This window comes from Paraburkholderia antibiotica (genome assembly GCF_012927125.1).
Taxonomy (GTDB): domain Bacteria; phylum Pseudomonadota; class Gammaproteobacteria; order Burkholderiales; family Burkholderiaceae; genus Paraburkholderia; species Paraburkholderia antibiotica.
The window spans coordinates 227,706-285,376 of sequence record NZ_JABBFZ010000005.1 but is presented as its reverse complement, the minus strand read 5'-3'; the positions used below and the strand labels follow the sequence as shown (position 1 = coordinate 285,376).

Here is a 57,671-nt window from a genome sequence, read left to right as displayed (position 1 = left end):
AGCGCCGCCGATGCGTGGATCAAACGCCCCAACAGCGCGCCGCCGTTCGGCGGCCGTCGCGCGCTGGACCGCATGCTGGCGGGCAACATCAGCGACCTGGTCGCCGTGCGCCAGTATCTCGACGCGATGCGAGGCGGCTGGGCGTGACACAACCGCAATGGCAGGACCGCTGGACCAGCGCCGCGCTCGACTGGTCGCCCGCGTATCGCGTGATTCCGACGCGCTTTCCGGCCGTCAACCTGTTCGACCGGGTCGCCTCGCCGGAAGATTTCGACGCGCTGTACGCGCTCGAAGCGATGACCAACGACCGTCTGCGCACCGAGATCGGCGAACTCGATCTGGTGCCGCGCGAGGAGCGCCGCTTTGGCCCCGGCTATGGGCCGATCATGGCCGCGCTCACGCATCTGAATCCGCTCGGCAGCCGCTTTTCGGACGGCACGTACGGCGTGTTCTATTGCGCGCGTTCGCGCGAAACCGCGATCGCCGAAACGCGCTATCACACGGGCAAGTTTCTCGAAGCGACCGCCGAGCCGCCGATGCGGCAGCAGATGCGTCTGTACACCGTGGTCGCGCAAGGCAGCGTGGTCGATCTGCGGCACGACTCCGCGCTCGATCCCGCCGTGCTGTCGCCGCACGACTACCTCGCCGGCCAGGCGCTCGGACGCGCGGTGCGGGAGGCCGGCGCGCCGGGCATCGTCTATCCGTCGGTGCGCGACGCCGCCGGCGAATGCCTCGCCGCCTTCCGCACGACGCTGCTGCGCGCCTGTCATCACGCGGCGTATCTGGAATACAACTGGAACGGTTCGAGCGTCGATATCGTGTTCGAGCTCAATCAGGTCGGCTAAAGAAAGGACAGGCCGGCAGCCTCAAGGCAACGCCAGCGCCGCGGCCCCTTCCGCGCGTGCTGCCTCGACCGAGATCGACCAGCGCCGCAGCGCCTGCGGCTGCACGATCGTCAACGAGCCGCCGGGCCCGAACGCGCCGGTATCGATGAACACCTGCGAGCCGATCTGCGTGATGTCGCGCACCGGCGTATGGCCGCAGTAAGTCAGCGACAATCCGCGCTGCCGCAACGGATCGCCGTTGCCCAGCGCGAGCTCGCGGCCCCATAGCAATTGCTGGCGCGTTTCGGCCGAATAATTGCCGGCGTCGAGTTCGGCGTCCGAGCCGAAAAATTCGGCATGCAGAATATTGAAGCGCTCCTTGCCGCTGCCGACCACACGCACGAGCGGCAGCGTACGCAGATGTTCCGCGTAGTGGCGCAGCCGTTCGTCGGGCAAGCCCGCCGCCCACGAGCCGCCGATGCCGTACCACCACTGGCGTCGCAAGCGGCCGTCGGCGACCGCGCACAGCGTGTCTTCGTGATTGCCGAGCACCGCAAAGAACCACGGCTTCGCGAGCAGCGCGAGCGCCTCCTCCGATTGCTCCCCGCGATCGACCAGATCACCGACCGAAAACAGCCGGTCGCGCGTCGGATCGAATGCGATCTGACACAGCAGGTAGCGCAGCGCATCGACGCAGCCATGCAGGTCGCCGACCACGAAATCGCGGCCGGCTTCGTTGGCGGCATGATGCTGAACCGGGCGGGTGACGAGTGCGGAATCCATCTCTGCATAATAATGCGACCCACGCCAATCCGTATGCGCGCTGCCTCTCGTAGCAACACGCATGAATTCGCAAAAACGACATAAAACCACGCAAAAACCGCACATTCGAGGTACGTATTACCGACAAATACGCGAATTGTCAGTCAATCCTGCGGGACGGCCGTCGCTCGCTCCCCATTCGCGATCGCGTAGGCGATGACGCACCACGGCTACTGCAACGTCCGCAGCTTCGCCACCTGCCCCGCGGACATCGTCGCCTGCGGATTGCCGAACTGCCTCGTCACGTAGTTGGTGATCGCCGCGATCTGCTCGTCGTCGAGATGGCCGCCGAACGCGGGCATCATCACGTCGGCGTGCGCGGTCGCGCGGTTCACGCCGTGCAGGATCACCAGCGCGAGATTGTTCGCGTCGGTCGCGCCGACCGTCGAGTTATGGATCAGCGACGGATACGCGCCCGGCGCGCTCGCGCCGACGCCCTGCCCGGTCCAGCTATGACAGCTCGCGCAATTGGCGACGAACAGTTGCGCGCCGTTCACACCGGTAATCGCGGTGCCGCGCAAAGCGGTGACATCGTCGGCAGGCGTGCCCCATTGATGACGCCCGCGCGTGTCGCCGCCGCTCACGGGCGGCAGCGAGCGCAGATACACGACGATCGAGCGCAGATCGACCGGCGTCAGATGCTGCGTGCTGTTCGCGACCACCTCGCCCATCGGCCCGGCCGCGTTCGCGCGACCCGGCGCCGCGCCGGTCGACAGATACGCGATCAGTTCGTCGTCGCTCCATTCGCCGACGCCGCTCAGCTTGTCCGGCGTGATGTTGAACGCGTGCCAGCCGGCCTGCACCGCGCCGGAGAAGCGCGCGCCCGATTGCAGCCCTTGCATGAAATTGCGCGGCGTATGGCACTCCTCACAATGCGCGAGGCCTTCGACCAGATACGCGCCGCGATTCCATTCGGCACTCTGCTTCGGGTCCGGCACGAAGCGCCCCTCGGTGAAGTTGAACAGATTCCAGAACACCATCAGCCAGCGCTGGTTGAACGGAAACTTGAGGCTATTCGCGGGCGGCGTGTAGTGAATCGGCGTGAGCGTGTTCAGATACGCGCGAATCGCCAGCACGTCCTGCTCGGTCACGCGCGTGTACGCGGTGTACGGGAACGCCGGATAGAGCCGCTCGCCGCTCTTGCCGATGCCTTCGTGCATCGCGCGCAGGAAATCGGCGTCGCTCCAGCGGCCGATGCCAGTGTCGGGATCGGGCGTGATGTTCGGCGTCACGATCGTGCCGAACGGCGTGCTGATCGGCAGACCGCCCGCGAACGGGCGCGCTTTGTCCGCCGTGTGGCAGGCCGCGCAATCGGCGGCACGGGCCAGATATTCGCCGCGCCGGATCAGCTCGCCATTCGCACCATTCGCGCCGTTTGCACCATTCACGCCGGGAGCCGTGAGCGTGGCCACGTCGTCGGGCGTTTGGTCCGCATCGTCGGCGTGCGCCTGGGCGATCGGTTCGTCGGCGGCGTGCGCGCTCGGGCCGTGCAGCTCGTGCCACACGACGACCAGCGAGAACAGCGAAAACGCCGCCGCCAGCGCGGCGGCACCACCGAGGCGACGACGCGGCGCATGCATCGATACCGCTGCCGGCTGCGCGCGAGAGGGGTTATTCAACATTGTGGCTCTCCGCTCGAGGCTCAGATTTCGCGCTTCAGCTTGTCGGCCAGCTTCAGCGACAACGCGGCGATCGTCAGCGTGCAATTCACCGACGCGGCGCTCGGCATCACGCTGCTGCTCGCGACGAACAGATTCGAATGATCGTGCGTGCGGCAGTCCGCATCGACGACCGAACTCGCCGCATCGCTGCCCATGATCGTCGTGCCCATGATGTGATTGTTCGGCGCGAACGTGTCGTCGAACGTGACCTCGGTGCCGCCGAATAGCGTGGCGATCCGCGCGTACAGTTCGTGCGTGTTGGCGGCGCTTTTCTTCACGTAGTCGTTGATCGAGTAGTAGATCTCCGGTTGCGCAATGCCGAGCGCGTCCTTGTGATCCGCCGACGGCACCACGCGATTCTGCGGCTCCGGCAAATGCTCGTGAAAGCTGTTGATAAGCAGCGTGCGCGCCGCGCGGTCGCGAATCTGCCGGTCGAGCTCGGCGCCGGTCAGGCCTTTTTTCAGCAGGTCGGCGGTCACGCCCATCGTCGCCACGCCGTTCGACAGATGCAGCTTCTTCGACGCGTACTCGGAGCGGAACGCGCCATCGCGGAAGTTGACGATCGAGGTCATCTCCATCGGACCGCGGCCGGGCCACAACGGCTCGTTCGCAAGAAAGGTCACGCCAGTGCCCGGATGATCCATCAGGTTGCGGCCGACCTGATCGGAACTGTTGCCGATGCCGTGCGGAAATTTATCGGAGCCCGACATCAGCATCAGCTTCGGCGTTTCGATGCCGTTCGCCGCGAGCACGAACAGCTTGCCCGACACGCGCGTGCTGTTGCCGTTCGGGTCCTTGTAGTGGACCGCGGTAATCAGCCCTTTGTTGTCCGCTTCGATCCGATAGACCACCGCTTCGGGGATCAGCTTCGCACCGGCCTGCTCGGCCTTCTCCGCATGGATCACGCCGTTGTACATCGCGGCGATCGGGCAGATCGGCATGCAGTTGTTGTTGCCGCAGCAGGTGGGCCGCGCATCGTACGGACGGCTGTTGCGCGCGACCGGTTCGGGCACGACCTTGAAGCCCTGCGCGTTGAGCACGTCGCTGAAACGCTGGTCCATGTACGACAACGGCAACTGCTGCATCGGATACGGCTTCGAGCGCGGCGAGCCGAGATCGATCGAGCTATCGGGACCGGACACGCCGAGCTGCACTTCGGCGGCGACATACCAGGGCTCGAGCGTCTCGTACGGATACGGCCAGTCGCGGCCCACGCCATACAGCTTGTGCAACTGGAAATCCGACGGCAGCAGCCGCCATGCAGCCGCTGCCCAATGCCACGTGGTGCCGCCGACGAGCCGCACATATTGTGAGTTGTACGGATAATCGCCCTTCTGGATCAGGTAGTTGTTCGGCGGTGAGTACTCGGGATGCGGTGCATACGAAGTCGACGGATACGGCGTCGCGAAGTCGGATCTAGCCGGCGAATTGCGAAAATTCTCGACGATCTGCCAGCGCGGAATGCGCGGTCCGGCTTCGAGCAGAATCACCGACGCCCCCGCCAGCGCCAGTTGATGCGCGACCAGACTGCCGGCGACGCCCGAGCCGACTACGACGATATCGGCGGAATTTGTGTTTGCCATTGGTGCCCTCTTCTGCGCCCTTCTTCGCGCCCTTCTTCGCGCACTTCCCGCTGCGTGTCCGGCTCGCGGCCAGTCTTGTGGGTTCGTTGTCGTCGTCGCGTGTCTATGTGATCGGTGTGGTCGGCACGGCACGCGCGAGCGCGCCGTTCACGCCGACGCCGGCTTCCGCGTCCAGTAGAACGGCACGTCGCGGCAATAGGATGGAATCGTGAGCACGTCGGCGACGGGCGAGAACATCAGCGCCTTTTCATACGCGATCACCTCGACGTGCGGCAGCTCGCCGACAAGGCCGAGATACCACGCGCGCATGATCGCGCCGACCGTCTTCGCGAGCGCGGGCTGCTCGCCTTGCAACGCCTGCGTGACGGTATCGGACGGCACGCCGCCGTGCGCCTGCAGCCATGTGTTGAGCGCGGCGACGTTCTGCGCGAACTGGCTGTCGGCGTGCGACAGCGCGGCATAGGCGCGCTTGCCGAGCACGGTGTCGAAACTGCTGCGGCCGGTGAGATGTTGCGACAGCGCGAGGAACGCATCGAGTCCGCCGGCGGCCGGCGCATCGGCGGCAAACGCGGAGCCGAGCCACGACGGCGAGCGTCCCGCGCCAACGAATGCGAGTGTCGCGGCGACCGCGCATGAGCCGAGTACCCACGCTCTGCGCGAAGCGGAAAACGATACCGGTGAACCGGCGAGAGACATCATGCCGCGATAGGACTTCGATCCCAGGTGATGCGGCACGTCGCGGTGCGCATCGTTATTCTCGGGAACATCTGTCATGGAGGCTCCAGATGGTGAGTCGTTCCGAACGAGCGGCACGGCGACGGCATGATGCCGCTCGCGGGCCGCTTCGCCTGCCCTTCCCCAAACCTGGTCCGACGCCGCTTCAGCGGTCTCATCCGCGCGCGTGGTTCACGCGCGCCGCATGCGCGATGTGGCATGCATGACGGCGATGGCTGCATGGCACGCTGCGCCTGCGTTGCCGCTCACGGCACCTGTCGCGCCGCTCGCGTGACGGCCTCACGCACTGAAGGCCGGCCTGTCGCCATGCAATCGCCTTTCGATTGAAAGCGGCCTGCAAGGCCGCTGCGAAAGACTATAGCCTGTCATCCATCGATTCGACAAATGGTCATAAAAACCGCGGCCTGCGCGAGGCGGTCTGGAAAACGCGCAGTAAAATCCGCGGCACGGACCACAGTCCACACCACGCTCATGTCCATCAAATACTATCCGCAAGTACTTCGCAATCGCCCGCGCACGGTCATCGGTCTCTTGATCGGCATCGCCGTCGCGCTCGTCATGCCCGGCCACACGAGTCCGATGGCGCGTGCGCTGATCGGCTGGGACGCGGCCATCTGGAGTTACCTGCTGATGATCTGGGTACATATGGCCTTCGCCGACGAACACAGCGTGCGCGAATACGCAATCCGCGACGACGAAAACGCGGGCGTCGTGCTGTTCGTGATCTGCGTCGCGACGATCGCGAGCGTCGCCGCGATCGTGCTCGAACTCGCGTCGGCGAAAGGCGCGGGAGGCGCGTCGATCGCATGGCACTATCTGCTGACCGGCCTCACGCTGATCGGCGCATGGTTTCTGATCCCGACGATCTTTACGCTGCATTACGCGCGGCTCTACCACGACACCGACGCGCACGAGACCGCGCTGCTCTTTCCCGATCACAAGCTGCAGCCGAATTACTGGGACTTCCTGTACTACTCGTTCACGATCGCGGTCGCCTCGCAGACGTCCGACGTCGTGCTGCGCTCGCGCCCGATTCGCCGCGCCACGCTCGCGCAATCGATCCTGTCGTTCTACTTCAACGTCGCGGTACTCGGCTTGTGCGTGAACATCGCAGCGGGGCTGCTGGGTTCGTGACCGTAGCGGGACGCGAACATGAACGCCGGATGAAATTCATGTCATCCGCACGACGTGTCATGCGAGTGCCACGCGAGTTTCACGCGAACACCATCGAGTCGCTCCCCAAGCCCTCTGATAAGCGGCCGTGATGCGCGTTGCACCGCGCGCGCCGCCACGCTCGCGCGCGCCGTGTAAAACCCGCCCCGGCGCCGCCCCGTTTTACATGCCGACCGGACGCCTCGCGCGTATGGCGTGCATGCTTCATCGCGCAACGTTCGCTTGCGCACATTGCGTCGACGCACGCCCATCGCCGTTTCACCGCCGCCGCGCCGTTCCCCTGTCAGCCTGATTGGCACAACGTTTGCTGCTTTCCCACGAGTGTCGATCCGCCTCGTGCGGCCGGCGTGCGGCGTCGAGGTAGCCGCGACGGGCCAGCGATGTGCCGATCTATGCACTACTCTGACCTGTACGCGCCTTCGCAGACGCATCGCGCGGTATCCGGCTCGGCAAGCCCCATGAGCGCTGTGATCGCATGCCAACTGCATCCACACCGCAGCAGGACAACTCTGGAAACGACCGATGGAACCTCCAAACGGGTACGCGCCGCGGATTTACTTTTTTCATTCTCTTCTCGTTGGACCGCTTGATGCCTGGCCCGCGCAGTTCGCGCACGCGGCGGGGCTCGGCTTCGATCATGCGTTGATCGGCGGGCTGTTCGAGCCCGGTCAGGCCGGTCACGGCCAGGTGGTCGGCAGTCATGCGCGGCTGCATCCGGTGTTCGAGGCGAAGCAGCCCGCGCACGACGCGCTGCGCATGCTCGCCGATGCCGCGCGCCGCAATCGTCTGACGCTACTGGTCGATCTGGTGATCGACCGGATGGCCGCCGACGGCAGCTTGTACGCCGAGCATCCCGACTGGTTCCATCCGCGCGAGTCCGAGCTTGCACGGCTCGATCCGCGCCACGTGCATCGCGAGGACAACGTTGCCTACGCAAATTTCGACGATCCGGCGACGAGCGCGGCGCTGACCGTATGGTGGACGCGCCAGTTGCTCGCGCTTGCCGAGGCCGGCGTCGGCGGCTTCCGTTTCGATTCGCCGCATCGGGTGCCGGCCGCGGTATGGCGGCATTTGCGCGACGAGATGCGCGCGCGGCATCCCGATGTGCGTTTTCTCGCGGCAACGCCGGGCCTCGCGCGCGACGACCTGCCGGGTCTCGAAGCGGCCGGCTTCGACAGCGTGTTTTCGTCGGCACGCTGGTGGGACTTCCGTTCGAGCTGGATGGCCGAGGAGCACGCGGCGCTCGCGCGCGTCGGCGCGCCGATCGCGTTTCCCGAAGCGCCATACGACACACGCCTCGCCGCCGAACTGAGCGACGTGCACGATGCGGCGATCGTCGAGCGTGCGTATCGGCGCGCGCTGTTCACGTCGGTGGCGCTCGGCAGCGGCTGGATGATGCCGATGGGCTTCGAATACGGCATCGCCGAACCGCTGTCGCAAACTCGCGGCGACGCCGCGCAGTTCGCGCGCGCTGTGCAATCCCGGCGCTTCGATCTGAGCGGCGCCGTCACCCAGGCCAACGAGTTCGCGCGCAACACGCCGACGCTGCACGCAAACGGTGAATTACGCCCGCTGTCCGGGCCCGGCGCACCGGCAGCGGTCCTGCTGCGCGCCGACAGCGCCGATCTGCGCGACGCAAGCGAAGCAGTCCTGATCGTGGTCAATCCCGAACTCGGCGCGCCGGTGCGCGTCGATCCCGAGCGCTTTCTCGTCGGCGTGCCGGGCAGCTTCACGCGCTTCGCGCCGCTCGATCCACGCGGCCACGTCGAGCCCGCGGCACTCGCGCCGTTCGCGCTCGCGCCCGGCGCGGTGCGGCTGCTGTGCGCGAGCGCCGAGGCGCCGATCCGTCTCGCGCCGCCGCTCGACAAGGCGAACAGCAAACGCAGCGGCCACAAGACCGTGCTCGATGCGATCGACGCGCCGCGCGTCGCGATCGAAAGCGTGTCGCCGTCGGTCGAGCATGGGCGCTTCGCGGCCAAGCGCCGGGTCGGCGAACGCGCGGACATCAGCGCCGCGATCTTCGCCGAAGGTCACGACAAGATCGCCGCCGCCGTGCTCTGGCGCGCCGCCGACGAAACCGCGTGGCACGAAGCGCCGATGTCGCCCGCGCCGCCCGCCGGGCTCGACCTGTGGCACGCGCGCATTCCGCTCGAACGGATCGGCCGCTACGAATTCACTGTGGTCGCGTGGCGCGACGACTTCGCGTCGCTGGTCGAACACGTCGAGAAGAAGCTGAAGGCCGGCCAAACCGTCGAGCTCGAACTCGACGAAGCCGCGCACCTGTTCGCGCTCGTGCTCGCCGAAGTCGAGACGACCGAAGGCGCCGCGAAGGCGCCGCTCGAACAGATCGTGCGCGACTTCACGAAGGCCGACGCGCAGCACAAGCTCGCGCTGCTCCTCGCGCCGGCCACAAAGCAGGCGATGACCGCCGCGCGCCATCGGCCGTTCCTGAGCCGCGATCCGGTGATCTACAAGATCGACGCGGAACGCACGGCCGCCGGCTTCGCGAGCTGGTACGAGATCTTCCCGCGCTCGATGAGCGACGACGAAACGCGCCACGGCACCTTCGCCGACGTGACCACCAAGCTGCCGCGCATTCGCGACATGGGCTTCGACGTGCTGTACTTCCCGCCGATCCATCCGATCGGCGTCGCGAATCGCAAGGGCCGCAACAACACGCTGACCGCACAGCCCGGCGACGTGGGCAGTCCGTATGCGATCGGCGGGGCCGAAGGCGGTCACACCGCCGTGCATCCGCAACTCGGCACGCTCGACGACTTCAAGGCGATGCTCGCCGCCGCCCACGCGCATGGCCTCGAAATCGCGCTCGACTTCGCGGTGCAGTGCTCGCCGGACCATCCATGGTTGAAGGAGCATCCGACGTGGTTCGCGTGGCGCCCCGACGGCACGCTGCGCTACGCGGAGAATCCGCCGAAGAAGTATCAGGACATCGTCAATCCCGACTTCTATGCGCACGATGCGAAGCCCGACCTGTGGCTCGCGCTGCGCGACGTGTTCCTGTTCTGGATCGACGCGGGCGTGCGCATCTTCCGCATCGACAATCCGCACACCAAGCCGCTGCCGTTCTGGGAGTGGGTGATCGGCGACGTGCGCGCGCGCCATCCCGACGTGATCTTCCTCGCCGAAGCGTTCACGCGGCCGCGCATGATGAACCGGCTCGGCAAGATCGGCTTCTCGCAGTCGTACACGTACTTCACGTGGCGCGAATCGAAGCGCGATTTCATCGAGTACATGACCGAACTCACGCAGACCGGCGCGCGCGATTTCTATCGACCGAACTTCTTCGTCAACACGCCGGACATCAACCCGCGCCATCTGCAAGCGCAGGGACGCACGGGCTTTCTGATTCGCGCGGCGCTCGCGGCGACGCTCGCCGGCCTGTGGGGCGTGTATAGCGGCTTCGAGTTATGCGAAGCCGCGGCGTTGCCGAACAGCGAAGAATATCTGGATTCCGAAAAGTATCAGTTGCGCGCGTGGGACTGGCATCGACCCGGCAACATCGTCGGCGAGATCACCGCGTTGAATCGCATCCGCCGCGCCAATCCGGCGCTGCAAACGCATCTCGGCCTCACCTTCCTCGCCGCGCACAACGACCACATCCTGCTGTTCGAGAAAGCGACCGAAGCGCGCGAGAACGTGATCGTCGTCGCGATCAATCTCGATTCGTACAACGAACAGGGCGCCGATATCGAGCTGTCGTGGGACACGTTCCAACGCTGGCATCTGCACGATCACGGCGCGCTCGAAGTGACCGACCAGATGACCGGCGCGCGCTTCGAATGGCACGGACGCTGGCAGCACGTGCGACTCGGCTCGGGCCAGCCGTTTTCGATCTGGCGCATCGCGCCGCTCGGCGGACTGCCCGCCGAACGTCCGGAAGAGACCGGCAGCGATCCCGACAGCGCTCATCACGCAGACGCTGGCAACCCAACCTGGATGGAGGGTGGAACATGAAGCGTGACGATCCAGCTCAAACCGCGCACGACGCGCAAACGGCCACCGCCAGCGGCAGCGCGGCCAAGGCTCACGCACGCCGGCGCGGCAAGCCCGCGGTGCTGAGCGACGACCCGCTCTGGTACAAGGACGCGATCATCTACCAGGTGCACATCAAGTCGTTCTTCGACGCGAACAACGACGGCGTCGGCGATTTCCCCGGCCTGATCGCAAAGCTCGACTACATCGCCGAACTCGGCGTCAACGCGATCTGGCTGCTGCCGTTCTATCCGTCGCCGCGCCGCGACGACGGCTACGACATCGCCGATTACCGCAACGTGCATCCCGACTACGGCCAGCTTGCCGACGTGCGGCGCTTCATCCAGGAAGCGCACGCGCGCGGCATCCGCGTGATCACCGAACTCGTCATCAACCATACTTCGGATCAGCACCCGTGGTTCCAGCGCGCGCGGCGCGCGAAGCCCGGCTCGAACTATCGCAACTACTACGTGTGGTCCGACACCGATCAGAAGTACCAGGAAACGCGGATCATCTTTATCGATTCGGAGCCGTCGAACTGGACTCACGATCCGGTCGCGGGCGCGTACTTCTGGCACCGTTTCTATTCGCACCAGCCCGACCTCAATTTCGACAACCCGGCGGTGATGAAGGAGGTGCTGCAGGTAATGCGCTTCTGGCTCGATATGGGTATCGACGGGCTGCGGCTCGACGCGGTGCCGTATCTGGTCGAACGCGAAGGCACCAATAACGAGAACCTGCCGGAGACGCACGCGATCCTGAAGAAGATCCGCGCGACCATCGACGCCGAATATCCGAACCGGATGCTGCTCGCCGAAGCCAACCAGTGGCCGGAAGACGTGAAGGAGTACTTCGGCGACGAAGACGAATGCCATATGGCATTTCACTTCCCGCTGATGCCGCGCATCTATATGTCGATCGCGAGCGAGGACCGCTTCCCGATCACCGACATCATGAAGCAGACGCCGGACCTCGCCGAGTCGAACCAGTGGGCGATCTTCCTGCGCAATCACGACGAACTGACGCTCGAGATGGTCACCGATTCCGAGCGCGACTATCTGTGGAACACCTATGCGAGCGACCGGCGCGCGCGGCTGAACCTCGGCATTCGCCGCCGTCTCGCGCCGCTGATGGAGCGCGACCGCCGCCGCATCGAGCTGATCAATTCGCTGCTGCTGTCGATGCCGGGCACGCCGGTGATCTACTACGGCGACGAACTCGGGATGGGCGACAATATCCACCTCGGCGACCGCGACGGCGTGCGCACGCCGATGCAATGGTCGTCGGATCGCAACGGCGGCTTCTCGCGCGCCGATCCCGAGCAACTGGTGCTGCCGCCGGTGATGGGTTCGCTGTACGGCTTCGACGCGGTCAACGTCGAGGCGCAAAGCCGCGACCCGCATTCGCTGCTGAACTGGACCCGTCGCATGCTGTCGACGCGGCGCGCGAAGCAGACCTTCGGGCGCGGCACGATCCGCTTCCTGAAACCGGAGAACCGCAAGATCCTCGCGTATCTGCGCGAGATGCCGGGCGAGGCGCCGATCCTGTGCGTCGCGAATCTGTCGCGCGCGCCGCAGGCCGTCGAACTCGATCTGTCCGAATTCAACGGCTTCGTGCCGATCGAATTGACCGCCGATTCGGTGTTCCCCGCGATCGGCCAGTTGACCTATCTGCTGACGTTCCCGCCGTACGGCTTCCTGTGGTTCATGCTGTGCGAAGGCGGTCAGCGGCCGACGTGGGCGCAGGCGCATTCGGTGCCGCTGCCCGAGTTCGTGACGATCGTGATTCGCGAAGGCCAGACCGGGCCGACGCCGGACAACGTGCGGCTGCTCGAATCGGAAGTGCTGCCGTCGTGGCTGAGCCGGCGCCGCTGGTTCGCGTCGAAGGATCAGAAGATGCACGCGGTGCGGCTCGCCGCGCTGACCACGATCCCGAACGGCGGCTTCGCGTTTACCGAAATCGAAGTGGACGTCGGCCATCACACCGAGCGCTACGTGGTGCCGATCGCGATCACCTGGGGCGGCGAAACCACCACGCCGCTCTTCATGCAACTGGCGCTCGCGCGGGTGCGGCGCGGTCGCAACGTCGGCCATCTGACCGACGCGTTCGCGCTGCCGATCTTCGCGCACAACGTGCTGCGCAAGCTGCGCGAACGCGCGGTGGTACCGACCGTGCAGAAGAGCGAGATCCGCTTCATTCCGACCGAGCGCTTCGCGGAACTCGACGAGCTCGGCGACCGCCCGGAAATTCGCTGGCTCGCGGCCGAGCAGAGCAACAGCTCGCTGATCGTCGCCGATGCGGCGGTACTGAAGCTGGTGCGGCGGCTCGTCAGCGGCATTCATCCGGAAGCGGAAATCAGCCGCTATCTGACCCAACTCGGCTATGCGAACACCGCGCCGCTGTTCGGCGAAGTGGTGCGCGTCGATCCCGAGGGCGTGCCGCATACGCTCGCGATCCTGCAGGGCTTCATCGACAATCAGGGCGACGCGTGGAACTGGTCGCTCGATTATCTGCGCCGCTCGGTCGACGAACTCGCGATCGCGATCGATACCGAAACGCAGAACGTGCCCGACCGCACCAACGAATCGATTCTGCTCGATGGCTATGGCGAACTCGCGGGTATTATCGGCAGACGGCTCGGCGAGTTGCACGTCGCGCTCGCCACGCCGACCGACGACCCGGCGTTCGCGCCGGAACCGGCCAACGCCGGCCAGGTCAAGGCGTGGGTCGACGGCACGCAGTCGATGCTCGCCGCCGCGCTCGACCTGCTCGGCCCGCGCATCGCGGAGATGAGCGATCCGGACACGAAGGCGCTCGCGCAAAGCCTGCTCGATCGCCGCAAGCTGCTGGTCGAGGCGGTCGAGCAACTCGTGGCGACCAACGTGGACGCATTGCGCATCCGTATCCATGGCGATTTCCATCTCGGCCAGGTGCTGGTCGCGCACGGCGACGCGTATCTGATCGACTTCGAGGGCGAGCCCGCGCGCTCGCTCAAAGAGCGTCGGCAGAAGTCGAGTCCGTTGCGCGACGTCGCGGGTCTGATGCGTTCGTTATCCTATGCAAGCGCGGCTGCGCAATCGACCACCGAAAACGCGCCGCAGCAGACCGCCGACCGCAAGCGCGCGCTGTTCGAGCGGTTCCGCGCGCAGGCGACCACCGCGTTCCTCGCCGAATACCGCGCAGCGGTCGCCGAAGCGCCGACCCCGCTCGTCGCGCCCGAGGCCGAAGAGGCGCTGCTCGATCTGTTCCTGATCGAGAAGGCCGCCTACGAGATCCGCTACGAAGCCGCCAACCGGCCGACGTGGCTCGGCCTGCCGGTGCGCGGCCTCGCGGCGCTCGCGAGCCGGCTGCTCGGCGACACCGGCACGCCGTCGGCGGGCGCGCCGTCGGAAGATCAGTCAACCCAGGCGCCTGGCGGCGCCACACCGCCTAACCCGGCCGAGGGCGACTATGAGTGAGCACGATCCGGCCGCCGGCCTGCAACCCGTCGATATCGACGCGCTCGCCGAAGCGCGTCATCCCGATCCGTTTTCGCAGCTCGGCCTGCATCACACCGATGCCGGGCCGATCGTGCGCGCGCTGTTGCCGAATGCCGCGCAGGTCAGCGTGATTTCGCGTGCCGACGGCGCGACGCTCGGCGAACTCGAACAACTGCGCCCCGGTCTGTTCGCGGGCCGCGTATCGGCGGCGCTGCCGTATCGGCTGCGGATCGACTGGCATGGCGTGGTGCAGGAAGTGGAGGACACCTATTCGTTCGGCCCGGTGCTCGGCGACGAACCGCTGGAGCGGCTCGCGCGCGGCGATCCGTATGCAGTGCTCGAATGCCTCGGCGCGCGGCCGGTCGAGATCGACGGCGTGCCGGGCGTGCGCTTCGCGGTGTGGGCGCCGAATGCGCGGCGCGTGTCGGTGGTCGGCGACTTCAACGCGTGGGACGGCCGCCGTCATCCGATGCGGCTGCGTCATCAGGCCGGCGTGTGGGAGCTGTTCGTGCCGCGCGTCGGCGCGGGCACGCGCTACAAGTACGAGCTGCTGTCGCGCGACGGCCACCCGCTGCCGCTGAAGGCCGACCCCTGCGCGATGCAGACGGAACTGCCGCCGGGCACCGCGTCGGTGGTCGCGCACGTCGACGAGGTCGAGCAGTTTCCGTGGACCGATCACGACTGGCTGCAAACGCGCGCGGAGCGGCAAACCGCGCGCGCGCCGATCGCGATTTACGAAGTGCATGCGGAATCGTGGCTGCGCATCGCCGAGCAGGGCAATCGCGGCCTCGACTGGGACGAACTCGCCGAGCGGCTGATTCCGTACGCGAAGAGCATGGGCTTCACGCACGTCGAATTTCTGCCGATCGCCGAGCATCCGTTCGGTGGCTCGTGGGGCTATCAGCCGCTCGGGCAGTTCGCGCCGTCCGCGCGCTTCGGCAAGCCCGAGCAGTTCGCGCGCTTCGTCGATCGCGCGCACGAGGCGGGGCTCGGCGTGATTCTCGACTGGGTGCCCGCGCACTTTCCGAACGACGCGCACGGCCTGATCGACTTCGACGGCACGCCGCTCTACGAGCATGCCGATCCACGCGAAGGCTATCATCAGGACTGGAACACGATGATCTACAACCTCGGCCGCAACGAGGTCAGCGCGTTCCTGATCGCGTCGGGGCTCGCGTGGCTGAAGCGCTATCACGTCGACGGCCTGCGCGTGGATGCGGTCGCGTCGATGCTGTATCGCGACTACTCGCGCGCGGCCGGCGAGTGGGTGCCGAACATCTACGGCGGGCGTGAGAATCTCGAATCGATCGCGTTCCTGAAGCGCCTGAACCACGAGGTCCGCTACGTGCCGGGCGCGCCCGGCGCGATCACGATCGCGGAAGAGTCGACCGCGTGGCCGGGCGTGACCGCACCCGTCGAGAGCGGCGGACTCGGCTTCGACTTCAAGTGGAACATGGGCTGGATGCACGACACGCTGCACTACATGCACGAAGACCCGGTGTACCGGCAGTACCATCACCACAACCTGACGTTCGGGATGGTCTATGCGTACTCCGAACGTTTCGTGCTGCCGCTCTCGCACGATGAAGTGGTACATGGCAAGGGCTCGCTGCTCGGCAAGATGCCGGGCGACCGCTGGCAGCGCTTCGCGAATCTGCGCGCGTACTTCGGTTTCATGTGGACCCACCCGGGCAAGAAGCTGCTGTTCATGGGCGGCGAATTCGGTCAGATGGCGGAATTCGACCATGACGGCTCGCCGCACTGGCATCTGCTCGACGATGCGCATCATCACGGCGTGCAGTTGCTGGTGCGCGACCTGAACCAGTTGTACCTTAACGAAACCGCGCTTCACGAGCTCGACAGCGAACCGGGTGGCTTCGAATGGCTGATCGGCGACGACAGCGGCAACAGCGTGTTCGCGTATCGACGCACCGACGGCGCGGGCCACGAGTTCGTCGTCGTCTGCAACATGACGCCGGTGCCGCGGCTCGGCTATCGGCTCGGCCTGCCATGCGGCGGACGTTGGGCGGAAGTGCTGAATACCGATGCGGGCGTGTACGGCGGTTCGAACATGGGAAATGGCGGCGTGATTCATACCGACCACATCTCGAGCCACGGCCGCCCGCACTCCGCCGCGCTGACGTTGCCGCCGCTCGCGACGATCGTCCTGCGCGCGGATTGACGAACCTGCCTCGACGCGGGCGCGCGGCGCACCTCCATGCGTCGCGCGCCCGTTGCATGAAGACCCGGGCCTTGCGTCCAACAATCAGAACAGGAAAGGGGAATCATGTCGCATGCGATGCCCGACCGGCTGCTGGCCGGCTCGCCCTACCCGCTCGGTGCGAGCTGGGATGGTCTCGGCGTCAACTTCGCCGTGTTCTCGGCGAACGCGCAGAAAATCGAGCTGTGTCTGTTCGATCCGACCGGCCGCAAGGAAATCCGCCGCTACGCGATGCCCGAATGCACCGACGAAGTCTGGCACGGCTATCTGCCAGGCGCGCATCCAGGCACCGCGTACGGTTTTCGCGCGCATGGGCCGTATCAGCCGCATTTCGGTCATCGCTTCAATCCGCACAAGCTGCTGCTCGATCCGTATGCGCGCAAACTGGTCGGCCAGTTTCGCTGGTCCGACGCGCTGTTCGGCTATCGCGTGCATTCGAATCGCGCCGACCTGTCGATCGACCGGCGCGATTCCGCGCCCGCGATGCCGAAGTGCGTGGTGATCGACGAGGCGTTCGACTGGTCGCACGACAAACGCCCGGACGTGCCGTGGGGCGACACCGTGATCTACGAGACGCATCTGCGCGGCGCATCGATGTTGCGCGCCGATCTGCGTCAGCACGAACGCGGCACGTTCGCGGCGCTGGCGTCGCCGGAGTTCATCGAGCATCTGCTGAAGCTCGGCGTGACCGCGGTCGAGCTGCTGCCGGTGCATGCGTTCCTGAACGACCGCTTCCTGGTGGAGCGCGGTCTGCGCAACTACTGGGGCTACAACACCGCCGCGTTCTTCGCGCCGGAGCCGACCTATCTGAGTTCGCACCGGCTCGACGAAATGCGCATCGCGGTGCGGCAACTGCACGCGGCCGGCATCGAGGTGATTCTCGACGTGGTCTACAACCACACCTGCGAGAGCAACGAAATGGGGCCGACCATCTCGTGGCGCGGGCTCGACAACGCGAGCTACTACCGGCTGATTCCGGGCGACGAGCGTCACCACATCAACGACACCGGCTGCGGCAACACGGTGAACCTGCCGCATCCGCGCGTGCTGCAGATGGTGATGGATTCGCTGCGCTACTGGTCGAGCGCGTTCAATATCGACGGCTTTCGTTTCGATCTCGGCGTGACGCTCGGGCGCGAGAGCCACGGCTTCGATCCCGGCTCGGGCCTGTTCGACGCGTTGCGCCAGGACCCGGTGCTATCGCAGCGCAAGCTGATTTCCGAGCCGTGGGACATCGGCCCCGGCGGCTATCAGCTCGGCAATCATCCGCCGGGCTTCAGCGAATGGAACGACCGCTTCCGCGACACCGTGCGGCGCTTCTGGCGCGGCGACGCGGGTCTGCGGCCCGATCTCGCCGCGCGCCTGACCGGCTCGGCCGATCTGTTCAACCGGCGGCATCGCAAGCCGTGGGCGTCGATCAACTTCGTCACGTCGCACGACGGCTTTACGCTGGCCGACGTCACCGCGTACGAGCAGAAGCACAACGAAGCCAACCAGGAAGACAACAACGACGGCCACAACGAGAATTGCAGCCGCAACTGGGGCGTCGAAGGCGTCACCGACGACCCCGCGATTCTCGCCACGCGCCGCCGTGTATCGCGCTCGCTGATCGCGACGCTGTTCATCGCGCTCGGCACGCCGATGCTGCTCGCCGGCGACGAGGCGTTGCGCACGCAGCGCGGCAGCAACAACGCTTATTGTCAGGATAACGATCTATCGTGGCTCGACTGGGATCTCACCGATTCGCCGGAGGGCCGGCGCATGACCGAATTCGTCGCGCGCGTGATCGCGTTGCGCAAGCAGCATCCGCTGCTGCGCGAAACGCGTTTTCTGTTCGGCGATCGCGAAGTGCTGCCGGGCCTGTTCGACGTCGGCTGGTTCGACGAGCACGGCGATCCGTTGACGATCGAAGCGTGGCAGGATCCGGAAGGTCGCGCGCTCACGTTGCGTCGCGCGGGTCCCGGCCTGAATGGCGAAACGGAAGTATTGTTACTGATGCTCAACGCACACGAGGAACCGTTGCCGTTCGTGCCGCCGGCTCCGCATCTGGAATGGCATGTGCTGCTCGATACAGCAGCCCCGGAGCGCGCGCCGCAGCCTCTCGCCACGGCCGCGCTCGACGTCGCCGCGCACGGCCTCGTGATTCTTGCCGCGCAGCCGACCGGCGAGGCGGACTGGCAGGCCGGCTGGAAAGCCGGCGCGCAGCACGGGCAGCGCCTGTTGACCGCGCTGCCGCCCGATCCGGGCGCGCAGACGTCGGACGGCGATGGCTCGTCGTGAAAGAGTCGAAAGAAAGCGTCGCGATGGCCGGGACGCTTGAGCGAAGACAAACCGCGCCGCCGGGCTGGCAAGAATGTTGCGACGCAACGTCGAGCGCACCGCGATGCATGGGCATCGCAATGCGCGACTCGATAGCAGATTCGAATGGTGAAGACTCATGTCCGAAAGACCGATCGATCCTCACACGCATCATCACGCGCATTGCCTGCCGTTTAGCGCGCAACTGCTCGGCGCGAGCGGCGGCAAACCGCGCACGCGTTTCCGCTTCTGGGCGCCGTCGTGCCAACGCGTGCAGGTGGCCCTCGAAAACGGCCCCGCGCACGGCGTGCACGACATGACGCCGACCGGCAACGGCTGGTTCGAGGCCAGCGTCGACAGCGGCGCGGGCACGCTGTACCGCTTCCGGCTCGACGACGGACAACTCGTGCCCGATCCGGCCTCGCGCTTCCAGCCGCAGGACGTGCACGGTCCGAGCGAAGTGATCGATCCGCGCGCCTATCGCTGGGAACACACCGACTGGCACGGCCGGCCGTGGGAAGAAACGGTGCTGTACGAGTTGCACGTCGGCGCGCTGGGCGGCTATGCGGGCGTGCAACAACGTCTGCCGGCGCTCGCCGCACTCGGCGTCACCGCGATAGAGTTGATGCCGTTGAACGATTTCCCCGGCCGCCACAACTGGGGCTACGACGGCGTGCTGCCGTATGCGCCCGATTCCGCATACGGCCGCCCCGATGAACTGAAAGCGCTGATCGACGCCGCGCACGGGCTCGGCCTGATGGTGTTCCTCGACGTGGTCTACAACCACTTCGGGCCGGACGGCAATTATCTGCATACCTACGCAAAGACGTTTTTCCGTGACGGCGCGAACACGCCGTGGGGCCCCGCGATCGATTTCACGCGCAGCGAAGTCAGCGACTTCTTCACCGACAACGCGGTCTACTGGATCAACGAATACCGGATCGACGGCTTGCGCTTCGACGCGGTGCACGCGATCGCCGATCACGACTGGCTGCGCGAATTGTCCGACCATATCCGCGCGCGCGTGCAGCATGGCCGCCACGTGCATCTGGTGCTCGAAAACGAGCACAACAGCGCGAGCCTGCTCGACACACACTTCGACGCGCAATGGAACGACGACGCGCACAACACGCTGCACGTGCTGCTGACCGGCGAGACCGAAGGCTACTATCACGCGTACGAAGAGCAGCCGATCCGCCGTCTTGCGCGCGTGCTCGCCGAAGGCTTCGCGTATCAGGGCGACCCGTCGCCGATTCACGACGGCGCGCCGCGCGGCGAAGCGAGCGGACATCTGCCGCCGACTTCGTTCGTGATGTTTTTGCAGAACCACGATCAGATCGGCAATCGCGCGATGGGCGAGCGGCTGCGCTCGCTGACTTCGGACGACGCGTTGCGGGCCGCGACTGGCTTGCTGCTGCTGTCGCCGCAAATTCCGCTGCTGTTCATGGACGAGGAATACGGTTCGACGCAGCCGTTCCTGTTCTTCACCGACTACACCGGCGCGCTCGCCGACGCGGTGCGCGAAGGACGGCGCCGCGAATTCGCGCGCTTTTCCGCGTTCAGCGATGAAAAGCGCCGCGCGCAGATTCCCGATCCGAACGATCCGCAGACCTTCGCCGCGTCGTCGCCGCCCGCGCCCGACGCGTCGTCCACGGTGGAGCGGCTCGACTGGATGCATTTCTACAAGTCCGCGCTCGCGGTGCGCGCGAAGCTGATCGCACCGCGTCTGCAGCACGGCAAGCCGCTCGGCGCGACCGTGCTGCGCGCCGCCGATGGCGACGACGCGAATGCGCTGGTCGCGCGCTGGCGACTCGGCGATGGCGAAACGCTGTCGATCGCGCTGAATCTGTCGCGCGAAGACGTCGCGTTCGAGTCCGTGCCCGACGGCAAGGTCATTTTCGAAACGCCGCCGCGCGTGCGTGAACGGATCGACGCGCACGTCTTGCCGGCGCACACGTTCGTCGCGTGGATCACCGGCGACGTCAACGAATACGCGAGCCGCCACGATGCGCGCGTCGCCTGCCACGAGGAGCATCGCGCGTGACGACCCGACGCCCCAACGACAAGCTCATCGCACTCGCCACCCGCGCCGGCTTCGAGGTCGAGTGGCGCGACGCGCACCGCAACACGCAGCAGGTGCCCGAACCCACGCTCGCGACGCTGCTCGACCGCATGGGTCTGCCGTGCGGCAATGCCACCCAGATCCGCCATAGCGCAACTGCTCTGGAGGCCGAACTATCTGGGCGCCGGTTGCCGCCGCTGATGACCGCGGCGGTCGGGCGCGGCATCGCGCTGCCCGCCGCCGCGGTCAAATCGGGCAGCCACTACCGGATCGAACTGGAAAGCGGCGCGATCATCGACGGTCGCTTTACCGCGCCGAAAGGCGAAGAAGCGCTGCTCGCGCCGATCGACGAAGCCGGCTATCACACGCTGGTCATCAACGAGCAGCGCATGACGCTCGCGGTCGCGCCGCCGCGTTGCTACACCGTCGCCGATGCGTGGCGCACGCTACGCGACGGCTCCGGCAAGAGTCAAGGCAGCGACGCAGACGCGCCGCCGCTCTGGGGCATGGCCGCGCAGCTGTATGGCTTGCGCCGCACCGGCGACGGCGGGATCGGCGATTACACGGCGCTCGCGCAACTCGCGGAACGGAGCGCGCGGCGCGGCGCGCACGCGCTCGCCGTCAGCCCAACGCATGCGATGTTCAGCGCGCAGGCGGAGCGCTTCAGTCCGTACGCGCCGTCGTCGCGTTTGTGGCTCAACGTCGCGCATATCGATCCGGCCGCGGTGTTCGGCGCCGAGGCCGCACGCGCCGCGCTCGCGGCCGCGCACGGCGGCGACGCGTGGACACAGTACGAGAACCTGCCGCTGATCGACTGGCCGAACGCGACGCCGCTGAAGCTGAAGGTGCTGCGCACGCTGTACGCGCAGTTCAGCGCGCACGAACGCGCGCAGCACTCGCCGCATGCGCTCGAATTCCACGGCTTCTGCGAACGCGCGGGCCGTGCGCTCGAGGATCACGCGCGCTTCGAAGCGTTGCAGGCCGCGCAACTCGCGCACGGCGGCAACGCTCATTGGCGCAACTGGCCCGACGCGTTACGCGATCCGCGCAGCCCCGAAGTCGATGCGTTCGCCGCCGCGCATCGCGACGAAGTCGACTTTCATCTGTTTCTGCAATGGCTCGCCGCGCGCGGACTGTCGCACGCGCAGCACACGGCGCGAGAAGCCGGCATGGCGATCGGCCTGATCGCCGATCTCGCGGTCGGCTGCGATAGCGCCGGCAGTCACGCCTGGTCCTATCCCGACGACATGCTGCAACACGTGTCGGTCGGCGCGCCGCCCGACCTGTTCAACCAGGCGGGGCAGTCGTGGGGGCTCACCACGTTCTCGCCGCGCGCGATGCGCACGCAGGGCTTCGTCGCCTTCATCGACATGCTGCGCGCGGCGTTCGCTCATGCAGGAGGCATACGCATCGACCACATTCTCGGCTTGCGGCGGCTGTGGCTCGTGCCCGACGGCGAAAGCGCGCGCCACGGCGCGTATCTGCGCTATCCGCTCGAAGACCTGTTGCGGCTGATTGCGCTGGAATCATGGCGGCATCGTGCGATCGTGATCGGCGAAGATCTCGGTACGGTGCCGCCCGGTTTTCGCGAGCGGCTCGACGAGCATGGCATCGACGGAATTCGCGTGCTGTGGTTCGAGGATGCCGCCGACGGCAATGGCTTCAAGGCGCCGGGCCAATGGGACCGTTACGCGGTCGGCACCACGACCACGCACGATCTGCCCACGGTCGCCGGCTGGTGGTGCGGCAGCGACATCCGCTGGCGCAACCGCATCGGTCAGACGATGGCACGCGCCGACGGCCGCGACCCCGAGCAGGTCGCGCTCGAAGAGCGTGCGCAGCAGCGCGCGGATTTGTGGCGCGCGTTTCAGCAAGCCGGCGTGGCCGCGGCCGACGTCGAGCCGCCGGCCGCGGATAACGCGCCGGTCGATGAAGCGCTCGCGTTCGTCGCCGCGACGCCGGGGCCGCTCGTGACGTTCCCGCTCGAGGACCTGCTGGCGCTGGCCGAACAGCCGAACCTGCCGGGCTCGATCGACGAGCATCCGAACTGGCGTCGCCGCATGGCGCTGCCCGTCGATGCGATGTTCGACGACGCCGCGTTCAGCGCTCGCCTGGAGGTCGTCGAGCGGGCACGCCGTGCGGCTGTCGTGAACACCGCCCCTTCACCCGATGTTTCTTCGGAGCCTGACACGCCATGACCGTCCCACGCTCCACGCTGCGCCTCCAGTTCCACCGAGGCTTCACGTTCGACGACGCCGCGCGCCGCGTCGACTACTTCGCCGCGCTCGGCATCAGCCATCTGTATGCCTCGCCGATCACGACCGCCGAGCCCGGTTCGATGCACGGCTACGACACCGTCGACTACACCGAGGTCAGCGCCGAATGCGGCGGCGAGGCGGGCCTGAGGCGCCTCGTCGACAAGCTGCGCGCGCACGACATGGGGCTGATCGTCGACATCGTGCCGAACCATATGGGCGTCGGCGGATCGAGCAACGCGTGGTGGCTCGACATCCTCGAATGGGGGCGGCACAGCACGTATGCGCGCCATTTCGACGTCGACTGGCACTCGCCCGACCCGGCCTTGCGCGGCAAGGTGCTACTGCCGACGCTCGGCGCACCGTACGGCGACGAACTCGCGGCCGGCCGCATCGCGCTGCGTTTCGCGCCCGACAGCGGACGCTTTCACATCGGCTACGGACCGCACGTGTTTCCGGTCTGCCCGGTCGATTACGCGGCGATCCTGCAAAGCGCCGACCGCGCCGATCTGAGCGCGCTCGCCAATCGCTTCCAGGGACTCACGACACAGCCCGCCGATCAGCCGCGCGCGGCCGATGCGCGTGACGCGTTGCGCGAGTTCGTCGCGCGTGAAGGCAACGCGGCAATCGAGTCCGTGCTGGAAACCTATGCGCCCGACGATCCGGTCACGCGCGACCGGCTGCATCGGTTGATCGAGCGGCAGCATTTCCGGCTCGCGTGGTGGCGCACCGCGTCCGACGAAGTGAACTGGCGGCGCTTCTTCGACATCTCGACGCTCGCCGGCGTGCGCGTCGAACGGCCCGAGGTGTTCGACGCGGTACATACGCTGATCTTTCGGCTGTATCGCGAAGGACTCGTCGACGGCTTGCGGATCGATCACGTCGACGGCCTCGCCGAGCCGCGCGAATACTGCCAGCGTTTGCGGCAGCGGATGACCGAGCTGCGCGACACGACGCCCTACGTGGTGGTCGAAAAAATTCTCGGCCGTGGCGAACCATTGCGCGACGACTGGCCCGTCGACGGCACGACCGGCTACGACTTCATGAACGACGTCGGCGCGCTGCTGCACGATCCGGCCGGCGCCGAGCCGCTCGCACGCACCTGGGCCGAACTGACGGGCCGCAGCCCGCGCTTCGCCGACGAGGCACTCGTCGCCCGGCGCAAGATACTCGCGGAAAATCTGTCGGCGGAACTGGATCGCGCCGCGCGGGCGTTGCATCGCATCGCGCGCGATTCGCTCAACACGCGCGACTTCACGTTCACGACGCTGCGCCGCGTGCTGACCGAACTGGTCGTGCATTTTCCGGTGTACCGGATGTATCCGCAGAACGGCTTGCGCAATGCCGCCGACAACGTCTACTTCGACGTCGCGCTGGCCAGCGCGCGCGCGACGCTGCCACGCTCCGATCACGCCGCGCTGGAACGCGTGAACGCGTGGCTCGGCGACGGTGTGGAGGATGCGCCGGCTGCGCCGCCTGCTCCGGCCACGCGAAGCGGTTCGACGGGTTCGGCGGCGGCAGGCTCGGCACAGCAGCAGGCGCACAACAGCGGCCCGCTCCCGCATGCGGGCTCGGCACGACGCAACGCGCAAACACTGTTCGCACAACTGACCGCGCCGCTCGCCGCGAAAGCGATCGAAGACACCGCGTGCTATCGCTACGGCCGTCTGCTGTCGCGTAACGAAGTCGGCTCCGATCCGGGCGAATTCGCGCTGTCGGTCGAACAGTTTCACGCCGGCAACCTGGCGCGCGCGGAGCGCTTTCCGCATGCATTACTCGCGACGGCCACGCACGATCACAAACGCGGCGAGGACGTGCGCGCGCGGCTCGCGGTGCTGAGCGAAATCGCCGACGAATGGAGCGCGACACTGCGCGCGTGGTCGACGTTGAACGCACCGCAGCGACGCGCGCTCGACGGCACGCCGATCAGCAGCGTGAGTCAGGACAAGCGCGATGCGTGGGCGCCGGGGCCCGCCGCCGAGGCGATGCTGTATCAAACGCTAGTGGGCTGCTGGCCGCCCGACCTACGCGCCGACGACGAAGCCGGCGTGCAGCAACTGGCCGAGCGCGTCGCGCAATGGCAGTTGAAGGCGCTGCGCGAAGCGAAGCTGCAAACCAGTTGGCTCGCGCCCGACGAAGCGTACGAAGCCGGCTGCCGCGAGTTCCTGTTCGGCATCCTCGCGCCACAGCAACGCGACGGCTTCCTGAAGGAACTGTCGACGTTCGTCGCGCGGATCGGCCGGGCCGGTGCGCTCAACAGCTTGCAGCAGACGGTGCTGCGGCTGGCATCGCCAGGGATTCCTGATCTTTATCAGGGCACCGAGTTGTGGGACTTCAGCCTCGTCGATCCCGACAACCGGCGGCCCGTCGATTTCGCGCAACGCGAAACATGGCTCGCGCCGACGCAAACGCCGCCGTCGGAATTCCTCACCGGTTGGCGCGACGGTCGCGTGAAGCTCGGGGTAATCCAGCGTCTGCTGGCGCTGCGCACGCATCTGCCGGAGTTGCTGAGTCAGGGCACGTATCTGCCGCTGGCGGTGCGGGGCAAGCATGCATCGAACGTGATTGCGTTTGCACGGCGGCACGGCAATGCGTGGGCAGTGGTGCTCGCAAGCCGGCTGGCGATGGGATTGCTCGACGCTGGGGGTGCTGCGGGCGGGGCCGAAGCGACCGCCGCGGCTGACGGCACTCGCGGCGCTCACGGCACTCATGCCGACTTGCCGCTGGTCGAGCCCGCGCTCTGGGAAGACACCGCGGTCGAAATGCCGGCCGATCTGTCGGCGCGCGCGTTGTTCGACTGGCTCAGCCCCGCCGCGCCGAAAGTCGACAACGGCAGCCTGCTGTATCTGCGCGACGCGCTCGCCGCGATGCCGGTGGCGGTGCTGGTGGAGGATGGCGTGCCGCGCGGGTGAGGCGCGGTCGATGCGCGTGCGGCGGCGTCAACCGCCCTCGTCGTCGAACAGCTTCGGGTACACGCGCACTAGCACGATGCGCGGCCCCTTCATCTTTTTGACCACCACGTCGAAGTTTTCGAACCCGACGCGCTGCCCTTCGGTCGGCAAATCGTTGAGCGCCTGAATCACCAGACCGCCGACCGATTCGGCCTTGCCTTCGTCGATGTCGATACCGAGCGCACGCTCCAGCGACACCACCGGCAAGCTGCCCTTGCCCATCAGCGTGCCGTCGTCCATGCGCGTCCAGTCGGCGTCGCCCTGACGGAATTCGTCGTGAATCTGACCGACCAGCGCGCCGAGCAGATTGTCGAGCGTCAGGAAGCCGATCGGCTTCGCGTTCTTGTGGCCGACCAGCGCGAAATGCGGCGCGCCCTTGCGAAAGCGTCGGAACAGTTCGAGCGCCGGCATTTCCGGCTTCACGTACTGGACCGGGCGCGCGTAGTCCGACAGGTCGTCGAGCGTGCTGCCCGCCTGACGCGCGAGCAGCAGGTCCTTCAGGTGGATCATGCCGGCCACGCGCTCGCCCGACGCATCCTCGAACAGTGGATAGCGGCTGAAACGATGCCGCGCGACCACCTGCATGTTGTCGCGCAACGGCAAGTCGCGCCGCATCCCGACCATCTCATGCGACGGCCGCATCAGATCCGACACGGTCATGCGCGAAAAATCGAGCGAATGCGCGATCGTGTTCCATTCGTCCTGGCTGTACGCGCCATCGGACGAGCCGAGTTCGCTCGCGACGTTCGCGCGGCGGCCGCGCAGGATCAGCTTGAGTTCGTCGTTCGAGTAGTGCGAATCGTGGCCGTGCTCCGAGTCGAGCCCGGCGGCCTTCAGCACCGCGTTCGCGCTCGTGTTGAGCACCCAGATGGCCGGATACATCGCCCAGTAGAAACCGTACAGCGGCACCGCGGCCCACAGCGAAATCTTCTCCGACTCGCGGATCGCAAGCGACTTCGGCGCGAGTTCGCCGACCACGATATGCAGGAACGAGATGCACGAGAACGCGAAGAACAGCGAGATGCCGTGGATCAGCTTCTCCGATTCGACACCGATCACGCTGAACAGCGGCGTGAGCAACTGCGCGAACGCGGGCTCGCCGATCCAGCCGAGCCCGAGCGACGCGAGCGTGATGCCGAGCTGACACGCGGACAGATAGGCGTCCAGTTGGCCATGCACCTTCGCGAGCAGCCGGCCGCGCATGCCATGCCGGGTCGCGAGGCTTTGCACGCGGGTCTGCCGCAGTTTGACCAGCCCGAACTCGGCGGCGACGAAAAAGCCGTTGAGGGCAACGAGAAACAATGCACCGATAAGGGCGACAACCTGGATCAAAGCGGCGGGCTCCGGCAACAAAAGTTGTCAGTATAGAGGTTGAAAGCTCGATGAAAAGTTAATCGCACTCAACGGTCTTTTGCGATTCTGCACACGATGCTCATTTCGGCGCCGTCGCACTGAGCGGCACACGCAGCGTAAGCGTGGCCGGCACGGCCGCGCCGGCTTCGCCCGCGTCGCTTTGCTCGAAGCAGCCGCCATGGGCCTCGGCGACGCGCTTGCACAGCGCGAACACCCACGCGATGCGCTTCGCTTCACGCGGTTCGCCCGCCTGCTTGCGCGCGAACGCCTCGAGCAGGTGCGGCAGCGCCGCGTCGTTCAATGCGGCCTCGTTCGGCGTGTACGTGACGCTCGCGTGCCAGGTGCCCGGGTCCGCGCGCGTGGCGAGCACCACCTCGGCGCCCTGCGCGCTCGCCTCGGTGGCGAACGTCGTCATCAGCCACAACGCAGCGGCGAGACGCTCGCGATCGCCGTTCAACTGTTCGGTTGCGAGCTGCGAGTCGAGCCGTACCTCGACACCGCGGGCGCGCGCCAGACCGGCCCGGACTTCCTCGGCGGTTTCGTCCACCAACGGATGCAGCGGAAACGGCTCGTAGACGAGCGCGAGCGCTTTCGTTTCGGCACGCGTCGCATCGACGATCGTTTCGAGGAGCTTGACCTGCTGATCGACGCCGCTACGAATGCCGGTGATCGCGCGCTGCGAGTTGGGGTCGTTCGCGTCGAGCTTGCGTTCGAGCACGTAGGCCCAGCTATGGATCGCATTCAACGGACCGCGCAGGTCGTGCGAGACCAGTGACAGCACGTGATCGCGCATGAACAACGCGGTTTCCGCGCGCAAATGCGCGCTGCGTTCGGAGATGACGAAGCCGGCGGATGCCGGCTGTGCGCCAGGAGTCCCGGTGGGAGACGTTGTCACGATCGGCCCTCTCGGCAAAGCTGGGTAATGAAAAGAAGAAAAAGAAGCGCAAGGAAGCAGCGGAAAGAAGCCCCATTATAGGCATCCCGTCCGGCCCGACCAGCCTGGCCGAACGGCCGATGGCGCCGCAATCCGCGTGCCACCTACAATAGCCGGCAGAACTCGGCGATACCGCATCAACGCGCCTACAATGTCGGTTTTACGTTTTGATTGAGGAGCGACGCATGTCGACTGTAACGACCGAATCCGGCCTGAAGTATGAAGACCTCGTGGAAGGCACCGGCGCCGAGGCTGTGGCTGGCAAGACCGTGACCGTGCACTACACGGGCTGGCTGATCGACGGCCAGAAGTTCGATTCGAGCAAGGACCGCAACGACCCGTTCGCGTTCGTGCTCGGCGGCGGCATGGTGATCAAGGGCTGGGACGAAGGCGTGCAAGGCATGAAGGTCGGCGGCAAGCGCAAGCTGACCATTCCGCCGCAACTCGGCTACGGCGTGCGCGGCGCGGGCGGCGTGATTCCGCCGAATGCGACGCTCGTGTTCGAAGTCGAACTGCTCGAAGTCTGAGTTTTTCGTCGTTTCGATGAGCCACGCCGCCGTCACCGCCCCGAACGTTTCGCTGCGCTGCTATGGCGCGATCGAAGCGTCGGACGTGCACGACTTTCATCAGGTCGTGCTCGGGCTCGACGGCGCGATGGTGATGGCGGTGGACGGCGTCGCGCAGCAGATCGACGCCGGCTCCGCGTGGCTGATCCCGGCCGGCGCGCGGCACGATTACGCGGGCGTCGGCATGAACCGGCAGTTGGTACTGGATTTGCCGGCGGCGTCGCTAGCGGTGCCGGAGCGGCTGTTCGAGCGCGCCCGAGCCGTTAGCGTCGATGCATCGCTCGCGCAACTCGTGCATCGGATTGCCTCGCACGCGGCGGCCGGCATGAATGGCATCGACAGTCTCGGTGAAGCGCAAGGCGATGCTGGCGACAACCGTCGCTTCCATTGGGATGCCGCGGCGCGCCTGGGAGCGGCGCTGATCGCCGATACCGGCGCGCTCGCCGGCACGCAGGCCGCCGTCGGCCGCCTCGATTTCGCGCGTATCGACCGCTGGCTGCGCGCGCATCTGTCCGAGCCGCTGCGTATTGCGGACCTCGCCGCGCATTGCGGCTTCGGTATGCGGCGCTTTCATCAACTGTTTATCGATGCGTTCGGCGAAACGCCGCATCGCTATTTGCAGCGGCTGCGGCTCGACACGTCGCTCACGCTGCTCGCGGACCCGCGTCTTTCGTTGACCGACATCGCGCTCGAGATCGGCTTCGGCGATCAGAGCGCTTATACGCACGCGTTCACTCGGCGTTTTGGGCTGGCGCCCGGGCAGTGGCGGGCACTGCGGCACTGAAAGTGCAGGCCCGTCACGGCCTGCCCGCCGACACCGTTGCTACGCCTGGCTGTCGAGACCGCGCTGCAGATCCGCGCGGATATCGCCCGCGTTTTCGAGCCCCACCGCCAGACGGATCAGACCTTCGCTGATACCCGCCGCCGCGCGCGCTTCCGGCGTGATGCGGCCGTGCGTGGTGGTCGCCGGATGCGTGATCGTGGTCCGCGTGTCGCCGAGATTGCCGGTGATCGAGCAGATCTTCGTGCCGTCGATCACGCGCCATGCGTTCGCACGCATCTGCTCGGGCGTATCGCCCTTCAGCTCGAACGACACGATCGCGCCGCCCGACTTCTGCTGACGCATCGCGAGCGCATGCTGCGGATGCGATTCGAGCCCCGGATAGAACACGCGCTTCACGGCCGGATGCGCTTCGAGCCAGCGCGCGATTTCAAGCGCATTCGCCGACTGCTTCTCGACGCGCAGCGACAGCGTTTCCATGCCCTTTAGCAGCACCCATGCGTTGAATGCGGACAGCGTCGGCCCGGTGCTGCGCACGAACGGAAACACCTTCTCCATGATGAATTGCTTCGAGCCGACCAGCGCGCCGCCGAGCACGCGGCCCTGGCCGTCGAGAAACTTGGTCGCCGAATGCATGACGACGTCGGCGCCGAGCTTCAGCGGTTGCTGCAAGGCCGGGCTGCAGAAACAGTTGTCGACGACGAACAGCGCATTGACCGCCTTGGCGATCCGGCCAATCGCCTCGATGTCGGAGACTTCGGTCAGCGGGTTCGACGGCGTTTCGAGGAAGAACATCTTCGTCTCGGGACGCACCGCGTCTTTCCACGCGTTCAGATCGGTCGGATCGACGAAGGTGGTCGTAATGCCAAACCTGGTGAAGATCTGCGAGAACATGCCGAGCGTCGAGCCGAACAGTGCCTGCGAGCTCACCAGATGGTCGCCCGCCTGCAACGTCGACATCACCACCGACATGATCGCGGCCATGCCCGAAGCGGTCGCGATGCAGGCGTCGCCGCCTTCGAGCGCGGCGAGGCGCTGCTGGAACATCGAGACCGTCGGATTCGAGAAGCGCGAGTACGTGAAGTAGTCTTCGGAGTTCCTGAAGCGCTCGGCGGCATCCGCGGCACTCGCGAACACGAAGCTCGAGGTGAGGAAAATCGCTTCCGAATGCTCGTTGAAGTCGCTGCGCTCGGTGCCCGAGCGGACGGCCAGTGTGTCGAAATCGAAGTTCAGGGAGTCGTCCATGGCGATGGTGAGTTCCGAGGTTCCGTGGCTGTGTGCGGCGCGCGCACGACAGCAACAAAAAAGCCCGCTTTTGCGTCGGCATAAGCGGGCTTCATGTGCGGAGAGGCTGGAGCTTGGGCGGACGATTCCGGCTGTCCGTCCTTCGCTTTAGCTGTTTCGGGTTGCCCCGCGTCCGCAAGCTGAGTTCAAATCGACGCAGTGGCCATGCTAACACGCTCGCCACGCGGTGTGCGCTCAGCCCACCGACAGTTGCAGATGCAGTTGCGAACGCGCCGGACCACCACCGTCGATCGCTTCGCTCGCGGCGTCGCGGTCCGACTGCGACGACGGCGCAAGACGCGCGCTTTCGATGCCATCGAGGTACTCGGTCGTGATGTCGCCGGTCACGTAGTTGCCGTCGAAGCACGATGCCTCGAACTCCTTGAGCGCCGGGTTGATGTCGCGCACCGCCTGCTTCAGCGCATCGACATCCTGATACACGAGGTGATCCGCGCCGATCATGCGCGCGACTTCCTCGTCCGAGCGGCCATGCGCGACCAGTTCGCCGCGCGTCGGCATGTCGATGCCGTAGACGTTCGGGAATTTCACCGGCGGCGCCGCCGACGCGAAAATCACCTTGTTCGCGCCCGCATCGCGTGCCATCTGCACGATTTCATGCGAGGTCGTGCCACGCACGATCGAGTCGTCGACGATCAGCACGTTCTTGCCCTTGAACTCGATGTTCATCGCGTTCAGCTTCTGGCGCACCGACTTCTTGCGCACTGCCTGGCCCGGCATGATAAAGGTCCGGCCCACATAGCGGTTCTTGAAGAAGCCCTCGCGATACTCGACGCCGAGCTTCTTCGCGACCTGCATCGCGGCCGGGCGCGACGAGTCGGGAATCGGCATCACGACGTCGATCGCGACGTCCGGCAGTTCACGGCGGACCTTCTCGGCGAGGTAGTCGCCCATGCGCAGACGCACGTTGTAGACCGGCACGCCGTCGAGCACCGAGTCCGGCCGCGCGAGGTACACGAGTTCGAAAATGCAGGGGTTCAGGCTCGGCGCGGTCGCGCACTGCTGCGAATGCAGCTGGCCTTCCGCGTCGATGAAAATGGCTTCGCCCGGCAGCACGTCGCGCACGAATTCGAAACCCACGCCTTCGATCGCCACCGATTCCGACGCCAGCATCCACTCGACGCCGTTCGCCGTTTCCTGCTTGCCGAGGCACAGCGGCCGGATGCCGAACGGGTCGCGCACGCCGAACAGGCCGTAGCCGGCGATCAGCGCGACGATCGCGTACGAGCCGCGCACGCGGCGATGCACGCCCGACACCGCCTTGAACAGCGCGGCCGGATCGAGTTGCAGACCCGAGCTCGACAGTTGCAGCTCGTGCGCGAACACGTTGAGCAGCACTTCGGTATCGGAATTGGTATTCACGTGGCGCCGATCGATGCGGAACATCTCATCTTTCAGCTGCTGCCAGTTGGTCAGATTGCCGTTGTGCGCGAGGATGATGCCGAACGGCGCGTTCACGTAGAACGGCTGCGCCTCTTCTTCGCTCGACGCCGAACCGGCGGTCGGATAACGCACCTGGCCGATACCCGTCGTGCCCGGCAGGCTGCGCATGTTGCGCGTGCGGAACACGTCGCGCACCATGCCGTTGGCCTTGTGCATGTGGAAATTGCTGCCGTTCGCGGTCGCGATGCCGGCGGCGTCCTGACCGCGGTGCTGCAGCAGCAGCAGGCTGTCATAGATCAGCTGGTTGACCGGAGAGTGGGAAACTACGCCTACGATGCCGCACATGGCATGTCCTTCAAAGGTACGAAATACGTGATGGCAACCGCTACCTGCGACCGCGTGCGCGCCGTGATGCGACGGCACACGCTACTACGATGTCAAGGCAACCGGTATGCGCCGGAGTCCTGTTGCGCGTTGCTAGGGGCGCCCGGATCGTCCACGTGGACGTAAGCGGCGAGCGCCTCGGGAAGCAACGGTTTCATTGCGCGTACGCCCTCGGCCACATACGGACGAAGCAGCGCGTTGCGCCAGAATTCCTCTTTGGGCAGTTCGGTCAAGCCTGCGAGGGCGACCAGAATCAGCACCAGAACGACCCCGCGCACGAGGCCGAACATCAAACCGAGCGAGCGGTCCGCGCCGCCCAGACCTGTAACCTGCACCAGACGACTAAGCAGTGCGCTCACCACGCTCGCGACCAGCACCACGCCGATCACCACGAGCGAAAACGCCAGCAGCCACTGGGTCAGCGCGCCGCCCGGCCAGGTGGACGGGATATACGGCACGACATAGCCGACGAACTCGCAAGCCAGAAAAAACGCCGCGACCCAGCCGATCAAACCGAATACTTCCGACAGCAAACCGCGCCACGCACCGCGCAGCGCCGACAAGCCAATCACCGCCATTACAGCGTAGTCGAAGGCAGTGAACATCGCTTGCTTACTGTGCGCCGCCGCTGTTCGGACCCGCCATCAGACCGGCTCCGCGAACCTTGGCGATCGCTTCGGTAGCCGCCGCGCGGTCGGCGAACGGGCCGGCGCGCAACAGCGTCAGCGTCGAGCCGTCGGCTTGTTTGCGGTGTTCGATATATGCAGGCACTCCCGCCGCTTTCAACTTCGTGGCCCAGTTGCGCGCTGTCGTTTCATTCGCGAATGCGCCGAGCTGCACGGCAAAACGGCTGCCCGGCGGCGACGCCGGCGTGCCGGCGTTCGCTTCGGTGCCGGCGGTAGCCGAATTCGAGTCGTCGTCGGTGGAAGTGGCGGCGGGGGCGGGTTTCGTCGATTTGGCGGCCGCGCTGTTCGCGGCAAGCGCCTGAGTTTGCGGCTTCGCGGCAGGCTTCGGCGCGGCGGCGGTGGCCGGTGCCGCGCTGGTGGTCGTGCCCTGTTTCGAAGCGGCTGTCTGGGTCGATTGAGATTGCGCTGCTTGCGTCGGCTTGGCGGCGGAGGCCGAAGCCGCTGCCGTGGTGGACGGCGCGAGACCGGATGCCGCGAGGCCCGCGTCGGCGGCCGGCGGATTGTCCGGCGCGACGCCAGCCTGCACGTCTTCGTTGGCGGTGGATTTGGCGAGCTTGGGCGCCGGACGACTCGGGATGTCGATCGAGATGTCGTCGGTGACGGGCTTCGGGTGCGAGTCCAGCACCATCGGCAGGATGATCACCGCCGCGACGACCAGTGCAATCGCGCCGACCAGCCGGCGACGCGCGCGCTGCTTTTCGGGCAGCGTGGGGTCGAGCAGCATCGCATCGGCGTCGACGGCGCGCTCGCTGCGGCGGGTGCGTCGTTCGACGCGCTCACCCCGGGCGGCCCGATTGGAACTGGTGTTTGCGCCGCGCCGGCTGGGCGCGTCGTCTTTCTTGCCGAACGAGAAAATTCCCATGAATCGCTTGGTTCGAGCCTGGCGCCCGCTCAGTGTTGCTGCGATTTCCGGTAGGCCATGACACCCGCTACCGTATAGAAACTGCCGAAAACCACAATTCTATCATTCTCTGACGCACGTTTTAGCGCGTCCTGGAAAGCCTGTGCCGGTGTTTCGTAACGCGTGACGGTGCTGTCGGCGCTCTCCTCCACGCCCAGCTCGCGCAGCGCGGTTTCGAGTTCCTGCGCCGACGCCGCGCGCGGGGTCGGCAGGTCGGTCACGCACCAGTGATCGATCTCGCCTTTCAGATGACCGAGCACACCGGCGATGTCCTTGTCGCGCATCGCGCCAAACACCGCGTACGTGTACGGGAAAAAGCCCATGTTGCCCAGATTCTGGCCGAGCACCGCGGCGGCGTGCGGATTGTGACCGACGTCGAGCACGATCGCCGGCTTGCCGGGCAGGACCTGGAAGCGTCCCGGCAGATCGACGTTGGCGATGCCGAGCCGGATGTCCTGCGCCGACACCGGCAGACGGTCGCGCAGCGCTTCGAGCGCAGCCAGCGCAGCCGACGTGTTGATCAGCTGATTCGCGCCGCGCAGCGACGGATACGCGAGCGCCGAACGCCGCATCGTCGGACCGACGTAGCTCCACTGCTGACGCTCGCTGCCGGCCTGGCCTTCGTAGCGGAAATCGCGGCCGAACAGCCACAGATCGGCGCCGATCTTTTCCGCGTGATCGATCAACGATTGCGGCGGTACCGGGTCCGAGCAGATCGCCGGCTTGCCCGGACGGAAAATACCGGCTTTTTCGAACGCGATTTTTTCGCGCGTATCGCCGAGATAGTCGGTGTGATCGAGATCGATGCTGGTGATGATCGCGCAGTCGGTATCGAGGATATTGACCGCGTCCAGACGGCCGCCCAGGCCAACTTCGAAAATCACCGCGTCGAGCCCGCGCGACGCGAACAGGCTCATGATCGCGAGCGTCGTGAATTCGAAGTAGGTCAGCGTGACCGGCTCGGCGAGGCTCTGGCGTGCGGCTTCGACGGCTTCGAAGTGCGGCAGCAGATCGGCGTCGCTGGCCATAGTGCCGTTGATGCGCGCGCGCTCGTTGAACGACAACAGATGCGGCGACGTGTGGCAGCCGACCGTATAGCCCGCGCGCAGCAGAATCGCTTCGAGAATCGCACACGTCGAGCCCTTGCCGTTCGTGCCGCCGACCGTGATGATCGGGCAGGCGAACGACAACTGCATCGCATCGCGTACCTGGGAGATACGGCCCAAACCCATGTCGATACCGACCGGATGCGCGGATTCAAGGTGCGTGAGCCACGCGTCGAGGGTGGGGAATGTCGTCATCGGGTGAATCTTGAGTGAATCGCGGTGGTTCGCGGGTGGTTCGGTTCTGCGGTGTGGCGAATGACGCCTGTCGTGCGATTGCGGGTGCGCATGCTGTTTCGGGGCGGGCCGCTACGCTTGCTGGCCATGGGCACAAGCCGCCGCCGGGTTTATGCGCACAAACCCGTACGGCAGGGTCGCGTTCGCACCGGCTCCGGGCGCCGCCGCATCGCAAGCGCCGTAATTATCCCGGAAATGACAGCGCGCCGCTTGATTGCTCACGCGGCGCGCTATTTTTAACAACCTGTTCGGCCGCTGCCGCCCGTCCGGGACGGCGGCACACTGGCTGCTTGCGGTAGCCCGGATATCGCCGGCTTTACGCGACCGCGTCGGCCGGCTGATGGCTCAACAGCGCCAGCAATTGCGCGATCTCTTCACGCAGCTTGCGACGGTCGACGATCATGTCGATCGCGCCCTTCTGCAGCAGGAACTCCGCACGCTGGAAGCCTTCCGGCAGCTTCTCGCGCACGGTCTGTTCGATCACGCGCGGGCCCGCAAAGCCGATCAGCGCCTTCGGCTCGGCGATCACGACGTCGCCGAGGAACGCGAAACTCGCGGACACACCGCCCATCGTCGGGTCGGTCAGCACCGAGATGAACGGCAGCCTGGCTTCGGCCAGTTTCGTCAGCATCGCGGTGGTCTTGGCCATCTGCATCAGCGACAGCAGGCTTTCCTGCATCCGCGCACCGCCGGAGGAGGTCACGCAGATGAACGGCACCTTCTGTTCGAGCGCGTTCTGCGCGCCGCGCGCGAAGCGCTCGCCGACCACCGAACCCATCGAGCCGCCCATGAACGAAAACTCGAAGTTCGCCACGACGACCGGCAGCGTGTGGATCGCGCCGCCCATCACGACCATTGCGTCGGTCTCGTCGGTATCGTCCATCGCCTCTTTCAGGCGTTCCGGATACTTGCGGCTGTCCTTGAACTTGAGCGCGTCGACCGGGACGATTTCCTGGCCGATTTCGTAACGGCCTTCCGGATCGAGCAGGCTGTCGAGCCGCTCACGCGCGCCGATGCGCATGTGATGGTCGCACTTCGGGCAAACATGCAGATTAGCCTCGACGTCGTTGCGATACAGCACGGCTTCGCACGACGGGCACTTGATCCACAGGCCTTCCGGAATTCCCTTGCGGTTCTTCGGGTCGGTTTGTTTGATTTTCGGCGGCAGCAGCTTATCGAGCCAACTCATAGGACATCCTTCTGGGTCAGCAGTCGCGCAAACGGCGGGACAAGCCCGCCGCTCACGTAACCGCGACAAAAATAACTGTTATCGGGCAGTCGCGACGCTATCGAGCGCCTCGCGCACCTCGGCGATAAACCGCTTCAGTGTCTCGGCAGCGTCGGCAGGCGAGGCCTGTTCAAGCAACTGAACAATGCGACTGCCGATGACAACTGCGTCCGCCACACCGGCCACCGCGCGCGCCGTCTGCGCGTCGCGGATGCCGAATCCGACGCCCACCGGCAGGGGGACGCGCGACTTGATGGCCGGGATTTTACTCGCGATGCTGGAAACGTCCAGATTTGCCGCTCCGGTCACTCCCTTCAGCGACACGTAGTAGACGTAGCCGCTGGCGATCCGACCGACTTCGGCGATACGCTCGTCGGTCGAGGTCGGCGCCAGCAGAAATATCGGATCGATGCCGGCAGATCGCATCTGTTCGGAGAAGTTAGCCGCCTCTTCCGGCGGATAATCGACCACCAGCACGCCGTCGACACCGGCCTCCTGGGCCGCTTTCGCGAACGTCTCGGCGCCCATCCGCTCGATCGGGTTCGCATAGCCCATCAGCACGACCGGCGTCTTGTCATTGGTTTCGCGGAAACGCTTGACGTCGGCCAGCACGTGGCGCAGCGACACGCCGCGCGCCAGCGCGCGTTCGGACGACTGCTGGATCACCGGCCCATCGGCCATCGGGTCGGAAAACGGCACGCCGAGCTCGATCACATCGGCGCCGCCGGCGGCGAGCGCGTGCATGAATTCGACCGTGCGAGCCGGGTCCGGATCGCCCGCGGTCATGAACGGGATCAGGCCTTTTTTCCCTTCGGCGGACAGCGCGGCAAACGTGTTCTTGATACGGGACATGGAAGTATTCTCAAATTTGAACTACTGCGCTCATTCCATAGCAGCGTGCCGCTCGGCGAGTTACCGTTGAGCGGCAAATACGCGCTTTACTGCACTTCGGTCGGGCGCTGCACTTTTGATTTGCCCCGACTGCGGCGCGGCAAAGGAGGAGACGCGGCGGCGCTCACGCGCTCGCGCGCTATCGCGCAGTAGCTTTCGTTGATCTCATAGCCGACGAATTCGCGCTGATGACGGACGCAAGCAACCGCGGTGGTGCCGCTGCCCATGAACGGGTCGAGCACGCGGCCGCCCTTGGGGCAGCTGGAGAGCACCATTCGCTCGACGATTTCCAGAGGTTTCTGGGTCGGGTGCGCGACGCGTTCGGCGTGCTGCCGATGCAGGCGCGAGATCGACCAGACATCCTTCGGATTATAGCCAAGCTCCAACCACTTGCTTCCCTCGAACAACTTACGCGAACGCGCCTTCTTCGTGACGGCATCGTACGGGATGCGGACGGGATCGAGATCGAAGAAATAGTCCTTCGATACCGCGAAGAAACCGATGTTGTCGTGCACCGACGTAAAGCGGCGCGTCGTGCCGCCCATACTCGGCACGCGCCGGTCCCAGATGATCTCGTTGACCATCACGAGTTTGGTCTTCAGGAAGCTGAAGATTTCCGGCGCGTACTGCCACGTGCAGAAGATGTAGAGCGAACCCGACGGCTTGAGCTTCGGAACAGCCAGCTCGAGCCAGCCACGCGTCCAGACGAGAAATTCCTCGCCCGTGCGCATGTCGGAGTCGTTGCCGTAATCCTTGCCGAGCCCGTAAGGGGGATCGCACACGATCAGGTCGATCGACCCGTCGGGAATGTTCGCTACATCGGTCAGAAAATCGCGGTTCAACAGCTGAATGCCGGCCGGCACCTGCGCCAGTAACGGTGCAGATGCCGCGGCCGCCGTGTCGGTGGCCGGATTCGTGATTTCAAGCGCCAGCTGTGGCTCGTCGAACTCGTCGCGCATCGTTATGTGGCTCAGAACTGGATACCCGATCGCTCCGCGACCGTGTGCATGTCCTTGTCGCCACGGCCCGACAGGTTGACCAGCAGAACCTTGTCCTTCGACAAGGTCGGCGCGAGTTTCGTCGCGTAAGCCAGCGCGTGGCTTGATTCGAGTGCGGGAATGATGCCCTCGATACGGCAGCAGTCGTGGAACGCCTTCAGCGCTTCTTCGTCGGTGATGCCGACGTATTGCGCGCGATTGCTGTCTTTTAGCCACGCATGCTCGGGACCGACACCCGGATAGTCGAGACCGGCCGAGACCGAATGCGTCTCGATGATCTGGCCGTCGTCGTCCTGCAGCAGATAAGTGCGGTTGCCGTGCAGCACGCCTGGACTGCCGCCGATCAGCGACGCCGCGTGACGGCCCGTATCGATGCCGTCGCCCGCCGCTTCGACGCCGATCAACTGCACCGAACTATCGTCGATATACGGGTAAAAGATCCCCATCGCGTTCGAACCGCCGCCCACACATGCGATCACCGCATCCGGCTGGCGACCGGCCTGCTCCGGCATCTGCACCCGGCATTCGTCGCCGATCACACGCTGGAAGTCGCGCACCATCATCGGATACGGGTGCGGACCCGCGACCGTGCCGATGATGTAGAACGTGTTTTCGACGTTGGTGACCCAGTCGCGCATCGCTTCGTTCAACGCATCCTTCAGCGTGCGCGAGCCCGATTCGACCGGCACGACGGTCGCGCCGAGCAGCTTCATGCGATACACGTTGGCGGCCTGGCGGCGTACGTCTTCGGCGCCCATGTAGACCACGCATTCCATGCCGAAGCGCGCGCAGATCGTTGCCGTGGCCACGCCGTGCTGGCCCGCGCCGGTTTCGGCGATCACGCGCGGCTTGCCCATGCGCTTGGCGAGCAGCGCCTGGCCGATCACGTTGTTGATCTTGTGCGCGCCGGTGTGATTCAGGTCTTCACGCTTCAGATAAATCTGCGCGCCGCCGAGCAATTCGCTCCAGCGCTGGGCGTGATAGATCGGGGAAGGACGACCCACGAAGTACTTCAGTTCGCGCTCGTATTCCGCGACGAAGTCCGGGTCTTTCTGATATTTCTCGTATGCTTCACGCAGCTCGTCGAGTGCGGAAAACAGCGTTTCAGCGACGAACACGCCGCCAAATTGGCCGAAATGACCTCTTTCGTCAGGCAAGTTGTACATGGTGATCACTCTTCTCAGTATGGCGCGCGGTCTTCATTGCGAAGACTCGCGAGCCAGAATCATTCGGCGTCCGCCGCGCGTACCGCGCGCACGAATGCCGCCATCCGGGCGTGATCTTTCACGCCCCGGGCGCCCGCTACTTCGATGCCGCTCGAGACATCGACCGCGTACGGGCGCACGCGATGGATCGCATCACTGACGTTTTGCTCGTTCAACCCACCACTCAAAACGGCCCGATGCGCGAGCTCTGCTGGAATAAGTGACCAATCGAAAACCTTCCCGCCGCCGCCGTAGCCTTCGACATGGGTGTCGAACAGGAGGCCACTGGCTGCCGAATAATTAAGAGCCGATTTTACCAAATCGGCCGATCGAGTATCCGCCGCAACCCGCAGCGCACGCAACCAAGGCAAACCCGCAATGCCGGCGAGCGTTTCGCACTGCGCCGGGGTTTCGTCGCCGTGGAACTGCAGCAGCGTCAGATTAACGTTGCTCGCGACTTCGTGGATCCAGTCCGGCGTCGCGTTGACGAAGAGGCCAACCACGGACACGAACGGCGGCACGTCATGCACCAGCTCGACCGCCTGCGCGACGCTGACCGAGCGTGCGCTCGGCGGGTAGAACACGACGCCGATCGCATCGGCGCCGAGATCGATCGCGTGGGCGACGTCTTCCGGCTTGGAGAGTCCGCACAGCTTGATGCGCGTGCGGTGCGGCACGCTTTGACGGGCGGCCGCGTCGGCCTGGGTGGCGGGGTTGTCGACTGCTTTCATGTTTCCGGTTGCTCGGTCCATACGCTGCTCCACGGCACGCTGCCCGTCACCGGGGCGGGCACGGCGAATTGCTCAGGATAGCCCACCTGCGCAAGGTAAAGGCCGTCCGGCATGAAGGTCGGCGCTGCGCAGTCACGGCTGCGGCTCGCGAGCACGTCGGCCATCCACGCGGCGGGACGGCGGCCGGCGCCGATTTCGATCAGGCAGCCCATCACGTTGCGCACCATGTGGTGCAGGAACGCATTCGCGCGAAAGCGGAAATGCACGAAGTTACCCTGTTGTTGCACGTCGATCTGATACAGATGCTTGAACGGCGTCTTCGACTGGCATTGCGACGAACGGAACGACGAAAAATCGTGCTCGCCGATCAGGTGCGTGGCGCCCGCGCGCATCGCGTCGACGTCGAGCGGCGTGTGCACCCAGCCGGCGCGCGTGGTGAGCATCGGCGAACGCACCGGGCTCACGTACAGCACGTAGTAATAGGTCCGCTCGAACGCGGAGAAACGCGCGTGAAAGTCGTCGGGCATCGGCTTCGCCCATTGCACGCCGATCGTCTTCGGCAGGAACGCGTTGGGACCGCGTACCCACGAGATATCGACGCGATCGAGCTCGGTGTCGAAATGCACGACCTGGCCGAGCCCGTGCACACCGCGATCGGTGCGGCCGGCGACGATCGTCTGCACCGGCGTGCGCGTGAATTCGCGCAACGCCTTCTCGAGTTCGTCCTGCACGGTGTTGCCGTGCGGTTGCGATTGCCAGCCGGCGAACGCCGAGCCGTCGTACTGAACGCCTAATGCGATGCGCGTCACGACAGCGGCGCGAGAGTCGAAAGCAACGCGCGGGCTTCGATGCGCGTGGCCGGATCGTTCGCTTCGATCACTTCGTTGATGAGCGCACGGGCGCCCGCGAGGTCGCCGAGTTCGATGTACTCGGAGGCCAGTTCGAGCTTGTTGCGCGCGATACGGCCAAGATCGGCCGGCGTGAAATCCGGCAACGGCTGGGCCGGGCTCGGCGGCAATTCGAGATCGAAGTCGAGCTTCAGCGCGCCGAAACCGGATGCGCCGAGGCCCGCGACGGCGCCGTGGCCTGCGGTGCCGGCGGCGATTTCATCGGCGACGTGCGGCACGCCGTGGTCCGGGTCATGCGTGGCAAAAGCTTGCTGGGCGGTCGTTTCGGGCGAGACGACAGGCTGCGTCGACAGCGAGGTCGACACGCCGGCGCTGCCGACGCTGCCGGCCGGCAACTCGATGCGCGGCGGCAGCGGCATGTCGAGGCTGCCGAACGCGTCGACGGCATCGCGCGGGAATTCGGTCGGCGCAGCGGGTGCAACCGGTGCGGGCGACGGGGTGTTGCTGAACGGCTGACCGAACGACACAGTCGTGCGTGCTTGCGATTCGGTCTGGTGTGGCGAGAAATCGAGCACAGGGGGTGGAACGTTGAATGAGGTCTGCGGTTCGGCCGGACCTGGCTGGGCGGCCGAAGTGGTTTCTGCGGAGTCGGTAGTTGTAGTGGTGCTGGTCGTCTGGTTTGTCGTTTGGTTTGTCGTTTGATTTGTCGTCGGGCTTGCCGGGGTTTCGTCGTCCCATTGCAGACGATGCACGTGCTCGTCGTGCGCGCCGCCGACGCCGGGCTCGAGCGATCCCAACGGCAATGCTTCGGCGCCGAGTTCAGCGGCGGCGGCGAGATTGGCGGCTGTTGCCGCCGCGCTCAGGTCGTCGTGATGGATCGGCGCGGGTGGTTGTTCGGCGGAGCTGTCGTGGTCGCTGGACGGGGGGACGCCGGCCAGCGGTTGGGGCGGTGCGATGGGTTCGGAGATGGGTTGTTGTGCTGCGGCGTGGTCGGCGGCGATGTGTGTTGCTGCTGCCTGTTCTGCGGCTTGGCGCTCTGCGGCGGCTTGCCCGGCTGCTGCTTGCCCGGCTGCTGCTTGCCCGGCTGCTGCTTGCCCGGCTGCTGCGTGTTCTGCTGCGGCTTGCTCGGCCGCTACGCGTTCCGCTGCGACACGCTCTGCTGCTTCGCGTTCGGCTGCAGCCTGCTCTGCCACCGCGTGTTCCGCTGCCGCACGCTCTGCCGCTATACGTTCGGCCTCGGCCTGCTCTGCCGCTGCGCGTTGTGCTGTAACACGCTCTGCCTCAGCGCGCTCTGCTGCCTCTCGCTCTGCTGCAGCGCGCTCGGCCGCCACCGCAGCCGCCTGCCGCGCCGCCTCATCATCACGCGCGTCCAGCGTCCCTTCCATCGCTGCCGTCGACGCGCCAGCCGCTACCGCATCTCGCGCATCGCTAGCACGCGAGGACTTCGTCATCGCGGCATCGGCCGGCTCCGCAGCACGCTTCGCTGCCACCTTCTCGCGCTTGCGACGCCCCATGCGCAGCGCCGCCAGCAGCACGACCAGTGCCGCGCCGACCGCCGCCGCAATACTCAGATCCCGTTGCGACATGCCGCCATCGCTCGATGGCGCCGCTGCTACGTTCGTGTGCCCCGGCGTCGCCACGGCAGCGGCGGCAGAGCCCCCCGCCACTGGCTGCGCGGCGCTTGTCGGCGCGGCGCCCGAAACCGCCGGCGCACCGCCAATACCGTGCTTCTGCAATTCCATCAGCACGCGATTTTTCAGCGCGAGCAATTGCTGCAGACTCGACACCTGCGGATGCGGATACGAAGCCGCCTGCGCGGTCGTGGCCGCCGGAGCGGCACCGGTTGCCGGCGCTGACGTCTCAGCGGCCGGCGCGCTCGCGGCCGGTTGAACCGATCCGGTCCACTCCTGCGCGCCGCTCGTCGGCTGCGCTGCCGAACCTGCGATCGGCGCGGACGAAGCCGCACCGCCTACCGCCGCGCCAATCGACGCCGCCGCGCTTGCCCCACCCGGCGCGCTGGCCGTGCCGGAAATCGCCGGCACAGCCGGCGTGGTTGCGTGCGCCGCGGCACTGGCCGCACTCGCGGCAGCCGCATTCACCTCCGCGACACCGCTCGTCACGCTGGCCGCAGCAGCCGGCGCGGCAGGCGAAGACGCGCCCGCGGGCGCCGCACTCGATGCCCCCGTCGCAGCACCAGCCGCCGCAGCCCCCGAAGCCGCCAACGCCCCCGACGCATCCAGCGCCGGCACGATCAACACCGCGCCCACCCGCAGCCGGCTCGGATCGTGATTCATGAACGCAGCCGGATTCGTATCGAACAGCGCGCGCGTCGCTCGTGCCAGTACCGCGCGGTCGCGCGATTGCGTGACCGCAATCGCCACGTCGTTCAGCGACTGCCCAGCCCGCACCGTGTACTGGCTCCCCGCCGCGAATGCCACGACGGCGGAACCCGAGACAGGCGCGGCAGCGACATCGGGCGCGCTCGCGGTGTTCGCCGGCGCGGCAAGCGCGTCGCCCGCGCTACCGCCGAGTAGCGCCAAAGCCAAAGCCGTGCCGGCGGCCATCGCCGTCAGCCCGTTCGTGAATCGATCCTGATCGTGATGAATGGACATAGCCCGAAGAGCGGAGCGTCGAAGGTTCATCGGGACTCCCGGCGCGTCAGCGCGCGGCCTTTTATGCGAGTGGAAAGAGACAAGATGATCGGAGCACACAATGAAAAAAGCGCCGCGCAAGCGCGACGCTTCTTGAGTTGTCTACGCGTCGTGAGCGCGTAGTTTACTTTACTTGTCGAGCACAATGCGAAGCATGCGACGCAGCGGTTCGGCCGCGCCCCACAGCAGCTGATCGCCGACCGTGAACGCCGACAGATATTCACCGCCCATCGCGAGCTTGCGCACACGGCCGACCGGCACCGTCAGCGTGCCCGTAACAACGGCCGGGGACAGATCGCGCATCGACGCTTCGCGCTCGTTCGGCACGACCTTCACCCAGTCGTTGGCCGACGCGAGGATGTCGTTCACTTCGTCGAGCGGCACGTCCTTGTTCAGCTTGATCGTGAGCGCCTGCGAGTGGCAGCGCATTGCGCCGATCCGCACGCACAGGCCGTCGACCGGAATCGAACCCGGCGTGCCCATGGCCGGCTTGCCGAGAATCTTGTTGGTTTCCGCGCCGCCCTTCCACTCTTCCTTCGACATGCCGTTGCCGAGATCCTTGTCGATCCACGGAATCAGCGAGCCGGCAAGCGGCACGCCGAAGTTCGAGGTCGGCATGCTGTCGCTATTCATTGCTTCGAGCACGCGGCGGTCGATGTCGAGAATCGCCGAAGCCGGGTCGGCCAGTTCGTTCTTCACCGCACCGTTGAGCGTGCCCATCTGCGACAGCAGTTCGCGCATGTTCTGCGCGCCCGCGCCCGATGCGGCCTGGTAAGTCATCGCCGTCATCCAGTCGACGAGGTTTTCGCGGAACAGGCCGCCCAGCGCCATCAGCATCAGGCTGACCGTGCAGTTGCCGCCGATGAAATTCTTCTGGCCCTTGACCAGCGCGTTCTTGATCACGTCGAGGTTGACCGGATCGAGAATGATGACCGCGTCATCCTTCATGCGCAGCGACGATGCCGCGTCGATCCAGTAACCGTTCCAGCCCGCCGCGCGCAGCTTCGGGAACACTTCGTTGGTGTAGTCACCGCCCTGGCACGAGATGATCGCGTCGCACTTCTTCAGGTCGTCGATGCTGGACGCATCCTTGAGCTTGGTCTCGTTTTTGGCGAACGACGGCGCGTTGCCGCCCGCGTTGCTGGTGCTGAAAAACACCGGTTCGATCAAGTCGAAATCGCCTTCCTGCTGCATACGTTGCATCAGGACGCTGCCGACCATGCCGCGCCAACCTACGAGACCTACGTTCATGACTTCATACCCTTCGAATGGAAACTTCCCCGCATCTTTGCCCGCAGTGACCGCGCGGGGAAGATGGGCGGACACAACGGACGATCAGCGCTTCGTGATCGTTTTCGGGGTAATCGTTTTGATGGTAATGGCGAACTCGATCGCACGGGCAGTTGTGCCGTGCTGCTTGGAAATCGAGGAGATTTGGGAGATCCGGGCCATCGCCACAATATACACGAAAACGGGAAAACGGCGGCGCAGTTTGCCGCATGGTGCGCGAATCGGCCTGTTTAGAGGCCGATTCGCGTTTTAAAGACCGGTTTTAACGACCGGATTTAATGCTTGAACCACTGCTCGCGCGCCCGCCTTCAGATGTCTGGCGGGTGCGGCCCTCGTAGCTTTTTCGCAGCTTTTTACAGTGCGGCCACGACGGCGTCGCCCATCGCGGCGGTGCCGACCTGCTTGCAACCCGGCGTGAGGATGTCGCCGGTGCGGTAGCCCTGTTCGAGCACCTTCTTCACCGCGCTCTCGATACGATCGGCTTGCTCCGCCTTGTTCAGCGAGTAGCGCAGCATCATCGCGGCCGACAGAATCGTGGCGAGCGGGTTAGCCACGCCCTTACCGGCGATGTCCGGCGCGGAGCCGTGCGACGGCTCGTACAGGCCCTTGTTGTTCTTGTCGAGCGATGCCGACGGCAGCATGCCGATCGAGCCCGTGAGCATGGCCGCTTCGTCGGACAGGATGTCGCCGAACATGTTGCCGGTCACGATCACGTCGAACGATTTCGGCGCCTTCACGAGCTGCATCGCCGCGTTGTCGACGTACATGTGCGACAGCTCGACGTCCACGTATTCCTTCGACACGTCGATCATCACGTCCTTCCAGAACTGCGAGGTTTCGAGCACGTTCGATTTGTCGACCGAGCACAGCTTCTTGCCGCGCTTTTGTGCCGCCTGGAACGCGACGTGCGCGATGCGGCGCACTTCGGGTTCCGAATAACGCATCGTGTCGAAGCCTTCCTTCGCGCCGGCGAACAGGCCGTCCGGCGACGAACGCACGCCGCGCGGCGCGCCGAAGTAGATGTCGCCGTTCAGCTCGCGCACGATCAGGATGTCGAGACCCGAAACGATCTCTTCCTTCAGCGACGAGGCGCCGGTGAGTTGCGGATAGCAGATTGCCGGACGGAAATTCGCGAACAGTTCGAGGTGCTTGCGCAGACCGAGAATGGCCTGCTCCGGACGCAGCGCGCGTTCGAGCTTGTCGTACTTCCAGTCGCCGACCGCGCCGAACAGGATCGCGTCGGCTTCCTTCGCGAGCGCGAGCGTCGAATCGGGCAGCGGATGGCCCTTCGCTTCGTAGCCCGCGCCGCCGACCGGCGCTTCTTCGAGTTCGAACTTCTCGCCGAGCACGTTGAGAACCTTGACAGCTTCCTTGACGATTTCGGGACCGATGCCGTCGCCCGGCAACACTGCGATCTTCATGCGAATTCCTTGATGATTTTTGCGAGACTTTGAGCGCGAACCGCGCGCGGGCATGCGCACTTCAGACCGTCATGCCCCCACGCGCTTCGCCACGACCAGCACGATCAGCCGACGAGGCGATTATTCAGCCACGGCTGCTTCGCGAGACGTTCGGCTTCGAACTGGCGGATCTTGTCCGCGTGACGCAGCGTGAGGCCGATGTCGTCGAAACCGTTCAGCAGGCAGTACTTGCGGAACGCCGCCACTTCGAACGGATATTCGGTGCCGCCTTCGGCCGTGCGCACGACTTGCGCTTCGAGGTCGATGGTCAGCTGGAAGCCGTTGAACGCATACGTTTCGTTAAACAGATGATCGACCTGCTGTTCGGTCAGCACGATCGGCAGCACGCCGTTCTTGAAGCAGTTGTTGTAGAAGATGTCGGCGAAGCTCGGCGCGATCAGCGCGCGAAAGCCGTACTGCTGCAGCGCCCACGGCGCGTGTTCGCGCGAGCTGCCGCAACCGAAGTTCTTGCGTGCGAGCAGCACCGAGGCGCCCTGATAGCGCGGCTGGTTCAGCACGAAGTCCGGGTTCAGCGGACGCTTCGAGTTGTCCTGACCCGGCTCGCCGTGGTCGAGGTAGCGCCATTCGTCGAACGCGTTCGGACCGAAGCCCGTGCGCTTGATCGACTTCAGGAACTGCTTCGGAATGATCGCGTCCGTGTCGACGTTTTCGCGATCGAGCGGCGCCACGACGCCGGTGTGTACGATGAATTTATCCATGACGCTTGCGCCTGTCTGAAGACCGGGCAATGCGGTTTGCAGCGAGAAAAGCCGCGCGCCGTATTGCCGGTAAAAATCAAAAACCGCTTATTTGTCAGCGTGATTGCTGATCGAATTGCCGAGGTGCGACATGTCCTCGCCAAATCCGTGCACCGTGTTGCAGCCGGCCAGACCGAGCAGAAGCCCGGCAAGCGTGCCGAGTGCGAAGCGGCGCAATAGAGTGGTGCGATTCATGTTCTTCATCATGCGAGTCATCCAAGCTTGCGAATATCGACGAAATGCCCTTCGATGGCCGCAGCCGCTGCCATCGCGGGGCTCACCAGGTGCGTGCGGCCACCGGCGCCCTGACGACCTTCGAAATTACGGTTCGACGTGGACGCGCAACGCTCGCCCGGCTCGAGCCGGTCGGCGTTCATGGCGAGGCACATCGAGCAACCCGGCTCGCGCCATTCGAAGCCGGCTTCGGTAAAGACCTTGTCGAGGCCTTCACGCTCCGCCTGCGCCTTCACGAGCCCCGAACCCGGCACGACCATCGCCAGACGGATGTTCGACGCCACGCGGCGACCCAGCTTCTTCACGACGTAAGCCGCGGCGCGAATGTCTTCAATGCGCGCGTTGGTGCACGACCCGATGAAGATTTTATCCGGCTTGATCGACTCGATCGGCGCATTCGGTTCCAGCGCCATGTACTTGAGCGCGCGTTCCATCGCGTCGCGCTTGACCGGATCCTTCTCGCGTTCCGGATCCGGCACGCGGCCGTCGACCGGCGTGACCATTTCCGGCGACGTGCCCCACGTGACCTGCGGCACGATTTCCGCGGCATTCAGCTCGACCACGCGATCGAAATGCGCGCCGTCGTCCGACTTGAACTGCTTCCAGTACTCGACCGCATGATCCCATTCGACGCCCTGCGGCGAGAACGGACGACCCTTCAGGTATTCCACCGTGGTGTCGTCGACGGCGACCATGCCGGCGCGCGCGCCTGCTTCGATCGCCATGTTGCAGACCGTCATGCGGCCTTCCATCGACAGCGCGCGGATCGTCGAGCCGCCGAATTCGATCGCATAGCCGGTGCCGCCGGCGGTGCCGATCTTGCCGATGATCGCGAGCACGATGTCCTTCGCGGTACAACCGCGCGGCAGTTGGCCCTCGACCTTCACGAGCAGGTTCTTGCTCTTCTTTTGCAGGAGCGTTTGCGTGGCCAGCACGTGCTCGACTTCCGAGGTACCGATGCCGTGAGCGAGCGCGCCGAACGCGCCGTGCGTGGACGTGTGCGAGTCACCGCAGACGATCGTCATGCCCGGGAGCGTAGCGCCCTGCTCCGGTCCGATGATGTGGACAATGCCCTGACGCAGGTCGTTCATCTTGAACTGCGTGATGCCGTAGGCGTCGCAATTCGTGTCGAGCGTATCGACCTGCAGCTTCGAGACCGGATCGGCGATGCCGTGCGTGCGGTCGGTGGTCGGCACGTTGTGGTCCGATACGGCCAGGTTCGCGCTGATGCGCCACACCGGACGCTCGGCCATCTTCAGCCCTTCGAACGCCTGCGGGCTGGTCACTTCATGCAGCAGATGACGGTCGATATAAAGAATCGTGGTGCCGTCGTCTTCCGTGTGGACCACGTGCGTGTTCCACAATTTGTCGTAGAGAGTCTGTGCCATGGTATGCGGGGTAGTAATGACTGCGGGCTGACTATGTCGATCGATTATGCCACGCAGCGCCCCCGCGTGGCGCGCTTATCCCGCGAGAAAACCGATAAAAAACAGGGAGTTGGGTAGTAGTGTCGATACCTGTATCGACGTTACCCGGCAAGGGTGCGTCCGTATGCATCGACTGGCTGCCGCGATCTTCGGTTTTAGCGCAGCGCGGTGTCGAGACTTTGCGGCAAGCGCTTTACGAATCGGGAAGCGGTATTCGCCGAGCGCACGCTCCGTTTTGAAATGCGACGAGTCGAATATCGGTTGAACAATCGTCAAATATCTTTGGATCACTAAAAATCACCCGACCGAAAAACCATGGAAATTCTATGACGGCATATTCGGATTCATCTGATTCTCACTCTTCAGCGCAAATACCAGACTCGTGTTTCCCGCAACGCGACCGAATCGAAAAGTCAAAACATGTGAGCATTTAACAAAGATAGTACTTTCCCGAGGGGACAATTCGATTCGAATATCTCTACATTACTCAGTATCGCGAAATAAACAGCCCCTGTATATTGCGCCGAGATACTCCAATTCATTCAATACGCGCCCATGGACGACAACCGACGCCCAATCAAATCCCGCTCCAACAGGGCAATCATTGCGCTGTCCAGGTTTCTCGCCGGTACGCGCATCACGCCGAACCAGATTTCATGCGCGAGCGCGGTCTTTGCCGCCGTGGGTGCGTTGGCGCTGCTCCGGATCGACAGCATGATCGCCATGGTGGTTGCCATCGTGTGTATTCAGTTGCGGCTGCTGTGCAACGTCATCGACGGGCTCGTCGCGATCGAGGGCGGCAAGAAGTCCGTCCTCGGGCCGATCTTCAACGAGTTTCCCGATCGCATCGCCGACAGCCTGCTGCTGGTCGGCGCGGGTTACGCGTGCGCCATGCCGTCGCTCGGCTGGGCGGCCGCGCTGTTCGCCGCGCTGACGGCCTACGTGCGCGTCTTCGGCGGCTCGGTGGGACTGCCGCAGCGCTTTATCGGGCCGATGGCCAAACAGCATCGCATGGCCGTTCTCACGCTCGCCTGCGTGGCGACGATCGTCGAAAACTGGTTGCAGTGGACTCACGTGAGCCTCGTCGCGGGACTGGTGATCATCGCCGTAGGCAGCGCATTGACCTGCGCGACACGCACGCGCGCGCTCGTGCGTGAGCTGCATGCCGACCAGGCTCAGCCACGAACGGAGGAATCCAGCCATGCGTAACGTGATGCAACGCTGGCTGCTCGGCGTGGTACGGCTCGTGGTGGGCGCGCGCGGCCGCTTCGCGAGCGCGCCGCCATCCGCACAACAGACCATCTATTTCGCCAACCATTCGAGCCACGTCGACACGCTCGCGATTCTGGCGGCACTGCCGCCCGATCTGCGGGCGAGCGTGCGCCCCGCCGCCGCGATCGACTACTGGGATGCCACGCCGCTGCGCCGATTCATCGCAAATCGCGTGCTGGGCGTGGTCTACGTGACACGCAAGAGCGCCGCCGGCGAAGATCCGCTGCGCCTCGTTCGCGAAGCGCTGGCCTCCGGCTGGTCGATCATCATCTTCCCCGAAGGCACGCGCAGCCTGACAGGCGAAATCGGTCCATTCAAGAGCGGTCTCTACTGGCTTTCGCACGAGTTCCCGGAGGTGCAGCTCGTACCGGTGCATCTGTCGGATCTGATGCGCGCGATGCCCAAGGGCAAGCTGCTCCCCGTGCCAATCAACTGTCAGGTCTCGTTCGGCGACCCAGTGCCTGGCGCCGGCACCCTCGATAAAGACGAATTCCTCACGATGGCGCGCGACGCCGTCATCCAACTTCAAAATTCGGTACGGGGATAAGCATGCCGCACGTCTTCTGGATCACGATCGTGGGCATTCTCGCCCTGCTCTCGTTCTTCACGCTAGCAGGTGCGGTACTACGCGCGAGACTCGGCGCGGGAAACGCGACGATCGTCAACATGAATCAACGCATCTCGGCGTGGTGGGTGATGATCGCGGTCGTCACCGTCGCGCTCTGGCTTGGTCCGTATGCGACGCTCTTCCTGTTCTTCATCTGCTCGTTTTTTGCGCTGCGCGAGTTCATCACGCTCACGCCGACCAAGCCCGCCGATTACTGGGCACTCGTCCTCGCGTACTACGTCGCGTTGCCGGTGCAGTACCTGCTGGTCGCGTTTCACTGGTACGGGCTGTTCTCGATCTTCATGCCGGTGTACATGTTCTTCGTGCTCTCGGCGGCAAGCTCGTTCGCTCAGGACACGGGCGAATTCCTCGAACGCAACGCCAAGATCCAGTGGGCGCTGATGGTGTGCGTGTATTCGCTCAGTTATGCGCCCGCTCTGCTGTTGCTGCCGTTGCCCGGCTACTCCGACAACAACGGGCCGCTGCTGCTGTTCTTCCTGCTGGTCGTACAGTCCAGCGACGTCTTCCAGTATGTCTGCGGCAAGCTGTGGGGCAAGCACAAGCTCTCGCCGCTCGTGAGCCCGTCGAAAACATGGGAAGGTCTGATTGGCGGCGGTTTGCTCGCCATTTGCCTCGGCACCGCACTACACGGGCTTACGCCGTACAACTTGTGGCAGGCCGCGCTGATGTCGGCGGTCACCGTGATTGGCGGCTTCATCGGCGGGCTCGTGCTCTCCGCCGTCAAACGCTCGATGGGCGCAAAGGACTGGGGCGTCCTGATTGCCGGCCACGGCGGCATGCTCGATCGCGTCGACTCCATCTGCTTCGCCGCGCCGATCTTTTTTCATCTCACACGCTACTTTTTCCTGCCGGCCGCGTGAGGCAAGACGACCGACACCAAAAACAAAATGCCCCAACGGATTTCCCGTTGGGGCATTTTCTGTCGATCGATTCCGCCGTGGCTCGCCGCGACCTACCTGCTGCGAACCGTGCGAATCAAACGCAATTAACGTTGTGCGAGCGGCTTGGCTTCACGCAGCGTCTCGCCGACGAACAGCTGACGCGGACGGCCAATCTTCTGTTCCGGATCGGCAATCATTTCGTTCCACTGCGCAATCCAGCCGACCGTACGTGCCATTGCGAAGATACACGTGAACATCGACGTCGGGATGCCCAGTGCGCGCTGCACGATACCCGAGTAGAAGTCGACGTTCGGGTACAGCTTGCGCGACACGAAGTATTCGTCTTCGAGCGCGATCTTTTCGAGTGCCATTGCGAGCTTGAACAGCGGGTCGTCGTGCAGACCCAGCTCTTCGAGCACTTCGTGGCAGGTTTCGCGCATCAGCTTCGCACGCGGGTCGTAGTTCTTGTACACGCGGTGACCGAAGCCCATCAGCTTCACGCCCGAGTTCTTGTCCTTCACCTGCTTGATGAACTCAGGAATGTTGTCGACGGAGCCGATTTCTTCCAGCATGTTCAGCGCGGCTTCGTTCGCACCACCGTGCGCCGGGCCCCACAGACACGCGATACCGGCTGCGATACATGCGAACGGATTCGCACCCGACGAACCGGCCAGACGCACGGTCGAGGTCGATGCGTTCTGCTCGTGGTCCGCGTGCAGGATCAGGATACGGTCGAGCGCACGCACCAGCACGTCGTTGACCTTGTACTCTTCGCACGGGTTCGAGAACATCATGTGCATGAAGTTCGCGCTGTACGACAGGTCGTTCTTCGGATAAACGAACGGCTGACCGATGCTGTACTTGTACGCCATGGCGACGAGCGTCGGCAGCTTTGCGATCATACGGATCGCCGACACTTCACGGTGACGCGGATTGTTGATGTCGAGCGAGTCGTGATAGAACGCCGACAGTGCGCCGACCGCGGCGACGAGAATCGCCATCGGGTGCGCGTCGCGACGGAAGCCACGGAAGAAGAACTGCATCTGCTCGTGGACCATCGTGTGCTTCGTGACGGTACCGACGAATTCCTTCTTCTGCGCGGCGGTAGGCAGCTCACCGTTCAGCAGCAGGTAGCAGGTTTCGAGGAAGTCGGCGTTCTGCGCGAGGTTGTCGATCGCGTAGCCGCGGTAGAGCAGTTCGCCCTTGTCGCCGTCGATGTAGGTGATCGCCGAATTGCACGCCGCCGTCGACATGAAGCCCGGATCGTACGTGAACTTGCCGGTCTGGCCGTACAGTTTGCGAATGTCGATTACATCCGGGCCAATCGTGCCCTTGTAAATCGGCATTTCGACGCTCGGCGAATTATCGCTAAACGATAGCGTGGCTTTAACATCTGACGGGGTCATAGCACATCCTCAATCGAAGTATAGGTACAGGGTTTCGATAATTGCACGCCTGGAACAACGGACTGGCGGCGCTCAAGCGTTGCGCAGCAATTCCAGAACCCGGATTACGTCCGGGTCGGCTAGCTCGCCTTCCGGTTCCTTGCGCGCAAGCAGCAAGTCCATCAGGTCGTTATCGCTCAGCTCGAGCAGGCGCGTAAGAGCGCCCACGTCCGCATCGCTGAGGTCATGCTCATATCGGCTGAAAAAACGTTCGAAGATCAGATCGTTTTCCAGCAGGCCCCGCCGCGCGCGCCAGCGAAGGCGCGCGCGGCGGAGAGGGTCGGACTGATGCGATGCGTCCATCTCAGACAGCGCGACGGACCATCAATTCCTTGATCTTGCCAATCGCCTTGGTCGGGTTCAGGCCCTTCGGGCAAACGTCGACGCAATTCATGATGGTGTGGCAACGGAACAGACGGTACGGGTCTTCCAGATTGTCGAGACGCTCGCCGGTCGCTTCGTCGCGGCTGTCCGCGATGAAACGATAGGCTTGCAGCAGGCCTGCCGGGCCGACGAACTTGTCCGGGTTCCACCAGAAGCTCGGGCACGAGGTCGAGCAGCTGGCGCACAGGATACATTCGTACAGGCCGTCGAGCTCGTCGCGCTCTTCCGGCGACTGCAGACGTTCTTTTTCCGGCGGCGGCGTATCGTTGATCAGGTACGGCTTGATCGAATGATACTGGTTGAAGAACTGCGTGAAGTCGCAGATCAGGTCACGCACGACGGGCAGGCCCGGCAGCGGACGCAGCACGATCTTCTGCGGCAGGTCGTTCAGGTTCGTCAGGCACGCGAGGCCGTTCTTGCCGTTGATGTTCATTGCGTCCGAACCGCACACGCCTTCGCGGCACGAGCGACGGAACGACAGGGTTTCGTCGAGCGCCTTCAGCTTGACGAGTGCGTCGAGCAGCATGCGCTCGTGCGAATCGATGTCGATCTCGTACGTCTGCATGCGCGGTGCTGCATCCTTGTCCGGATCGTAGCGGTAAATTTCAAATGTACGCTTGGCCATTTCTGAATTCCTTTGACTGGTGCCTTAGAAGGTACGCGCTTTCGGCGGAACCGATTCGACGGTCAGCGGCTTCATGTGAACCGGCTTGTAGTCGAGGCGATCGCCTTCGCTGAACCATAGCGTATGGCGCAGCCAGTTTTCGTCGTCGCGATGTTCGAAGTCGTTTTGCGCGTGCGCGCCACGGCTTTCCTTGCGCGCTTCGGCGGAGACCATCGTGGCGCGCGCCACTTCGATCAGGTTTGCCACTTCGAGCGCTTCGATACGAGCCGTGTTGAACACCTTCGACTTGTCCTTCAGATGGATGTTGTCGACGCGCTCGGCCACTTCGCGGATAGCCTCGACGCCCTTGGCCAGCAATTCCGACGTACGGAACACACCGGCGTGAGCCTGCATCGTGCTGCGGATGTCGTTAGCGACCGCCTGCGCGTACTCGCCCGACGACGAGTTGTCCAGCTTCGCCAGACGCGACAGCGCGAAGTCGGCGGCATCTGCCGGCAGCGGCTTGTGCTCCTTCATTTCCTTCACGTGCTTGACGATGTGGTTGCCGGCTGCGCGACCGAACACCACGAGGTCGAGCAGCGAGTTCGTGCCGAGACGGTTCGCACCGTGCACCGACACGCACGAGCATTCGCCCACTGCGTAGAAACCGTTGACGACTTCTTCATGGCCCTTCGGCGTACCGACGACCTGACCGTTGATGTTCGTCGGGATACCGCCCATCTGGTAGTGGATGGTCGGCACGACCGGGATCGGCTCTTTAATGCAATCGACGTTCGCGAACTTCATCGCGATTTCGCGGATCGACGGCAGACGCTTCATGATCGTCTCTGCGCCGATGTGCGACAGGTCGAGCAGCACGTGATCCTTGTTCGGACCCACGCCGCGGCCTTCCTTGATTTCCTGGTCCATCGAACGCGAAACGAAGTCGCGCGGCGCCAGATCCTTCAGCGTCGGCGCGTAGCGTTCCATGAAGCGCTCGCCGTTCGAGTTACGCAGAATACCGCCTTCGCCGCGCACGCCTTCGGTGATCAGCACGCCCGCGCCGGCCACGCCGGTCGGGTGGAATTGCCAGAATTCCATGTCCTGCAGCGCGATGCCCGAACGGGCCGCCATGCCGAGGCCGTCACCGGTGTTGATGAACGCGTTGGTCGATGCCGCGAAGATCCGGCCCGCGCCGCCCGTGGCGAACAGCGTGGTCTTGCCTTCGAGGATGTAGACGTCGCCGGTTTCCATTTCCAGCGCGGTCACGCCGAGCACGTCGCCGTCGGCGTCGCGGATCAGATCCAGCGCCATCCATTCGACGAAGAACTGCGTCTTCGCAGCAACGTTCTGCTGGTACAGCGTGTGCAGCAGCGCGTGACCGGTACGGTCAGCCGCCGCGCAAGCGCGTTGCACCGGCTTTTCGCCGTAGTTCGCAGTATGGCCGCCGAACGGGCGCTGATAGATCGTGCCGTCGGCGTTACGGTCGAACGGCATGCCGAAGTGTTCGAGTTCGTAGACGGCGTTCGGTGCTTCACGGCACATGAACTCGATCGCGTCCTGGTCGCCGAGCCAGTCGGAGCCCTTGATCGTGTCGTAGAAGTGGTAGTGCCAGTTGTCTTCGCTCATGTTGCCGAGCGAAGCGCCGATGCCGCCCTGAGCAGCAACCGTGTGCGAACGCGTCGGGAACACCTTGGACAGCACGCAGACCGACAGACCCGCACGTGCGAGTTGGAGCGACGCGCGCATCCCCGAGCCGCCCGCGCCGACGATGACCACGTCAAACTTGCGACGCGGCAGAGAATTCTTGATTGCAACCATTCTTTTATACTCTCCAGAGAATCTGCGCAGCGTAGCCCGCGCAAGCGAGCAGCCAGAGGATCGTCAGCGCCTGAAGCGTCAGGCGCATGCCAACCGGCTTCACGTAGTCCATCCAGATATCGCGGATACCAACCCACGCGTGGTAGAACAGCGAGAGCAGCGTGACGAACGTGGCGAGCTTCATCCACTGCGTCGCGAAGATCGACGCCCAGCCGTCGTACGAGAAGTCGCGCGCGAGGAAGAACCACGCGAGCAGAATCACCGTATAGACCGCCATTACGCAGGCAGTGACGCGTTGTGCGAGCCAGTCGCGCAGACCGTAATGCGCGCCGACGACGAGACGCTTCGAACCGATTCGGTTATTAGCTGACATTTTTTAGAATGCTCCGAACAGTTTGGCCGCGAATGCGATGGTAAGCAGCGACGACACGACGATCACCACGATGGAGGTCGACTTGCCCTTTTCCTTCGTCACTGCGTCGTGATTCGTATCCATCACGAGGTGACGAACGCCGGCGCAGAAGTGGAACAGGAAAGCCCACGCGAGAACCAGCGTGATCAGCTTGACGACGATATTGGAGAGGAAACCCTTGAAGACTTCGAAGCTCAGCTCGGAAGTCAGGCTTTGATCGAAGAGGTACAGCAGGAACGGAAGAAAAACGAACAACAGACCACCGCTAACGCGGTGCAGGATCGACACTCGCCCCGCTAGCGGGAGACGGTATGCCGTCAATATTTGCCCAATACCGATGTTCCGGAATTCCGGCCTCGGTTTTTTTACGGCTTCTGCCATGCTAGACCCCTACTATGTAGTCACACTAATCTGCAATTTTAGCGCCTTTTTATATCGCGCTGCAGCGAAACCGACGAGGAGTCCTTTGCTGCACGCGCAATGAAAGCGCCTTCCAACAGGCACGCGTGTGGGACGCCGCGCCTCGTTTCAGCCCGATTCAGCTCAGATCGTTCTGATAGTAATACCCGGTTGTGACATACCAACCACGCCGGACTTCAACCGGCCGATCCCCATAGGTATAGGACACGCGCTCGACCGAGAGCAACGGAAAACCCGCCGGCACCTGCAGCAGGTCCGCCACGGAAGGCTCGGCCGCCACCGCGCGGATTTTTTCCGTCGCGCGAATCATGCGGGTGCCGAATTCCGCCTCGAACATCGCGTAAAGAGGCCCTTTGTACTCCGATAGCCGCTCGAGCGTAAGCCCGCGGAACACGG

46 protein-coding genes (2 of these 46 cut by a window edge) are annotated in these 57,671 nt (G+C 64.9%); 15 read left to right on the top strand and 31 right to left on the bottom strand.

The window, feature by feature from the left end; all coding sequences use genetic code 11:
* Window positions 1–147: the 3' end of an MbcA/ParS/Xre antitoxin family protein gene (locus tag HHL14_RS12150; RefSeq protein ID WP_407945282.1), read on the top strand. The gene continues 216 nt to the left of window position 1, outside the view; only the last 147 of its 363 coding nucleotides appear in the window; its start codon lies off the left edge, out of view; the stop codon is at window positions 145–147.
* Window positions 144–845 carry an RES family NAD+ phosphorylase gene (locus tag HHL14_RS12145; protein WP_169497849.1) on the top strand — a complete coding sequence of 234 codons (702 nt, stop codon included), beginning with the start codon at window positions 144–146 and terminating at the stop codon, window positions 843–845. The genes HHL14_RS12150 and HHL14_RS12145 overlap by 4 nt, the downstream gene beginning before the upstream one ends.
* 21 nt (window positions 846–866) lie before the next feature.
* Here the strand turns inward: HHL14_RS12145 and HHL14_RS12140 are convergent, their stop codons facing one another.
* The 4 genes from HHL14_RS12140 to HHL14_RS12125 all read right to left on the bottom strand — a co-directional run bounded on the left by HHL14_RS12140 (window position 867) and on the right by HHL14_RS12125 (window position 5,664).
* Window positions 867–1,607 carry a metallophosphoesterase gene (locus tag HHL14_RS12140; RefSeq protein WP_206002287.1) on the bottom strand — a complete coding sequence of 247 codons (741 nt, stop codon included), beginning with the start codon at window positions 1,605–1,607 and terminating at the stop codon, window positions 867–869.
* A 209-nt stretch (window positions 1,608–1,816) separates the two neighbouring features.
* Complete coding sequence (locus HHL14_RS12135) at window positions 1,817–3,268, bottom strand: cytochrome c (RefSeq protein ID WP_169497847.1); 1,452 nt, start codon at window positions 3,266–3,268, stop codon at window positions 1,817–1,819.
* Window positions 3,269–3,288: 20 nt separating this feature from the next.
* Complete coding sequence (locus HHL14_RS12130; RefSeq protein WP_169497846.1) at window positions 3,289–4,890, bottom strand: GMC family oxidoreductase; 1,602 nt, start codon at window positions 4,888–4,890, stop codon at window positions 3,289–3,291.
* A gap of 147 nt (window positions 4,891–5,037) precedes the next feature.
* Window positions 5,038–5,664, bottom strand: coding sequence for a sugar dehydrogenase complex small subunit (locus HHL14_RS12125; protein ID WP_169497845.1), 627 nt, complete (start codon window positions 5,662–5,664; stop codon window positions 5,038–5,040).
* A gap of 432 nt (window positions 5,665–6,096) precedes the next feature.
* On the opposite strand from HHL14_RS12125, the gene HHL14_RS12120 reads away from it, so the two are divergent.
* The 8 genes from HHL14_RS12120 (at window position 6,097) to treY (ending at window position 26,018) form a co-directional block, all read left to right on the top strand.
* A complete protein-coding gene (locus HHL14_RS12120) occupies window positions 6,097–6,759 on the top strand; it encodes a DUF1345 domain-containing protein (RefSeq protein ID WP_169497844.1) in 663 nt (220 codons plus the stop codon).
* 561 nt (window positions 6,760–7,320) lie between these two features.
* Window positions 7,321–10,773, top strand: coding sequence for a maltotransferase domain-containing protein (locus tag HHL14_RS12115; RefSeq protein ID WP_169497843.1), 3,453 nt, complete (start codon window positions 7,321–7,323; stop codon window positions 10,771–10,773).
* Window positions 10,770–14,249 (top strand): maltose alpha-D-glucosyltransferase, encoded by a 3,480-nt coding sequence (gene treS, locus HHL14_RS12110; protein WP_169497842.1) that lies wholly within the window; start codon window positions 10,770–10,772, stop codon window positions 14,247–14,249. The genes HHL14_RS12115 and treS overlap by 4 nt, the downstream gene beginning before the upstream one ends.
* Window positions 14,242–16,452, top strand: a complete 2,211-nt coding sequence (glgB, locus tag HHL14_RS12105) for a 1,4-alpha-glucan branching protein GlgB (RefSeq protein WP_169497841.1) — start codon at window positions 14,242–14,244, stop codon at window positions 16,450–16,452. The genes treS and glgB overlap by 8 nt, the downstream gene beginning before the upstream one ends.
* A gap of 105 nt (window positions 16,453–16,557) precedes the next feature.
* A complete protein-coding gene (glgX, locus tag HHL14_RS12100) occupies window positions 16,558–18,771 on the top strand; it encodes a glycogen debranching protein GlgX (protein WP_169497840.1) in 2,214 nt (737 codons plus the stop codon).
* 157 nt (window positions 18,772–18,928) lie between these two features.
* On the top strand, window positions 18,929–20,833 hold the full coding sequence (treZ, locus tag HHL14_RS12095) for a malto-oligosyltrehalose trehalohydrolase (RefSeq protein ID WP_169497839.1): 1,905 nt from the start codon (window positions 18,929–18,931) through the stop codon (window positions 20,831–20,833).
* Window positions 20,830–23,049 (top strand): 4-alpha-glucanotransferase, encoded by a 2,220-nt coding sequence (gene malQ / locus HHL14_RS12090; RefSeq protein WP_169497838.1) that lies wholly within the window; start codon window positions 20,830–20,832, stop codon window positions 23,047–23,049. Before treZ ends, malQ begins: the two co-directional genes overlap by 4 nt.
* A complete protein-coding gene (treY, locus tag HHL14_RS12085; RefSeq protein WP_169497837.1) occupies window positions 23,046–26,018 on the top strand; it encodes a malto-oligosyltrehalose synthase in 2,973 nt (990 codons plus the stop codon). Before malQ ends, treY begins: the two co-directional genes overlap by 4 nt.
* A gap of 27 nt (window positions 26,019–26,045) precedes the next feature.
* Here treY and HHL14_RS12080 read toward each other — a convergent pair whose 3' ends face one another.
* Window positions 26,046–27,389, bottom strand: a complete 1,344-nt coding sequence (locus tag HHL14_RS12080) for a hemolysin family protein (protein ID WP_169497836.1) — start codon at window positions 27,387–27,389, stop codon at window positions 26,046–26,048.
* 100 nt (window positions 27,390–27,489) lie between these two features.
* Entirely contained in the window at window positions 27,490–28,305 is an 816-nt protein-coding gene (locus tag HHL14_RS12075; protein ID WP_169497835.1) for a sensor histidine kinase, read from the bottom strand.
* A gap of 224 nt (window positions 28,306–28,529) precedes the next feature.
* Here HHL14_RS12075 and HHL14_RS12070 point away from each other — a divergent pair, with 224 nt between their 5' ends.
* Together HHL14_RS12070 and HHL14_RS12065 are read left to right on the top strand one after the other, a co-directional pair.
* Window positions 28,530–28,871, top strand: a complete 342-nt coding sequence (locus HHL14_RS12070; RefSeq protein WP_169497834.1) for an FKBP-type peptidyl-prolyl cis-trans isomerase — start codon at window positions 28,530–28,532, stop codon at window positions 28,869–28,871.
* A 16-nt stretch (window positions 28,872–28,887) separates the two neighbouring features.
* Entirely contained in the window at window positions 28,888–29,694 is an 807-nt protein-coding gene (locus HHL14_RS12065) for an AraC family transcriptional regulator (RefSeq protein ID WP_169497833.1), read from the top strand.
* Window positions 29,695–29,733: 39 nt separating this feature from the next.
* On the opposite strand, the gene HHL14_RS12060 is transcribed toward HHL14_RS12065, so the two are convergent.
* The 18 genes from HHL14_RS12060 to HHL14_RS33175 all read right to left on the bottom strand — a co-directional run bounded on the left by HHL14_RS12060 (window position 29,734) and on the right by HHL14_RS33175 (window position 50,133).
* Window positions 29,734–30,936, bottom strand: coding sequence for an O-succinylhomoserine sulfhydrylase (locus HHL14_RS12060; RefSeq protein WP_169497832.1), 1,203 nt, complete (start codon window positions 30,934–30,936; stop codon window positions 29,734–29,736).
* 234 nt (window positions 30,937–31,170) lie between these two features.
* Window positions 31,171–32,721 (bottom strand): amidophosphoribosyltransferase, encoded by a 1,551-nt coding sequence (gene purF, locus HHL14_RS12055; protein WP_169497831.1) that lies wholly within the window; start codon window positions 32,719–32,721, stop codon window positions 31,171–31,173.
* 92 nt (window positions 32,722–32,813) lie between these two features.
* Window positions 32,814–33,365 (bottom strand): CvpA family protein, encoded by a 552-nt coding sequence (locus HHL14_RS12050; RefSeq protein WP_169497830.1) that lies wholly within the window; start codon window positions 33,363–33,365, stop codon window positions 32,814–32,816.
* Between the two features lie 7 nt (window positions 33,366–33,372).
* Window positions 33,373–34,308 carry an SPOR domain-containing protein gene (locus tag HHL14_RS12045; RefSeq protein ID WP_169497829.1) on the bottom strand — a complete coding sequence of 312 codons (936 nt, stop codon included), beginning with the start codon at window positions 34,306–34,308 and terminating at the stop codon, window positions 33,373–33,375.
* A gap of 29 nt (window positions 34,309–34,337) precedes the next feature.
* Window positions 34,338–35,648, bottom strand: coding sequence for a bifunctional tetrahydrofolate synthase/dihydrofolate synthase (folC, locus tag HHL14_RS12040; protein ID WP_169497828.1), 1,311 nt, complete (start codon window positions 35,646–35,648; stop codon window positions 34,338–34,340).
* Window positions 35,649–36,003: 355 nt separating this feature from the next.
* Window positions 36,004–36,876: an acetyl-CoA carboxylase, carboxyltransferase subunit beta gene (gene accD / locus HHL14_RS12035; protein ID WP_169497827.1), complete on the bottom strand. Its 873-nt coding sequence runs from the start codon at window positions 36,874–36,876 to the stop codon at window positions 36,004–36,006.
* Window positions 36,877–36,954: 78 nt separating this feature from the next.
* Window positions 36,955–37,767 (bottom strand): tryptophan synthase subunit alpha, encoded by an 813-nt coding sequence (gene trpA / locus HHL14_RS12030; protein WP_169497826.1) that lies wholly within the window; start codon window positions 37,765–37,767, stop codon window positions 36,955–36,957.
* Between the two features lie 86 nt (window positions 37,768–37,853).
* Window positions 37,854–38,765 carry a DNA-methyltransferase gene (locus tag HHL14_RS12025; RefSeq protein WP_169497825.1) on the bottom strand — a complete coding sequence of 304 codons (912 nt, stop codon included), beginning with the start codon at window positions 38,763–38,765 and terminating at the stop codon, window positions 37,854–37,856.
* Window positions 38,766–38,776: 11 nt separating this feature from the next.
* A complete protein-coding gene (trpB, locus tag HHL14_RS12020) occupies window positions 38,777–39,970 on the bottom strand; it encodes a tryptophan synthase subunit beta (RefSeq protein ID WP_169497824.1) in 1,194 nt (397 codons plus the stop codon).
* A gap of 59 nt (window positions 39,971–40,029) precedes the next feature.
* Window positions 40,030–40,740, bottom strand: a complete 711-nt coding sequence (locus HHL14_RS12015; protein ID WP_169497933.1) for a phosphoribosylanthranilate isomerase — start codon at window positions 40,738–40,740, stop codon at window positions 40,030–40,032.
* Window positions 40,737–41,549: a tRNA pseudouridine(38-40) synthase TruA gene (truA, locus tag HHL14_RS12010; protein ID WP_169497823.1), complete on the bottom strand. Its 813-nt coding sequence runs from the start codon at window positions 41,547–41,549 to the stop codon at window positions 40,737–40,739. The genes HHL14_RS12015 and truA overlap by 4 nt, the downstream gene beginning before the upstream one ends.
* Window positions 41,546–44,200 (bottom strand): FimV/HubP family polar landmark protein, encoded by a 2,655-nt coding sequence (locus tag HHL14_RS12005; protein WP_230413004.1) that lies wholly within the window; start codon window positions 44,198–44,200, stop codon window positions 41,546–41,548. The genes truA and HHL14_RS12005 overlap by 4 nt, the downstream gene beginning before the upstream one ends.
* A gap of 168 nt (window positions 44,201–44,368) precedes the next feature.
* The gene (gene asd / locus HHL14_RS12000) at window positions 44,369–45,490 is read right to left on the bottom strand and encodes an aspartate-semialdehyde dehydrogenase (protein ID WP_169497821.1); all 1,122 of its coding nucleotides are present in this window, start codon (window positions 45,488–45,490) and stop codon (window positions 44,369–44,371) included.
* A gap of 392 nt (window positions 45,491–45,882) precedes the next feature.
* Window positions 45,883–46,950 (bottom strand): 3-isopropylmalate dehydrogenase, encoded by a 1,068-nt coding sequence (leuB, locus tag HHL14_RS11995; protein WP_169497820.1) that lies wholly within the window; start codon window positions 46,948–46,950, stop codon window positions 45,883–45,885.
* A gap of 104 nt (window positions 46,951–47,054) precedes the next feature.
* A complete protein-coding gene (gene leuD / locus HHL14_RS11990; RefSeq protein WP_169497819.1) occupies window positions 47,055–47,708 on the bottom strand; it encodes a 3-isopropylmalate dehydratase small subunit in 654 nt (217 codons plus the stop codon).
* Between the two features lie 87 nt (window positions 47,709–47,795).
* The gene (locus tag HHL14_RS11985) at window positions 47,796–47,954 is read right to left on the bottom strand and encodes an entericidin A/B family lipoprotein (RefSeq protein ID WP_028196115.1); all 159 of its coding nucleotides are present in this window, start codon (window positions 47,952–47,954) and stop codon (window positions 47,796–47,798) included.
* Window positions 47,955–47,959: 5 nt separating this feature from the next.
* Window positions 47,960–49,369 (bottom strand): 3-isopropylmalate dehydratase large subunit, encoded by a 1,410-nt coding sequence (leuC, locus tag HHL14_RS11980; protein WP_169497818.1) that lies wholly within the window; start codon window positions 49,367–49,369, stop codon window positions 47,960–47,962.
* A 581-nt stretch (window positions 49,370–49,950) separates the two neighbouring features.
* Window positions 49,951–50,133, bottom strand: coding sequence for a hypothetical protein (locus HHL14_RS33175; RefSeq protein WP_230413003.1), 183 nt, complete (start codon window positions 50,131–50,133; stop codon window positions 49,951–49,953).
* Between HHL14_RS33175 and HHL14_RS11975 the strand changes: the two genes are divergently transcribed.
* The 3 genes from HHL14_RS11975 to HHL14_RS11965 are packed head-to-tail and all read left to right on the top strand — an operon-like array spanning window position 50,123 to window position 52,168.
* Entirely contained in the window at window positions 50,123–50,617 is a 495-nt protein-coding gene (locus HHL14_RS11975) for a CDP-alcohol phosphatidyltransferase family protein (RefSeq protein ID WP_230413002.1), read from the top strand. The genes HHL14_RS33175 and HHL14_RS11975 overlap by 11 nt on opposite strands.
* Window positions 50,610–51,227, top strand: a complete 618-nt coding sequence (locus HHL14_RS11970) for a lysophospholipid acyltransferase family protein (RefSeq protein WP_169497816.1) — start codon at window positions 50,610–50,612, stop codon at window positions 51,225–51,227. Before HHL14_RS11975 ends, HHL14_RS11970 begins: the two co-directional genes overlap by 8 nt.
* A gap of 2 nt (window positions 51,228–51,229) precedes the next feature.
* Window positions 51,230–52,168, top strand: a complete 939-nt coding sequence (locus HHL14_RS11965; RefSeq protein ID WP_169497815.1) for a phosphatidate cytidylyltransferase — start codon at window positions 51,230–51,232, stop codon at window positions 52,166–52,168.
* 125 nt (window positions 52,169–52,293) lie between these two features.
* On the opposite strand, the gene gltA is transcribed toward HHL14_RS11965, so the two are convergent.
* The 7 genes from gltA to HHL14_RS11930 form a co-directional block, all read right to left on the bottom strand.
* Window positions 52,294–53,595: a citrate synthase gene (gltA, locus tag HHL14_RS11960; RefSeq protein ID WP_169497814.1), complete on the bottom strand. Its 1,302-nt coding sequence runs from the start codon at window positions 53,593–53,595 to the stop codon at window positions 52,294–52,296.
* 72 nt (window positions 53,596–53,667) lie between these two features.
* Window positions 53,668–53,937: an FAD assembly factor SdhE gene (locus HHL14_RS11955; protein ID WP_169497813.1), complete on the bottom strand. Its 270-nt coding sequence runs from the start codon at window positions 53,935–53,937 to the stop codon at window positions 53,668–53,670.
* A gap of 1 nt (window position 53,938) precedes the next feature.
* Entirely contained in the window at window positions 53,939–54,643 is a 705-nt protein-coding gene (locus HHL14_RS11950; protein WP_169497812.1) for a succinate dehydrogenase iron-sulfur subunit, read from the bottom strand.
* 24 nt (window positions 54,644–54,667) lie between these two features.
* Window positions 54,668–56,443, bottom strand: coding sequence for a succinate dehydrogenase flavoprotein subunit (gene sdhA / locus HHL14_RS11945; RefSeq protein WP_169497811.1), 1,776 nt, complete (start codon window positions 56,441–56,443; stop codon window positions 54,668–54,670).
* Between the two features lie 4 nt (window positions 56,444–56,447).
* On the bottom strand, window positions 56,448–56,816 hold the full coding sequence (gene sdhD, locus HHL14_RS11940; RefSeq protein WP_169497810.1) for a succinate dehydrogenase, hydrophobic membrane anchor protein: 369 nt from the start codon (window positions 56,814–56,816) through the stop codon (window positions 56,448–56,450).
* A 3-nt stretch (window positions 56,817–56,819) separates the two neighbouring features.
* Entirely contained in the window at window positions 56,820–57,236 is a 417-nt protein-coding gene (gene sdhC / locus HHL14_RS11935) for a succinate dehydrogenase, cytochrome b556 subunit (protein WP_169497809.1), read from the bottom strand.
* Between the two features lie 157 nt (window positions 57,237–57,393).
* Window positions 57,394–57,671, bottom strand: partial view of a GntR family transcriptional regulator gene (locus tag HHL14_RS11930; protein WP_169497808.1) — the 3' end only. Its footprint extends 523 nt past the window's final position; 278 of the gene's 801 nt are visible here — the last part of the coding sequence; its start codon lies off the right edge, out of view; it ends in the stop codon at window positions 57,394–57,396.

Coding starts and splice junctions, on each gene's coding strand:
- HHL14_RS11970 (WP_169497816.1), top strand. CDS start 50,610: ATGCGTAACGTGATGCAACGCTGGCTGCTCGGCGTGGTACGGCTCGTG.
- HHL14_RS12130 (WP_169497846.1), bottom strand. CDS start 4,890: ATGGCAAACACAAATTCCGCCGATATCGTCGTAGTCGGCTCGGGCGTC.
- HHL14_RS12045 (WP_169497829.1), bottom strand. CDS start 34,308: ATGGGAATTTTCTCGTTCGGCAAGAAAGACGACGCGCCCAGCCGGCGC.
- HHL14_RS12125 (WP_169497845.1), bottom strand. CDS start 5,664: ATGACAGATGTTCCCGAGAATAACGATGCGCACCGCGACGTGCCGCAT.
- sdhD (WP_169497810.1), bottom strand. CDS start 56,816: ATGTCAGCTAATAACCGAATCGGTTCGAAGCGTCTCGTCGTCGGCGCG.
- HHL14_RS11985 (WP_028196115.1), bottom strand. CDS start 47,954: ATGATGAAGAACATGAATCGCACCACTCTATTGCGCCGCTTCGCACTC.
- asd (WP_169497821.1), bottom strand. CDS start 45,490: ATGAACGTAGGTCTCGTAGGTTGGCGCGGCATGGTCGGCAGCGTCCTG.
- HHL14_RS11965 (WP_169497815.1), top strand. CDS start 51,230: ATGCCGCACGTCTTCTGGATCACGATCGTGGGCATTCTCGCCCTGCTC.
- treY (WP_169497837.1), top strand. CDS start 23,046: ATGACCGTCCCACGCTCCACGCTGCGCCTCCAGTTCCACCGAGGCTTC.
- HHL14_RS11975 (WP_230413002.1), top strand. CDS start 50,123: ATGATCGCCATGGTGGTTGCCATCGTGTGTATTCAGTTGCGGCTGCTG.
- glgX (WP_169497840.1), top strand. CDS start 16,558: ATGTCGCATGCGATGCCCGACCGGCTGCTGGCCGGCTCGCCCTACCCG.
- leuB (WP_169497820.1), bottom strand. CDS start 46,950: ATGAAGATCGCAGTGTTGCCGGGCGACGGCATCGGTCCCGAAATCGTC.
- trpB (WP_169497824.1), bottom strand. CDS start 39,970: ATGTACAACTTGCCTGACGAAAGAGGTCATTTCGGCCAATTTGGCGGC.
- HHL14_RS12015 (WP_169497933.1), bottom strand. CDS start 40,740: ATGAAAGCAGTCGACAACCCCGCCACCCAGGCCGACGCGGCCGCCCGT.
- sdhC (WP_169497809.1), bottom strand. CDS start 57,236: ATGGCAGAAGCCGTAAAAAAACCGAGGCCGGAATTCCGGAACATCGGT.
- treZ (WP_169497839.1), top strand. CDS start 18,929: ATGTCCGAAAGACCGATCGATCCTCACACGCATCATCACGCGCATTGC.
- treS (WP_169497842.1), top strand. CDS start 10,770: ATGAAGCGTGACGATCCAGCTCAAACCGCGCACGACGCGCAAACGGCC.
- HHL14_RS12025 (WP_169497825.1), bottom strand. CDS start 38,765: ATGCGCGACGAGTTCGACGAGCCACAGCTGGCGCTTGAAATCACGAAT.
- HHL14_RS12140 (WP_206002287.1), bottom strand. CDS start 1,607: ATGGATTCCGCACTCGTCACCCGCCCGGTTCAGCATCATGCCGCCAAC.
- folC (WP_169497828.1), bottom strand. CDS start 35,648: ATGACGACATTCCCCACCCTCGACGCGTGGCTCACGCACCTTGAATCC.
- HHL14_RS12120 (WP_169497844.1), top strand. CDS start 6,097: ATGTCCATCAAATACTATCCGCAAGTACTTCGCAATCGCCCGCGCACG.
- HHL14_RS12050 (WP_169497830.1), bottom strand. CDS start 33,365: ATGTTCACTGCCTTCGACTACGCTGTAATGGCGGTGATTGGCTTGTCG.
- HHL14_RS12060 (WP_169497832.1), bottom strand. CDS start 30,936: ATGGACGACTCCCTGAACTTCGATTTCGACACACTGGCCGTCCGCTCG.
- purF (WP_169497831.1), bottom strand. CDS start 32,721: ATGTGCGGCATCGTAGGCGTAGTTTCCCACTCTCCGGTCAACCAGCTG.
- HHL14_RS12135 (WP_169497847.1), bottom strand. CDS start 3,268: ATGTTGAATAACCCCTCTCGCGCGCAGCCGGCAGCGGTATCGATGCAT.
- sdhA (WP_169497811.1), bottom strand. CDS start 56,443: ATGGTTGCAATCAAGAATTCTCTGCCGCGTCGCAAGTTTGACGTGGTC.
- HHL14_RS12065 (WP_169497833.1), top strand. CDS start 28,888: ATGAGCCACGCCGCCGTCACCGCCCCGAACGTTTCGCTGCGCTGCTAT.
- HHL14_RS11950 (WP_169497812.1), bottom strand. CDS start 54,643: ATGGCCAAGCGTACATTTGAAATTTACCGCTACGATCCGGACAAGGAT.
- leuC (WP_169497818.1), bottom strand. CDS start 49,369: ATGGCACAGACTCTCTACGACAAATTGTGGAACACGCACGTGGTCCAC.
- HHL14_RS11955 (WP_169497813.1), bottom strand. CDS start 53,937: ATGGACGCATCGCATCAGTCCGACCCTCTCCGCCGCGCGCGCCTTCGC.
- HHL14_RS33175 (WP_230413003.1), bottom strand. CDS start 50,133: ATGGCGATCATGCTGTCGATCCGGAGCAGCGCCAACGCACCCACGGCG.
- leuD (WP_169497819.1), bottom strand. CDS start 47,708: ATGGATAAATTCATCGTACACACCGGCGTCGTGGCGCCGCTCGATCGC.
- HHL14_RS12005 (WP_230413004.1), bottom strand. CDS start 44,200: ATGTCCATTCATCACGATCAGGATCGATTCACGAACGGGCTGACGGCG.
- accD (WP_169497827.1), bottom strand. CDS start 36,876: ATGAGTTGGCTCGATAAGCTGCTGCCGCCGAAAATCAAACAAACCGAC.
- glgB (WP_169497841.1), top strand. CDS start 14,242: ATGAGTGAGCACGATCCGGCCGCCGGCCTGCAACCCGTCGATATCGAC.
- HHL14_RS12070 (WP_169497834.1), top strand. CDS start 28,530: ATGTCGACTGTAACGACCGAATCCGGCCTGAAGTATGAAGACCTCGTG.
- trpA (WP_169497826.1), bottom strand. CDS start 37,767: ATGTCCCGTATCAAGAACACGTTTGCCGCGCTGTCCGCCGAAGGGAAA.
- HHL14_RS12115 (WP_169497843.1), top strand. CDS start 7,321: ATGGAACCTCCAAACGGGTACGCGCCGCGGATTTACTTTTTTCATTCT.
- gltA (WP_169497814.1), bottom strand. CDS start 53,595: ATGACCCCGTCAGATGTTAAAGCCACGCTATCGTTTAGCGATAATTCG.